The organism is Maricaulis maris (genome assembly GCF_003634045.1).
Classification (GTDB): Bacteria; Pseudomonadota; Alphaproteobacteria; order Caulobacterales; family Maricaulaceae; genus Maricaulis; species Maricaulis maris.
This window is the reverse complement of record NZ_RBIM01000004.1, coordinates 171957-228944: the sequence shown is the minus strand read 5'-3', so window position 1 is coordinate 228944 and position 56988 is coordinate 171957. Positions and strand designations below refer to the sequence as shown.

Here is a 56988-nt window from a genome sequence, read left to right as displayed (position 1 = left end):
GGCCGGTGTTGGGAGCGGATAGGGGGCCATCTGCACGCGCGGCAAAATCGGCAAGCGACATGGCGATCACCTCATCGCCTTCATTGGTACGGCGGACATAGGCGAATTGGCCGCTGTCCAGATTGAAAGCACGTCCCAACTGCTCCGGATTGCCCGCTTGGCGACCCCAGAAATAGTCAGCGATTACCGCCCGGATTTCATGCTCTGTTTCCGCGAATGACGAGCCGTCATCAACGGATTGGGCGGCGGCCAGCGCTGGCATCGTCGCAAGAGCGATTGCAAGCAGAATGGATCTCATATCGGATTTTCCCTCGTGGCGCCCCCCGCCCGAGAATCTTGTTTCTAGCCCAATGTGGTCCCGACGACAGGCTGAGATTGCGGCTTGGACATCACATTTCTGTGGGGATGGAGTCATGCGGCGGCGGCGACCCATTGACCTGACCACCCGCAGCCCCCAAGCCTGTCGCGCATGACGACGCCGCTTTCCGTTCTTCGCCAGCGTGTTGATGCTGGTCTTCTCAGCCCCGATCCCGAACAGGAGCGGGCCGCCGAGGTGTTGACTGATCTGGCCGCGCGTCTCTCGGCTTGGCGCCCGGATCGCAGATCATTCTTTGGCAGGCGGGAACCGGCGCCCCGGGGTCTATACCTGTGGGGTGGAGTTGGACGCGGCAAATCCATGCTGATGGACTTGTTCGTCGAACACGCGCCGGTCGCCCCGAAGCGCCGGGCACATTTTCATGAATTCATGCAGGATGTGCATGCCCGTATCAACGCTTGGCGCAAGCTGAGCGCGGAGGAACGGCGCAAGCGGCCCGAATATGTGCGCGGCGCAGGGGATGATCCGATCCCGCCTGTTGCCAACGCCATTGCTGCCAAGGCGCGCCTTCTGGCCTTCGACGAATTCCAGGTCACCGACATCGCCGATGCCTCAATTCTGGGGCGGCTGTTCGAGCAATTCTTCGAGCGCGGTGTAGTGGTGGTGGCGACGTCGAATCGCCATCCCGATGATCTCTACAAGAACGGCCTCAACCGCCAGCGTTTCCTGCCCGTGATCGCGATGCTCAAGGACCGGCTCGACATCATGGAGCTCGATAGCGGGACAGACTTCCGCCTGCGCCAGCTGGAGGCCGCGCCAGTCTACTACACGCCGCTCTCAGCCGATGCGGAACTGGCCATGAACAAGGCCTGGGAACGCCTGACCTCCGGCGCCGTGCCGCAGCATTGCGTGCTCGATGTGAAGGGGCGCAGTCTTGTCGTCGAGCGCGAAGCCGCCGGCGTGGCGCGCTTTACCTTCTCCGAATTGTGCGCTCAGCCGCTCGGGCCAGCCGATTACCTTACCCTGGCCGACCGTTTCCACACTGTCCTGCTGGAATACGTACCCCGGTTATCGCCGGCCAAACGCAATGAGGCCAAGCGCTTCGTGACACTGATCGACGCGCTCTACGAGGCACGCACCAAGCTGGTCATGAGTGCCGATGCCGAGCCGGTTGATCTCTATCCGGACGGTGATGGCGCCTTCGAGTTCGAACGGACCGCCTCGCGCCTGATGGAAATGCGAACGCATGACTATCTCGCAGCCCAGCGCCGTGAGGATGAGGGCGACGCCGCACCGTAAAATAGGGAATGCCAATGTCACGTTCTATCGGCTTGTCACCGGAAATCGTCGAATACGTTCGCCGCGCCAATCGCGCGGAACATCCGGCCCTCGCGCGGTGTCGCACCGAAACCGACGCCATGGGCGATGTCTCGCGCATGCAGATCTCGCCGGAGCAGGGCGCCTTCCTGCAAATGTGTGCCCGTCTGGTCTCGGCTCGGACCGCGGTCGAGGTCGGTGTCTTTACCGGCTATTCGGCCCTGGCGACGATCCTGGCCATGCGCGACATGCATGGTGAGGCCGCGCGCTTGATCGGCTGCGACATTTCCGAGGATTATACCGGGAAGGCCCGGTCCTATTGGGACGAAGCCGGTGTGACCGACCAGATCGAGCTGCGCATCGGCGATGCGCGAGAGACGCTGGCTGGCTTGGTCGATGCGCGGGGCGGTACCGTCGACATGATTTTCATCGACGCGGACAAGACCGGCTATGATGCCTACTACGAGGCGGCGCTCAGCCTGGTTCGGCGTGGCGGGCTGATCCTGTTCGACAATGTGCTGTGGGGCGGCAGTGTCGCCGACCCGGACCGGGTCCGGGTGGATGCCGATACGGCAGCCCTCGCGGCGCTTGCGGAGACATTGCGGGCGGACGCGCGTGTGGATATTGCCTTCACCGGTTTGGGCGACGGAATATTGATGGCGCTCAAGCGTTAAGCTCTTCCGCCCATGCCTTTCAGCCTGTCACCAACGTCCAGGCAAAACTCATGGCCTGCTCCCCTGACATGTCCGAGATAACGGCCGTCATGACATCGCCCTCTCGGCTGTAGGCAATGACGTTGGGAAAGTCGTGATCGGGGTTCTCGAACCGGACCGAACTGGCGCCGCGCTCGACCAGTTCGAAGCAACTCGCCGGGCGTCCGCCGGGTTGGGCGCAGTACCGACCGGTTTCGCCGGCCAGCTCGATGCGCAGGAACTCGAAGCCCACGGCACTGCCGTCGACTCGGGTCCGGTTGACCCCCAGCAGCAGGCCGCCTGCGCTGTCGGTCCAGACTTCCTCAATCACCGGATCGCCGCCCGTGCTGCGCCAGTGGCCGGTCATCCAGTCGAGCGTGTCGTCCTGGCCAAGTGCGCTCGATGCCGGGGCGCAGGCAGCGATCACCAACGCGGCAAGAGCGAGGTGGTCGTTGACGTGCGATCGTGCGGGTTTTCGGGTGATCATTGTGGTGGTCTCCGATGGGGTGTCGTCATTATTGACAGCGCAATCGGCCGCCGTCTTGAATGATCCGGACAAGGAGGCGCGATGAGCGAGGCGATGTATAAGTTCCGGCCCGCCGGCGAGGGCTTGGCTGACCGCATTGATGGCGTCTGGCATCTCTCCCGTGACGGCGATGACACGCCCCGGATGATCGCTCCGGACGGGGCATGCGAGATCATCCTGCACCGATCAGAACCGCCGCTCGAACGGGACGGAGACGGCTGGACTCGTCAGCCGGCGGCATTTCTCTACGGACCCTTGAACCGGGTGTTGGTCCTGCGCCAGAGCGGGCCGATGGATGTCGTGGGAATCCGATTGCACCCGTGGGCCGTCGGCGCGCTGGGGGCGCGTCCGTCGGCATGGCGAAACCGGGCTGTGCCACTTGCGGAGATACTTGGTGTTGAGCCAAGCCGGCACCTTCTTGAATTCGCTCGTACCGCCTCGTCGCCTGTCGGATTTCTTGATCTTGCCGGGAATGAGCTCGACTGCGTGCTGCAGCCGCCGCTGGTCCAGACCTGTGTGCGTCGGCTTGTTGAGGCGCTGCAAGGCGGTGAAGTGACGGGTTTGGCTGGCCTTGCGGCGATGGCCGGAACCAGCGAACGGACGGTCGGGCGTCGGTTCGAGCGGGCGTGTGGTCTGACGGCGGGGAACATGATCCGGATTTTTCGTTTTCACCGGGCCCGCAATGCGATCAAGGCCGGATTGGCGCTGACCGAGGTCGCCGCCGATGCGGGCTATGCCGATCAGGCTCACATGACCCGCGATTTTCGCCGTTTCGCCGGTATTACGCCAGTGCCGGCCCGCAATCCGGCGCCCTTCGATGTTTTCTATCCAGGCGAGCTGAAGGATGCGGAGACGCACAGTAAAATGTAACCTTGACGACACTCGATGTCACCTATAGGTAACTTGTAACGTAAAGGTTACAAGGAAGTGCCGTCATGGAAGACCAAGTCTCCAAACTTATCCGCCAGCGCGACAGGGTCCTCGCCCTCGCCGCTGTGAGTTTCCTGTTCTGGCAGGGCGCGCAATTGGCTGAGAACATTGTTGAAGAGGGCGGTTGGGACCTCGGGCCCTATGAGCTGGTCGTCCAGCTTTTGCTCGTGGCCGGCGCGCTTGGATGGGCGGGCGCGTCCTTCCTGTTTTTGCTCTACGCGAACAGGGTTCGGCGATCCGACACGCAATCGGTCATTCAGGATGAGTTGTTCTGTCACAACCAGCGCCTCGCGATACGCTGCGGCTTTGTCGCGCTCATCGGCGCGACGTCGGTATTGCTCGCCGCCGACCTCTTCATCGGGTTTTCGGCGACGATAGCACTCCGCGCATTGCTGATCATTGGCATAACAGCGCCATTGGTGACTTTCCTGATTTTGGGTCGGGACAAGCTGGAGGATGATGCGTGACCAGCGAGTTGGCCAACAGGCTGAAGGAACTGAGGGCCCGTGAGGGCCTCACCCAGGCCGAGCTGGCCGAGCGGGTCGGCGTCACCAGAAAGACCATCAATACGGTCGAAAACCGGGTCTTCGTGCCCTCGACCATTCTAGCGCTCAAGCTTGCTGCGGCGCTGGAGGTTGCGGTCGAGGACGTCTTCCAGCTGGACGGCTGAGACCGGTCGGGCAATGTCCTGCGACCCGGTGCGGCGATATCACCGCCTTGCCGAACCCCTCGCGCAGCGCTAGACCGCTGGCCAATCGCTTGAACATCCCCACAAGAGGAGCTCCTCCATGGCCCGTAACAAGATTGCGCTCATCGGATCCGGCATGATCGGTGGCACCCTGGCCCACATCGCAGCGCGTGAAGAACTGGGCGATGTCGTCCTGTTCGACATTGCCGAAGGCGTGGCCAAGGGTAAGGCGCTGGATATCGCTGAAGCCAGCCCGGTTTTCGGCAAGGACTCCAAGCTCGCCGGCTCGGACGACTACGCCGCGATCGCTGGCGCCGATGTCTGCATCGTCACCGCCGGTGTGCCGCGCAAGCCGGGCATGAGCCGCGATGACCTGCTGGGCATCAATCTGAAGGTCATGAAGGCTGTGGGCGAAGGCATTGCCAAGCACGCTCCGGACGCGTTCGTGATCTGCATCACCAACCCGCTCGACGCGATGGTCTGGGCGCTGCGTGAATTCTCCGGCCTGCCGCACAACAAGGTCGTCGGCATGGCCGGCGTGCTCGACAGTGCCCGCTTCCGTCACTTCCTGGCCGACGAGTTCGAGGTTTCAGTCGAAGACGTCACGGCCTTCGTGATGGGCGGACATGGTGATACGATGGTACCGCTGCTGCGCTATTCCACCATCGCCGGCATCCCGGTTCCGGACATGGTCAAGATGGGCTGGTCCACCGATGAGAAAATGGACGCCATCATCGACCGCACCCGCAAAGGCGGCGGCGAGATCGTGACCCTGCTCGGTACCGGTTCGGCCTTCTATGCCCCTGCCGAGAGCGCCATCGACATGGCCGTTTCCTACCTGCGTGACAAGAAGCGCATCCTGCCGTGTGCCGCCTATTTGTCCGGTCAGTTTGGCCAGGACGACCTCTATGTGGGTGTGCCGGTCGTGATCGGCGCCGGTGGTGTCGAGAAAGTGGTCGAGATCGAACTCAATGCTGACGAACAGGCGATGTTCGACAGCTCGGTTGAGTCCGTGAAGGGGCTCGTGGCCGCTTGTAAAGGGCTGGAGCCGTCGCTGGCCTAGGTGAGGCGGAAGACTTGAGAAAGCCGCCGGCCTGACGGGTCGGCGGCTTTTTTGTGTCTACAGCCCGCCGGCGAAAGTACCCGCCGTGTTCAGTCGCATCAGCTCGAATCCGAGCACCAAGAGCGTGGTCAACCAGGCGAACGGGACCCAGAGGAGGACTCCCGCCGCAGGTGAGGCTCGCCCGACGAGACCGGTTGCGAACAGGCCGTAGATCCACATGGCCATGGCGGCCAGGAAGCCCAGGGCAGGGTCGCGCAGGCCGAAGAAGATACAGACTTGCGCCGACATCCCGGTCAGCAACAGGACGATCAACAAGCTGCCAAGCAAACGCATCCCGTTTTTGCCGCTGCGCTGGACGATCCAGAGCGCAATGACCGTGCATACGGGGATAAGCAGGCCGATCAAATTCATGACAGCGAAGCTCGGTGCCCAGTTGGGCGCGTCCAACGCATTGACCCAGTCGACGGCACCGGTCGCGTGCAGCCATCCTGACAGCCCGCCAGCCAGGGAGGCCGCACCGATCATGTAGACCAGCAGGGTAATGACGCCGGGACCGTGCCGCTTGTCGGCCATGGATGTTTCAACTCACTCTGACTTGCCCTGTCCGGTGCAAGTTTCAAACCACGCGCCCGTCGACCTGGTTTTCGGGCGGACTGCGAGCCTATCGATATAGTGGCGAGCCGCATAACTGCAGACGCTCATAATCAATGCGTGAATACTGTCGCTCGGTTTTAACTTGACCGCCCCGGCGTGAACTCATCGAGTGGCGCAATGACCCAGATCCAGCTCGAGACTGATCGTCTCATTTTGCGCCAACCCGATCTTTCCGACTTCGAACCGCTCTGCGACCTCATGGGCGACGCGGAAACCACCCGATTCATCGGCGGAACGCAGGAGCCGGCCCATGTCTGGCGCGGCTTGTGTGGCATTGTCGGCCATTGGGCGTTGCGCGGATACGGGTTTTTCTCGGTGATCGAGAAGGGCAGCGGTCAATGGTTGGGCCGGGTCGGCCCGTGGTATCCGCACGGCTGGCCACAGCCGGAGATCGGTTGGTCGCTGAACCGGGCCAGTTGGGGGCGGGGTTTCGCCACGGAAGCGGCGGGGGCATGCATGGACTACGCGATCGATGAGCTGGGATGGCCGGATGTCATCCATCTCATCGATGCCGACAATAGGGCGAGCCAAGCCGTGGCCGCCAAGATCGGCTCGCGGGACCTGGGCCATGACGCCGAGGTCGCCGGGTTCAACATGATCGTCGATGTCTGGGGTCAGAGTTCCAGCGAATGGCGGACCCGCCGCAAATCCTTGCGCTAATACCAGCCGGCGTCGCGTAATTTTGGCGCATAGGTCCGGCTGACCGGTGCTTCGGCACCTGTCGTCAGTGACAGGGTGGCGCGACCATCGCTGCGGGATATGCGTTCGACCGCTTTGCGGGCGACCCACCAGGACCGGTGCGTGCGGGCACCGTCGAGGGGCGCGACAGCCGCGACCGCATCACTCAATCGCATCAGGATCAGGCAGTCGCCGAGGTCGGTATGGACGCGCAAATAGTGATCCTCAGCCTCCAGAGCCAGGATATCGGCGCGGCGAAGCCGCGGCGGAAGTTTGTCAGTCAGTGCAACCGATGGACGCGTGGCATCCGGACTGGATGTGCCGCGCGCGCGATTTTGTTCAATCAGAATTGAGACTGTCGTGACAGCGGCCGAGATCACCCAGACGAGAAAGTAGATCATCGGAAGGACATAAAGCGGGTAGCGTCCGCTCAGGACCAGCTGCAGGAGTGCCACGGCCGCAGTCACGGGTATCGACACCAACAGTGTCGTCGCGAGACCCGTCGCCAATTTGGGCCAGTCCGGTGCATAGCGGTCAAACAGCCAGTTGCAGCCATGGCCGCAAGTCCAGCCCAGCGCCATCAAACCCGTCCAGTAAAGCCAGATCCATGGCAGGCCGAGGCTGGCCGTTTCATAGGGGGCAAGGATGGCGAGAAACGTCCCCGCCGCGAGGACGATGGCGACGTTGGGACCCCAGGATTTCACTCTTTCGATCATCGTTGGCCCGGTCATTCACGAAGCGTGAATGAACACCTAGCGCAATTCGCGCAGCGCGGCAGCCCGTTGACGCAATCTCGGTTTCCCCGCGGTGCAGGGTGGCGCCATGCCTGTCCCGACACCCGGTCATGGGACCGGACCGCAAGGGAGATAACTCGATGATGATGACCGCAATGATCCTGGCCGCTTGCCTCGGATCCGCCGCCCAAGATGAGGCCAACCTCACAGTCCATGTTGACGGGTTTTCGGAAGCTCGCGGCGCGGTGATGATGGCGGTCTTTGCCTCGGCGGAAAGTTGGAATGGCGGCGACCCGGTTGCCGGCAGCCGCGTTGAGGTGAGTGGCGACACCGTGACGGTCTCTTTCTCGTCATTGCCAGCCGGCGACTACGCCATTCGAATGTTCCATGACGTCGATGGTGATGGAGAACTCAATGTCAATCTGATGGGCATCCCGAGCGAGCCCTTTGCTTTTTCCAACAATGCCCGCGGCAATTTCGGGCCGGCCAGCTGGCAAGACGCCGTCTTCCAGCTCGTGCCCGGCGAGAACACGCATTCGCTGGACCTGCGCTAGGGAGGTGATGATGCAGACACACCCCAATCGTCGCGACATGCTCGCCCTGCTCGCCGCCGCTGGCGGGGCCGCCAGCCTGCCGGGACTCGCTTTTGCGAGCGAGGGCGCTGATCCTGTCTACCAGGCGTTCGACGCGGCCAGTCGGCACGATCCGTGGACATTGGGCTTTACCGATGCGCCGGCTACTGGTCTGGATGGCGTGCCGCAACGTCTGCATGGGCGGCTGCCTGACGGCTTGGCCGGGACGCTTTACCGCAACGGGCCGGCGCGCTTCAGCCGTGATGAGTGGCGCTACCGTCACTGGTTTGACGGTGACGGCATGGTGCACGCTTGGCACTTGGCGCCGGGCGAGCCGGTCACCCACAGGGCGCGTTTCGTCGAGACCCCCAAATGGCGGGACGAGGAAGCGGCGGGGCGCTTTTTGATGCCGACCTTCGGCTCACAGCCGCCCAATACCCGCGGCATGCGTGGCCCGGATGACATGAATGCGGCCAACACGTCGGTGATGGTGCTCGACGGCCAGCTGATGGCGCTCTGGGAGGGCGGCTCGGCCTGGCAACTCGATGCGCAAACCCTGGCGAGCCAAGGGCCCCGAAATTGGGGCGACGGTCTGGACGGGCTGCCCTTCTCGGCCCATCCCAAGGTCGATCCCGACGGCACCGTGTGGAATTTCGGCCAGGCGCCGGCGCAGGAAGCGCTCGTGATCTGGCAATTGCGCCGCGACGGTTCCCTGCGCCGGGCTGAACTTGTCGGCGATATACCGGGCGGCATGATCCATGATTTCGCGGTTACCGACCGCTCGCTTGTCTTTCTGGTCGGCAATCTGCGCTGGGCAGGGCCGCAGCTGCCTTATCTCGACAGTTTTCGCTGGGATGACAGCCGCGCCATGCAAGTCATTGCCATTGACAAGTCGGACTGGTCAAAGCGCCGCGTCTGGGAGTTGCCGCCGGGCTTTCTTTTCCATGTCGGTGGTGCCTGGGAAGACGTCGACGGGACGATCCATGTCGATGCTGCCCTGTCCGAAGACGCCCGCATGGCAACAATTGGCGCCCGGGACGTGATGCTGGGCAGGCCCAGTCCGGAAAGTGAAGGCGGAAGCCGGATGCACATGATCACCCTGTATCCGGACGGTCGCTTTGAACGCGCGGCGTTCAACGATGGCGGCGCCGAGTTCCCGCAGGTTGATCCGCGCTACACTGGCTTGGCGCGGCGCTTTACCTGGCATGTCGGCTGGCCGGACGGTCAGGTCCGCGGGGCCAGTCAACTGGTTGAACGGAATCTCTTGTCCGGCGCGACACGACGCTTTGATTTCGGCACAGATGTGGTCGTTGAAGAACCGCTCTTCATCCCACGCGACCGCGCTGCGGAAGAGGGCGATGGCTGGCTGGTCCACACAGCGTTGAACAAGCAGGCGCGGGCCAGCGAACTGCATATCTTCGAGGCGCGTCGCCTTGAAGACGGGCCGGTCGCCAGCTGGCGTTTGCCCTATGCCTGCCCGTTGGGCTTTCACGGTTGCTGGCAGGCGGCTTGATCCGCGCAAGGATGTTTGTCTCCCCGGCCGGGAGTTAATCTGTCGGCAAGCTTGCCGACATTCCGGCCGTGTGAGCCTTGGCTTCCCGGCTCGGGCGTTGGGAGACTGACATGCAGAATTATTGCCTTGCGGCGTTTGGCGCGGCGGCGCTTTTGGCAACGCCCGCCCATGCTCAATCATTGACCGATTGGCGCGACCAGCTGGACCCGGACGCTCTCGCTGGCGGCGAGATATATCTTGAGCTTCAGTATGAAGGCGAGGCTGACGGTTTCATGCGATATGGCTGGCAGACCGACGGTGATGAAATCGCCATTTATGATCGGACAATGTGGGCCTCGCATGAGATCTACGAGACGTTGGAGACGCGGATCCGCTTGGCGGACCTGGCACCGGTCTCCTCCGATATCCGTTTCCATCAAGGCGGCAATTATTATGTCTTTGATATCGATTTCCAGCCGGGGATCGCTCGCGGACGGATGCAGGCTGTCCGTCCAGGACAACCCGACGCATCTCAACCCCTCGCAAGCGAGCTTGAGAGCGGCACGATCCTTCGGGCCAGCATTTTCTTGGTCGCCTCAGCCCTGCCGCTCGAGGTCGGCGACAGCATCGCCTTCAATTGGTACGCCGAGATGGGCAATGCGGTCGCCGCGGTGACGTTGAGCGCGGTTGAGGAGGTCACCATTGAGACCCCTGCCGGCAGTTTTGCGACCTTGCGTCTGGAGCAGCGCGGCGGCACGCCTGCCAACGACATTTTCATTGACCGGCAAAGCGGCGACATCGTCCGGATTGATGTCGGTGGACAGCCGATGCAATTCGTCGCACCAGCGGCCGCCGAATAGCCGACACGGTATCACGCAATCGGGACAATTGACCCGGCGCGCCGAGTTTGCGACCTCTTTGGCGTCCAGCTCGGAGTTGAGTCATGATCCCAGTCCGCACCGCGTTCGCCGCCCTGCTTGCCGCTCTCGGCGCCTTTATCCTGCCCGGTCACGCCGCCGCCCAGCGTGATGTGCTGCTGAATGTCTGCAATGACGCCGGTTTCAGCGTCGCTGTTGCGGCGGCCTATCGGACCAGTCCCACCGAGGACCGCACCTTGCGGAGCTGGTTCCTGGTCGAGCCGGGCAGCTGTCTTGAGGGCGCGGTCAATAATGTGGTGGGAGATATGCTCGATCTGCACGTGATGTCCGGCGAATGGCGCTGGCCGGCACGTGTCGGTGACGCGGTCTATTGCACGCCCGCCAACTCGACGTTTGCCCTGGCGACTACCGAACCCTGCCGCAATGAGCGCGAGCCGCGCAACTTCGTCCGCTTGCCGATCTCGTCGAGCCGTTACCGGGGTGTGGGGCAGGTTGACTACAGGGTGCGATGTGAAGCGCTGTCCGGCGCGGACGCTGACATGTGTGTCGGTGCGCCCCGGGATGAGCGCGGCCTGGCGCAGATCGTACGCACGTTGGAAGTCTGTCACACCGGCGCACGCCCGGCCGATACTGTCGTGCTCGTGGCGAGGCCCGATGGGCGATATGATGTTGCTGCTCGCCAGATCATTGCCGGTGGTGACTGCGTCGATCTCTATCGGGGCTTTCCGCCCGGCAATCTCGTCATGGTCGGGGCGCTTGGTCGGCGCAATGAAGACGGCGCGGCGTTGTTTTGTGTGCCGGACATGGTCGAGGGGCCCTTGGTGCGCGGTAATGGCGAATGCGGCGGCGATCAAAGCGTGAATGCAGAGGCCCATTCCTTCCGCGCCAACGTGTCGCGTTTCACAGCCTATCTCCAGTAGGTAGGTCACAGACCCGCTGGTTTGCCCGCCGCTGATGGATGTCTGACCCAATGGGGGGCTGTCGTTAGTTGCGCACCCTCGCAACCCATGACGCATTCACATGCCCGAACCCGCTGACCGATGCCTCGGCCACGCGCTCGGGAGCGGCTGCGCTGGTTCATGGTCCTTGTCGCCGATAAAGTTTTCGCGCGTTAGGCGCGTTGCGTTGCGCCGCCTGCGGCACTGTTGCATGGTCCGCGTGCCCCGCTGCGCCGGGGAAGCCGCACCGGGGGGTGATCATGGACACGAACGAGCCGTCGGCCCGGGCCGAACGCTTTTTGCCTGACTGGATCGTCGGTGGTGTCGTCCGGGCGAGCTTGATTCCGGGCCTTTGGAGCTGGGGGCGTGCCAATGCGGATGTCTGGCCAGGCGTCATGCCGGATACGATTGCGGCGGCTTCGGTGTGGAACATTCCGCTGATTTCTGCGGCGCAGACAGCCCAGATCGCCGTTTGGGGCGCGCAGCTGATCGCCTTTCTCCTGCTCGTCGGCTTTCTGACCCGCCTCGTCGGACTGGTCCTGTTGGTGGCTTGTGCGATCTACGCGTTCTGGATCATGCCCGAGGCGTGGACCTCTGTCGTGGTTTTTGCGGCGTCAGGCTTTTACCTCTTCGCGCGAGGTGGTGGTGCCGTCTCAATTGACGGGGCGATCGTGGCGACGCTGCGCTAAATACGGGCCAGGCTTACACAATCTCAAGAAGTGTGGGGCAGGCTGGATGGTGTCGGAATTGGCCGGACCGGATCGTCCACCATGTCACCAGAACTGCGGCAGAAGCTGAAAACGGCGCTCGTCGGACGTGAGTCCGTCGATATGGGTCAATTTCAGTTCCTCAACTTAGAGCGTGTTCGGGCACGGACCGGCGAGGACTGGCCGCGTTTGCGTGAGAAAGTTTACGAGACGTCGACGCAATTCATCGAGCGGCGCCTTGGCCCGGACGACGTGATGATTCGTGTGCAAGGCGGTTTCCTCATCATTTTTCGCGCCAGTGACGTTGAGGCGGCGCAAGACATGGTTGATGCGATCTCGGGCGAACTCAACACATTCTTCCTGGGCGAGGCCGGTCTCGAAGATGTCCGGACAGAGGCGGATGCCCGTGACGTGCCGACGAGTGAATTGCTGGAGATTGTTGCGCGTTCCCAGCCACATGACCATGCGGGTCAGTCCGCGATATCGCCCGATGCAGGGGCGGGTTTGCCGGCGGACCTCGCGACGCCTTGGGCATCATCATCGCCGCCGGAACGCGATGATGATGGCAAGACGCGATGGGTTGAAGCGCCCAAGCCCGAACGGCGCGACCGCCCGTCATTGGTTCCGGGCCAGGCGACGGCAGCGGGCGATGTGCCGCCGAGCTGGGACGATATTGTCTTCAAGCCGGTTTGGGACAGCCGGAAATCCTATGTCAGCCACCATATCTGTGTAGCGAGGAAAATCGTCGACGGGTTCGCGTACTATGGCCGCGAGACCCTGTCGGGCGCGGCGGATCGCGACCAGCACCGGCGGCTTGATCGCGTCGTCGCGCTCGCGGCCCAGCGCGGGTTTCAAAAGGCTCGAGCGGCGGGACATGGCAGCATGATCATTGTCCCGGTCCACTATGACAGCCTGTCGTCAGTGTCGCGTCGCATGGAGTACTTCAAGATTCTTCAGCCGATCCCCGAGCCGGCCCGTCGTTTCTTCCTGCTGCGTATCGATGGTGTGCCCGACGGCGCGCCGATGGCGCAGCTGCAGGAAGTTTGCCGGTCGATGAAGCATTTCGGGGCCTATGTGCTGGTCCATCATCGCTTCGGCCTGGCCGGGCTGGACCGGTTCGAGAGCTGCGGCATCGGGATTTTCAGTGCGGACACGCCGCCGCGGCTCAACGATGCCGGCGCTGGCGACAAGGACTTGATGGCCTGTGTCACCTGGGTTTCGACGGTCCAGCAAATGAGCGCCGAGACTTCACTCCTGGAGATCGAAAACACGGCCCTTCTTGAGGCCGCAATGTCAGCCGGCGTTCGCTATTTCTCGGGTCCGGGGATTGCAGCCGCGGCCGAAATGCCCGGCCCGCCGCGCCGCTTGTCATTGTCGGCCATCCTGGCGCCGCCCGACAGCACGGGTGGTCGCGACGAGACATTCGAGATTGACTGACAAATAGACGCTGCGAGTGCGTTGCACCGCAGCAGCCCAGTGCTATAAGGCGAGTCCATTCTGGCCGTTTTGTCGCTTTTATCCTCCCGCGAGGCCCCTATATGAATATCCACGAACATCAGGCGAAAGCCGTCCTGAAATCCTTTGGCGCACCGGTCGCTGAAGGTGTCGCCATTTTCTCTGCCGATGAGGCTGCTGCCGCAGCCGACAAGCTGCCCGGACCGCTCTGGGTGGTGAAGTCGCAAATCCACGCTGGTGGACGCGGCAAGGGCAAATTCAAGGAACTGGGTCCCGACGCCAAGGGCGGCGTCCGTCTCGCCTTTTCCAAGGAAGACGTGATTGCCAACGCCAAGGACATGCTCGGCAATACGCTGGTTACGCACCAGACCGGCCCGGAAGGCAAACAGGTCAATCGCCTCTATATCGAGGACGGTGCCGACATCGCCACCGAGCTGTACTGCTCGTTGCTGGTCAACCGTGAAACCGGCCAGGTCGCCTTTGTCGTCTCGACCGAAGGCGGGATGGATATCGAGGACGTCGCCCACGAAACGCCCGAGAAGATTCAGACGATCAACATCGATCCGGCCACCGGCGTTACCGACGCTTCGGCGGCTGCGGTCTGCGACGCGCTGAAGCTGGAAGGCCAGGCGCGCGACGACATGATGGGGCTCGCCAAGATCCTCTACACAGCCTTCTGTGAGAAGGACATGGCGATGCTGGAGATTAATCCGCTCATCGTCATGGACAATGGCCATGTCCGTGTGCTGGACGCCAAGGTCTCCTTCGACGGCAATGCGCTTTTCCGTCACCCGGACATCATGGAGCTGCGTGATACGACCGAGGAAGACGAGAAGGAAATCGAGGCCTCCAAATATGACCTCGCCTATGTCGCCCTTGATGGTGATATCGGCTGCATGGTCAACGGTGCCGGTCTCGCCATGGCGACGATGGACATCATCAAGCTCTATGGTGCCGAGCCAGCCAACTTCCTCGATGTCGGTGGCGGTGCCACGACCGAGAAAGTCACGGCCGCCTTCAAGATCATCACGGCCGACCCGAACGTCAAAGGCATCCTCGTCAACATTTTCGGCGGCATCATGCGTTGCGACGTGATCGCCGAGGGCGTGGTCACCGCGGTCAAGGATGTCGGCCTGCAAGTGCCGCTCGTTGTTCGCCTGGAAGGCACCAATGTCGCCAAGGGCAAGCAGATCATCAATGAAAGCGGTCTCAACGTGATCGCCGCCGATGATCTCGACGACGCTGCCCAGAAAATTGTCGCCGCCGTGAAGGAGGCCAACTGATGTCGATCATCGTCGATAAGAACACCAAGGTCATCGTCCAGGGCCTGACCGGTAAAACCGGTACCTTCCACACCGAGCAGGCGCTGGAATATTACGGCACCCAGATGGTCGCCGGCGTGCACCCGAAAAAGGGTGGCGAGACCTGGTCGGCCGGCATGGACGGCGCAGCCTCTCTGCCGATCTTCGCCTCCGTCGGTGAAGCCAAGGAAGCCACCGGCGCCGACGCCTCCGTGATCTATGTCCCGCCGGCGGGTGCCGGTGCGGCGATCATCGAAGCGATTGATGCCGAGATCCCCTTCATTGTCTGCATCACCGAAGGCATTCCGGTGATGGACATGGTCAAGGTCAAGGATCGTCTCGACAAGTCCAACTCCATGCTGCTGGGCCCGAACTGCCCCGGCATCCTGACTCCGGAAGAGTGCAAGATCGGCATCATGCCGGGCTCGATCTTCAAGAAGGGCTCGGTCGGCGTGGTCTCGCGCTCGGGTACGCTGACCTATGAAGCCGTTTTCCAGACCTCCCAGGTCGGCCTCGGCCAGACCACGGCGGTCGGCATTGGCGGTGACCCGGTCAAGGGGACCGAATTCATCGACGTGCTCGAGAAATTCCTTGCCGACGATGAGACCCAATCAATCATCATGATCGGCGAAATCGGTGGCTCGGCCGAAGAAGATGCGGCGCAATTTCTGGCCGATGAAGCCAAGAAGGGCCGCAAGAAGCCGACCGTCGGCTTCATCGCTGGTCGCACGGCGCCTCCGGGTCGCACGATGGGCCATGCCGGCGCCATCGTCTCCGGTGGCAAGGGCGGAGCGGAAGACAAGATCGCGGCCATGGAAGCGGCCGGGATCAAGGTTTCGCCGAGCCCGGCGCGCCTGGGTACGACGCTGGCCGAGCTTCTCAAGGGCTAGGGTCGGCGCTATCGCCGAAACAACAAACCGCGTTCCGGGCCTCCGGGGCGCGGTTTTGTTTTGTCACCATCTTGGCAGCAGACCGGCGCGAATCCCTTTCGTGACACGCGGATTAGGCATAGAGGGTTGATTAACCCACTCGGTTTAACCCCATCCAGACACACTCCTGACTCAGGCCTCCCCTCAATATGTCTGACCAAAGCCGTTCCCAAGAAAACCAGAACTTCCTGGATACCTCCTTCCTCCAGGGCGCCAATGCGGTCTATCTCGAGCAGATGGCTGCTGCCTATGCCGCAGACCCGAACTCGGTTCCGCCGAGTTGGAAGGCCTTTTTCGACGCCATGGGCGATGCGCCGTCGGAAAGCTCGCACGCGGCTCGCGGCCCGGCCTGGAAACGCGCCGACTGGCCGCGCAAGGTCAATGGCGAGATGGTTTCGGCCCTGGGTGATATTGGCCCGGATGAGGCAGCCATGGTCGACAAGGTCGCCGGTCATGTTGCGGCAACGCAGCCGGGTGCCAGTGCGGACGATGTCCGCAAGGCGACCCAAGCGTCGATCCGCGCGATCATGATGATCCGTGCCTACCGCATGCGGGGCCACCTGGCCGCCGATCTTGACCCGCTGGGTTTGACCGATTTTGGCTACCAGGCTGAACTCGATCCTGCGACCTATGGCTTTTCCGGTGCAGCACTGGACGAGGATGTCTTCATTGACGGCTATCTTGGTCTGGAGACGGCCACGCCGCGCGTCATGCTCGATATCCTGAAGCGGACCTATTGCGGTCCGGTCGGTGTCGAATTCATGCATATTTCCAACCCGGAAGAGAAAGCCTGGTTGCAGGAGCGCTTTGAAGGGCCGGACAAGGACATTTCCTTCACCAAGGAAGGCAAGATCGCCATCCTGTCCAAGCTGATTGAGACCGAGCGCTTCGAACAATTCCTGCATAAGCGCTATCCGGGCACCAAACGTTTCGGCGTCGATGGTGGCGAGAGCATGGTCCCGGCGCTGGAACAGATCATCAAGCGCGGTGGTTCGATGGGTGTCGAGGACATCATTCTCGGCATGCCGCACCGCGGCCGCCTCAATGTGCTCGCATCTGTAATGGGCAAACCCTACCACCAGATTTTCCACGAATTCCAAGGCGGCAATACGCAAGGCGAGGACGAGTTCGGTTCCGGTGATGTGAAATACCATCTCGGTGCGTCGTCTGACCGTGAGTTTGATGGCAACAAGGTCCACCTGTCGCTGACGGCCAACCCGTCTCACCTTGAGGCCGTCGACCCGGTCGTCCTGGGTAAAGCGCGCGCCAAACAAGAGGAAAACTGCCGCAAGAAAGCGGGTACGCCGCGTTCAAGCGTGCTACCGCTGCTTTTGCACGGTGATGCCGCTTTTGCCGGCCAGGGCATTGTGACCGAATGTCTGGGCCTGTCCGGGCTTCGCGGGCACCGCACCGGCGGCGCGATCCATTTCATCGTCAACAATCAGATCGGCTTTACGACCGACCCCAAGGACAGCCGCTCAAGCCCCTATTGTTCGGACGTGGCGCTGATGGTCCAGGCGCCGATCTTCCACGTCAATGGCGATGACCCGGAAGCGGTTGTTCACGCCACCCGTATTGCGACTGAATACCGTCAGCTGTTCGGCAAGGACGTGGTCATCGACATGATCTGCTATCGCCGCTACGGCCACAACGAGGGCGATGACCCGACCTTCACCCAACCGATCATGTACCGCATCATCAAGGACATGCCGCCGGTCAAGAAGAAGTACCAGGACCGTCTCCTGGCTGAAGGCGTACTCAGTGCGGCGGACGCTGAGGCGATTGAGAACGAGTTCGACACATTCCTGGAAACCGAGTTCAACGCGGGCAAGAGCTTTGAGCCCAAAAAGGCCGATTGGCTCGACGGTCGTTGGTCGGGCCTCGGTCTGCCGGAAGGCGATGATCGCCGTGGCGAAACATCGGCAACCATGGAAAGCCTCAAATCGGTCGGCCTCGCCATGACCGAAGTGCCGGAGACCATCAATATTCACCGCACTTTGCAGCGTGTGCTGGGGGCGCGCCGCGACGCGATCGAGAGTGGCGCCGGCATTGACTGGGCGACGGCTGAACACTTGGCCTTTGGTACTTTGTTGACCGAGGGCTTCCCGGTTCGCCTGTCTGGGCAGGATTGTGGTCGCGGCACGTTCTCGCAGCGCCATTCGCATATCATCGACCAGGAAACCGCGGAGAAGTACACGCCGCTCAACAACCTGTCCGACGACCAGAAAAAATATGAAGTCATAGACTCCATGCTGTCGGAAGAGGCGGTTCTGGGCTTCGAATACGGGTATTCGCTGTCCGCACCGAATACACTGGTGATGTGGGAAGCCCAGTTTGGCGACTTCACCAATGGCGCCCAGGTCATCATCGACCAGTTCATCTCCTCCGGTGAGCGCAAATGGCTGCGCATGTCGGGCCTGACCATGCTCCTGCCGCACGGTTATGAAGGTCAGGGGCCGGAGCACTCATCAGCGCGTCCGGAGCGCTTCCTGCAGATGTGCGCGGAAGACAATATGCAGGTTGCCAACTGTTCGACACCGGCGAACTACTTCCACATTCTCCGGCGCCAGATTCACCGCAACTTCCGCACGCCGCTGGTGATCATGACGCCGAAAAGCCTGCTGCGTCACAAGCGTTGCGTGTCGCAGTTGGCGGCGATGGGGCCGGGGTCGTCCTTCCACCGTGTGCTTTGGGACGACGCCGACGGCGCCTCGCGTCCGGAAGGCGAAAGCCGTCAGACCACGCTTGAACTCAAGTCCGATGCCGACATCCGCCGTGTCGTGTTGTGTACCGGCAAGGTCTATTACGACTTGCTCGAGGAGCGTGAGAGCCGCGGCGCGGATGATGTCTATCTGATGCGGGTCGAGCAGCTTTATCCCTTCCCTTACAAGGCACTGATTGCCGAGCTCGCGCGTTTCCCGAATGCCGAGATCGTCTGGTGCCAGGAAGAGCCGCGGAATATGGGTTATTGGACCTTCGTCGAACCCAATATCGAATACGTGCTCGGCAAGATCGAAGGTCAGGCCAGCCGTCCGCGCTATGTCGGCCGCTCGCCGACCGCATCGACGGCAACCGGCATCGCCTCCAAGCACAAACAGCAACAAGACGCCCTGGTCGATGAAGCCCTCTCCTAGGGCCGGCCAACTTCTTTGAAGGAAAGACGAGAGACATGACCGATATCACCGTGCCGCAGCTCGGCGAGAGCGTCACCGAAGCCACCGTCGGCAGCTGGATGGTCAAGTCCGGCGATGCCGTTTCCCGGGACGATGTCCTGGTCGAGCTGGAAACCGACAAGGTCGCGGTCGAAGTCCGCGCCGATGCCGACGGGGTCATGGGCGAGATCTTCGCGAGCGAAGGCGACAATGTCGAGATTGGCGCCAAGCTGGCGGTTCTGGAAGCCGGCGGCGAGGCTGACGGCGCGGATCAGTCGGCCGCATCCGAAGGGCCGGCCGAAGACGCAAAACCGTCTTCCCAGTCGGACGCGGCAGCCAGCGACGAGCCGGCGACCCAGGACAAGGCGTCATCCGAATCATCCGGCAAAACCGTCGACGCGACTGTTCCGCAAATGGGCGAAAGCGTAACGGAAGGGACGATCGGGTCATGGCTGGTGAAGGCCGGCGACACGGTCGAGATCGACCAGGCCTTGGTCGAGATCGAAACTGACAAGGTCGCCGTTGAAGTGCCGTCGCCGGTCGCTGGTGTCGTGTCCGATCTCCTGGTCGCAGAGGGCGACACGGTTGCTCCGGGAGACGCGGTGGCACGGATCAGCGAAGGGACATCGGCACCGGCTGCCAAGGCAGAAGAGGCATCCGGCGATAAAAGCAGCAAGACAGTGATGCCGTCCGCCCAGCGCGTGATCGAAGAGAACAAGCTCGATGCCAACGCGATCGAAGGGACTGGCAAGGACGGCCGGATCACCAAGGGTGATGCCCTGAAAGCCGCTGACGCTCCGAAGTCGGCGCCGGCACCGTCCGCGTCCAAACCAGCTGCTGCACCGGTCAAGGCGCCGTCGGCGCCGCGCGAAACCGGCCCGCGCGAAGAGCGTGTCCGTATGACGCGCTTGCGCCAGACGATCGCCAAGCGTCTCAAGGACGCGCAAAATTCCGCAGCCATCCTCACCACATACAATGAGGCCGACATGTCGGCGATCATGTCGGCGCGTAAGGCTCATCAGGACGCCTTTGTCGCCAAGCATGGCGTCAAGCTCGGCTTCATGAGCTTTTTCGTGAAGGCCTGCTGCCATGCGCTCAAGGAGGTCCCGGCCGTCAATGCCGAGATCGATGGCACGGACCTGATCTACAAGAATTATTATGACATGGGTGTCGCCGTTGGCACCGATCGTGGTCTTGTGGTGCCGGTCGTCCGAGATGCTGACCAGATGTCCCTTGCCGAAATCGAGAAAGAAATCATTCGTCTTGGCAAGCGGGCGCGGGACGGAAAGTTGACGATCGAGGAGATGCAGGGCGCAACCTTCACGATCTCGAATGGTGGCGTGTATGGCTCGCTGATGTCGATGCCGATCCTCAATGCGCCGCAATCGGGCATTCTGGGCATGCACAAGATCCAGGAGCGGCCGATGGCCGAGAACGGTCAGGTGGTGATCCGGCCGATGATGTATCTGGCGCTGTCCTACGACCACCGGATCGTCGACGGCAAGGAGGCCGTTACTTTCCTCGTCCGGGTCAAGGAGAATCTGGAAGACCCCCAGCGCATGCTGTTTGATCTCTAGTATTTGAAATGTATTATTAATTATCCGCCCGGTTGATCCGTTCGACCGGGCGGTTTCATTTGACCGCACGACCTTGACGCCGCAAGATGCTGGCTGCTGCCGGTGGGTTTCTTCCGCCGCCGCGGCGCGCTGGAGGGGCGAGTGCCAAGACCGGAAACCGGGCGTTGGGAGATTGTCGCGCTGCGCTGGGGCCTCATTGTGGGTATCAGTTATTGGGCGCTTACCCAGCTTGGTTCCGCCACGCGGGTCCTGATTATCAAGTTTGGTGATGCGGTGTCGGCCGGGATCGATCCGACCTTGGTCATCATTGTGGACAATATGGGCATGTTTGGTGCCGCCCTGACGGTTGCCAATGCCGTCGCCTATTCCGGGGCTGTTGCGCTGCTCGTAATGCGGATGTCGGCGGCGTTGCCGGTCTACGCTGCGGCGTTGGTCTTCGACCTGACCGGCTGGGTCATCTACTCGACTCACTCGCTCTATGATTTCTGGAGCGACTCCTCGAACCAGATCGAAGACTGGGTGGCCAATGGGCTGCTGCTGGTCGGACTCATTGGCTTGATCATCCTGCGGCAGGCGGGAGCGCTTCCCAAACGGCTCGTCATTTCACGCTGATCCGCTGCATTCGCGATCGATTTACCCCTTACGTTTGCCCTTTTGCGGGGGCATATAGGGCCAACGGGCCGCCTTGGCGGCGAGCACAGCGAGGCAGGCATGTCTGACACATATGATATCGTGATCATCGGCGGCGGACCCGGCGGCTATAACTGCGCGATCCGCGCCGGCCAGCTCGGCCTGAAAACGGCGTGCGTCGAGATGCGCGGTACGCTTGGCGGCACCTGCCTCAATGTTGGCTGTATACCGTCCAAGGCGCTGTTGCACGCTTCCGAATTGTTTGAGGCTGCGAGCACGGAATTTGCGGCGCTTGGCATCAAGACCGGGAATGTGGAACTCGACCTGGACGCCATGCTGGGCCAGAAAGACGAGGCGGTGGATGGCCTTACCAAGGGTATCGAATTCCTGTTCAAGAAAAACGGTGTCGACTATGTGAGCGGCCGCGGGCGCATTGCTGGCGCCGGCAAGGTCGAGGTGACGACCGATGACGGCGTCACGACGCTCGAGACCCGGAATATTGTGATCGCGACCGGGTCGGAAGTTACGCCGCTCCCGGGGGTCGAGATCGATGAGAAGCGAGTGGTCTCGTCCACCGGTGCGCTGTCTCTCGACAAGGTTCCGGGAAAGCTGGTTCTGATCGGGGCTGGCGTGATTGGCCTTGAGTTGGGGTCGGTGTGGCGTCGTTTGGGCGCCGAAGTGACGGTTGTCGAGTATCTCGACCGCATCCTGCCGGGCATGGACAGTGAGCTGGCGAAAACCGCTCAGCGCATTTTTGCCAAGCAGGGCATGGACTTCAAGCTCGGCACAAAGGTGACCGGTGTCGATGTGTCCGGGGACACCCTGGCTGTCACACTCGAGCCTGCCGATGGCGGCGACGCCGAAACCGTCGAGGCAGACACTGTTCTGGTCTGTATCGGCCGCCGGCCCTTTACCGAAGGTCTGGGTCTCGAGACCGTGGGAATCGAAACCGACAAACGCGGCTTCATCGCTCACGATCAATACCGCACATCGGCCGAGAATGTCTGGGTCGTCGGCGACTGCACACATGGTCCCATGTTGGCCCACAAGGCTGAGGACGAGGGTGTTGCTTGTGCCGAGCGGATTGCCGGCAAGGCCGGTCACGTCAATTACGGTGTGATACCGGGTGTCGTTTATACAGCGCCCGAGATCGCGACAGTCGGCAAGACCGAGGACGAGTTGAAGGCGGAGGGCCGCAAGTACAAGAAGGGGAAATTCCCCTTCCAGGCCAATTCCCGTGCACGCACCAATCACGCCACGGATGGTTTCGTCAAAATCCTTGCCGATGCCGAGACGGATGAAATACTCGGAGCGCACATGATCGGTGCCAATGTCGGCGAAATGATCAGCGAACTCTGTCTTGCGATGGAATTCCGGGCGGCTTCCGAAGACATTGCCCGCACGTGTCACCCGCACCCGACGCTGACCGAGGCCGTGCGCCAGGCGGCGATGGGCGTGGAAGGCTGGACCATGCAGTCCTGACCTGCCTGTCACAACCCCGTCGCACTGAATTGCGATCAACGTGGTAAGATGATGTTGTCGCAGGCTGAGTCGTCGGTCGACGTCGTCCGCGGGGTGCGGTCACAGGGATGTGGCTTGCGAATTGCCATAGTGGGTCTGTACACGTGGGGTCATGGGTTACACGCTGATGCCGAAGCCGATTGAAATCGCTTCGCCGCGCTTGCGGCTGGTTGCGCTGAATGCCGAGTTGGCGACCCTGCAGCTTGAGGACCGCATTGGTTTCTTCAGGGCGCTGGGTGTCGAACCAGAGCCGTCCTGGCCGCCAGAGCTGATGGACGGGGACACGTTGGAATGGACGCGAGACCGGCTTGTGGCCCGACCTGCGGACAGTGGTTGGTATTCGTGGGTCTATGTCTCGCCTGTCATGAACCGTTTGCTCGGAACCGGCGGCTTCAAGGGCACGCCTGACAAGCAGGGTGCGGTCGAGATCGGCTATTCGATGTTGTTGTCCTATCGCGAACAGGGCCTTGCCACGGAAGGTGTCGTGGCGCTGCTGGACTGGGCTTACACGCATGAGCGAGTGAAGTCGGTCGTGGCGCATACCCGCGATGATCGTGATGCCTCGCATCGCGTGCTGGAAAAGGCAGGCTTCGTTCAAGGAGCGACCCGGCGCGACAGCGACGAAGGGATCGATGTCATTGCCTGGCACCATACGCCCAGCCGCCGCGCGGCTTGAGGTCAATCGTCAGGGTTGGATCAGGTTGCGGAGCTGGTCGAGATAGGCCAGCCAGGCCGCGCGTCCTTCCGTTGTCAGGGCAGCGCGGGTTTGCGGTTTGCGGCCGACGAAACCCTTGCTGATCTGGATGTAGCCGGCCTCTTCAAGCTTGCGCAGGTGCACTGACAAATTGCCGTCAGACGCGTTGGTCCGGGTTTTGATTTCGCCGAACGTCGCGTCCCGCGTTGCCGACAGGAATGCCATGATCGCCAGCCGTAGCTTGCCATGGATGACGTCATCCAGAGAGTTGGCGTCGAAGTCGTCGGGCATTCACCCAGCCTCCGCCGCTGGTTCGCCGCGCAGTAGCACAAGGCCTGGAATGATGGCCAGAACAGCGATAGCGCCGGCTGCAAAGAGGTAGAGGTCTGAAGTGCCGACAAGGGACAGACCGGCACCACTTGCGAGCCACGCGATGATGGCCATGCCCTGCATCCAGCGGGCGCCGCCCAACTGAGCGCTTACGTGGAATGACAGGCCATATCCGGCGAAGGCCACAAGCGGGATTGTATCGAACAACACCATGTGTCCGCGGCCGACGGCCATAGCAATTACGGCGCCGATTGCGTAGGCCGCCACCATCCAGGTCACGCCGCGCCAGGCGGCGGCCTCGCCGCGATTATTGATGGCGCCGGCGCCGGGCTTGCTGCGCAGGCTGCGGCCGAGCAAGCTCGAACCGGCCATGCCAATCAATCCATAGGCCATCCAGACGAAGCCGACATAAGCCACCGGAATTTCGACAAGCCCGGTCAAGATGGTCCAGTGTGCGAGCAATGCTGGTGCCGCCAGACCACCCCACCAGACAAAGAAGCGGCCGCTCAGCGATGGGGCGTGCTGCCCGCTTGCCGCAACATCACGCAGGAACTCCAGATCCGATTGCTCACTCATGCCTATCTCCTGAGTACTTTAAAATTCAAAGTATATTCATTGGAGCGGTGAGGCAAGTGTCTTGGGTTAGCCAAGGCCATCAGAATGGCGCCAGCGGCACGCGTCGTGCCGCGGACTTTCGGCCACGGGGCGGGTCATCCTCGCCGCGCGCGCGGGTGGGTCCCGTCATAGACCGCCATCAGGCGTGCGCTTTCGACGTCCGCATAGATTTGCGTGGTTGAGAGGCTGGCATGACCGAGCAGCTCCTGTATCGCCCTCAGATCACCGCCATTGGCCAGGAGGTGGGTCGCGAACGCGTGCCGCAAAGCATGGGGCGTTGCCGTTTCGGCCAGCCCAAGGCGACCGCGCAATTCCTGCATCAGGGCCTGCACGGCGCGGGCACCGAGCGCACCGCCTCGACTGCCGCGAAACAAGGGCGCTTCCGGTTCATGCGCGAATGGGCACAGCCGGACATAGCGCTCGACGGCCTCCGCCACCGCGGGCAGGACGGGCACAATCCGTGTCTTCCCGCCCTTGCCGGAAATCCGCAGACTTTCGCCGAGCGGGTGGTCCCGGCCGGTGAGAGAGAGGGCTTCCGATATGCGCAGGCCGCATCCGTAAAGCAGGAGAAGGATGGCCGCGTCGCGCGCTGCGACCCAATCCTGCACCCCGCGTGTGCTGGTTTCCGAGACCAGATCGTGTGCGGCCTGTTCGCTGACCGGTTTCGGCGCTGCGCGGCCGAGTTTCGGACTCTCCACCAAGGACAGGGCGGGGTTATCGAGTGACCAGCGTCGCTTCGCGTAAGCGAAAAAGGTACGGATGGCTGACAGCGCCCGTGCCAGCGAGCGAGATGAGAGGCCGTCGCGGCGACGCGACGCCATATAGGCCCGAAAGTCGCGGGGGGAGAGCGTCGCCAGGTCAGACAAGCTCAGTGGCCCGCCCACATGACCGGCAAGGAACTCGCCAAAGGCATCAAGGTCGCGCCGATAGGCATCGAGTGTCCGTGGCGACAGGCGTCGTTCGCCGGCCAGGTGGCCCAGGAAGGCATTGAGTGCGGCCTGCCAGCTCGTGCTCAGTTCTGGTGAAGCCATTGCACGACCATTCGTTCGACCGCGCGGGCCAGGAAATTCAATAATTCGGTCCCTTGGCCAGCCTGGAAAAGATGCGCATCCCGCGCGGCCAGAGCCATCAGTCCGTCATGGCCACCGAAATCCAGCCGGACGATCGCCTGCGAACTCACGCGTGCTCCCTGCTGTCCATAGAGGGCGTGGGCGTTGGCTGGATTGACCGGGCCGAGCAGTTCAACGTGATCGCCCAGAACATCACCGACGAAGCCTTCGGCGGCGCCCAGGATCGATTCGGCGTCCTTGAGCGGCGCATGGCCTTCGATCAGCACGCGACATGCATCGATGCCGAGCGCGCCGGTCAGGCGGTTGGACATTTTGCTGTCCAGCCCGGCAAGCGAGTCGACCTCTAACAGGGCGAGAACGGCCATATGGATCTGGGACTGGGTCGCCAGATTCGCCCGGGCCGTTTCCACGATGGAGGCGTTGAGCGATTTCAGTTGCCGGACTTCCTCGCGAAGCTTGTCGCGCGCCGCAGCGCCGAGATCGATGGCGCCGTCACTCCGACCGGTTTCAATCACCAGAGAAAACAGCTCGGCGTCCTCGCGGACGAAATCCGGATTGGCGACAAGGAAATCACGGATCCGGTCGGCGTCAGCGGCTGCCGCATCGGTCTGGTTGTCGTGTTCGGACATCTCGATTGTCTCCCTCGCCTTGACAGCCCACTCTTGGCCTATTCGGTTTACGAGATGCAAACCGTCGGGACACAAGGGCACGGTGCTCGCTATACCCGGCGTCAGGCAGACCACACTTACGTTTCCGGGAGGCGTACTGCGTGACACAAGCGACACAGTATCGCGTTTCCATACTCTTCCCGCTGCCGCTGCCGGAGGCGTTCGATTATCTCGTCCCGGCCGACGTGGTCCTTCATCCCGGGGATCACGTATGCGCGCCACTGGGCAAACGAACGGCCCGAGGCGTGGTGTGGAAGGTGACGCCTGGCACGGGTGATCGCAAGCTCAAGGTGATCGATGCACCGGCCGGCGGCCCGCCCCTGCCGGAGGGCACGCGCCGCTTTGTCGACTGGCTGGCGCGTTACCTCGTTCAGTCCCCCGGTATAGTTCTGCGTTCGGTTCTCCGCTCCAGTGACGCGTTGAGACCATCGCCAACCGAGACCGTGTTCAGACGCGGTCCGGGCGAGCCTGGGCGAATGACTGAGGCGCGTGAGCGCGTGCTCGATGCGGTCGATGCCTTGGGGGAGGCCAGTGCTGCCGAGCTCGCTCGTGAGGCCGGTGTGACGGCCTCGGTGGTCAAGGGTTTGGCGAAATCAGGAGCGCTGACGGAGCTAATTCGCCTGGTCGACCTCCCCTTTCCGCCGCCTGATCCGGAGGGTGAGGGGCTGATGCTCACGCCCATGCAGGTCGAAGCGGCTGGCGTGCTTCGGCGCCTGGTCCGCGCAGGCGGCTTTCAGGCCGCTTTGCTGGACGGCGTCACGGGCTCTGGCAAGACTGAAGTCTATTTCGAGGCAATTGCTGAAATCCTGCGCCGGGAGCCGGAGGCGCAGGTGTTGATCATGTTGCCGGAGATCGCCTTGACCGAGGCGGTACTGTCCCGGTTCAGGGCCCGCTTCGGCGCCGAGCCAGCGCTGTGGCATTCGGGGGCCGGACCAAAGGCGCGCCGCAGGACCTGGCGCGAGGTTGCCGAGGGCCGGGCCCGCATTGTTGTCGGCGCGCGGTCGTCGCTGTTCCTGCCTTTTCCGACGCTGCGCATGATCATTGTCGATGAAGAGCATGATCCCACATACAAACAGGATGAGGGTCTGCCCTACCAGGGACGCGACATCGCCGTGGTTCGCGCCAAGCTGGAAGGCGCGATGGTCGTACTTGCGTCGGCCACTCCATCGCTGGAAAGCCTGTCAAATGCCCAGGCCGGCCGCTATGTTCATGTACGCCTTGCCGCGCGGCCCGGTACGGCGATTCTGCCCGAGATTGCGGCAATTGACCTGCGGGAAACGCCGGCCGAAACAGGCCGTTGGATGTCGCCACCCCTGATCCAGGCTGTCCGCGATACCCTTGAGCGCGGCGAACAGGTCCTGCTCTACCTAAACCGGCGCGGCTATGCCCCGCTGGTCCTGTGCCGGGCGTGCGGGCATCGCATGGTGTCGCCGGACACGCAGTCATATCTGGTCGAGCACCGCTATAGTGGCCGCCTCGTTTGCCATGTGACCGGGTTTTCCATGGCGAAGCCGAAGCATTGCCCAAGCTGCAATGCCGAGGACAGTCTCACTTCGATCGGCCCCGGGGTTGAGCGGGTCGCCGAAGAGGCAAAACTCACCTTTCCGGACGCGCGCGTCGAGATCTACTCGTCGGACAGCCGCTCCGGCGCAGAGATTGTCACGCGTATGGAGCAAGGCGAGATCGACATTCTCATCGGCACCCAGATTGCTGCCAAGGGGCATAATTTCCCGGGTTTGACATTGGTCGGTGTGATTGACGCCGATCTCGGATTGGCCGGCGGCGATCCGCGAGCGGGAGAGCGGACCTTCCAGACGCTGGTGCAGGTTGCCGGGCGGGCCGGGCGCGCAGAGCGACCGGGCCGGGCGCTCCTGCAAACCCATCAGCCCGAGCACGACGCGATCCAAGCCCTGATCGCCGGTGACCGTGACGCCTTCCTGGATATCGAATTCATGGTCCGGGAATCGCTGGGCCTGCCGCCTTTCGGGCGGCTTGCGGCGATCAGCTTCATGTCGATGAACACGGAGACACTGGACCGGGTTGCCAATGACTATGCCGCCAAGGCACCGAATTCTGAAGGCGTTGAGATCTGGGGGCCGGCCGAGCCGCCCCGTGCCATGATCCGGGGCTGGCACCGCCGCCGCATCCTGGTGCGGGCCGACAAGGAGATCGACATCTCCGCCTATCTCCGAGCGTGGTCGAAACGGGTCAAGACCCCGCTATCAGTGCGGGTTTCAATCGACGTCGAGCCGTACAGCTTCATTTGAAACGGCGTCGATGGGCGTGCCTCGGAAAAGACGACCTGCAAGACTGGACATTGCATCACGGGTCTCGGCATGCTGCCGGTGTTGCCGAAACCGGATGCCGATCCATGCTCGAACTGCTCGCCTCGCCTGAAATCTGGCTCTCGCTCGCCACGCTGACTTTCCTCGAGATCGTGCTGGGAATCGACAATGTGATTTTCGTGGCTCTGATGGCGTCGCGGCTCCGCGAGGAAGAGAGGGCAAAGGCGCGCGCCCTTGGACTGGGCATGGCGCTGGTCTTCCGGGTGGTCATGCTGTTCGGCCTCGTCTGGATAACCCGGCTGGAAAGTGAATTGTTCGCCGCCTTCGGTCACAGTTATTCTTGGCGCGACCTGATCCTCATCGCGGGCGGCCTGTTTCTTTTGGGCAAGGGGACCCTGGAAATTCATCACGCGGTCGAAGGTCCGCATCATGACGGCGCCAATCCTGCCACGGCCGCCTTCGCCTCTGTGGTCGCGCAGATCGTGGTGATCGATGTCGTCTTCTCCCTCGACTCGGTGATCACGGCGGTCGGCATGACGGACCATGTGCCGGTGATGATCGCGGCCGTGGTTATTGCCATGGCGGTCATGTTGCTCGCCGCGACGACTGTTGCCGGCTTCATTGAGCGACACCCGACCACGAAGATGCTGGCCTTGTCCTTTCTGTTGTTGATCGGCGTGGCGTTGGTGGCCGACGGCCTCGGCTTCCACATCCCGCGTGGCTACCTCTACTTCGCAATCGCCTTCTCCCTGTTGGTCGAGGTGCTCAACATCCTGGCCAGGAAGAACAGGAAGCCCCGCTAGGGTTCCAAAATTTGATTTTGCATGGCGCGCGGTGTCGGACGCCCGGTTTTGCAACTGTGTGGGAATCGCTCCGCACGCTGAAACACCCGGTGTGAGTGGCTTGCTGCCCGCTCCCCCCTGTGCTATCGCAGCGCCGAACCTGAGGGGCTAGCGGTTCGACCCGTGTGGCCTTGTTTTTTATGTCGTTGAACATCAAGCGCTTTTGCCGGTCCCGGCAAATTGATGAGTGCTGATCCAGCAAGAGAGTGACGTCACGGTGAAGACCGGTGCAGACGCCATGACAGCCAACGCCGCGGGCCGCTATGCGACCGCGTTGTTCGAGCTGGCGAAATCCGAGGGTGTTGCTGACGCTGTGGAGGCTGATCTGGCCGCCCTGCGCGTCATGCTCGACGAATCCGCAGAGCTGGCCGAGGTGCTTACCTCGCCCCTGCACTCGGCTGAGGTGAAGGCCGGCGTCCTCGCCGCCTTGGCCAAGAAGGCGAAGTTCAATGCGATGACAGCGAACGCCTTTGGTGTGACCGCCCGCAATGGTCGTGCCGGCGAGCTCCGCTCGGTCGCGCGTGTCTACGCCGCGTTGGCCGCCGCTGATCGTGGCGTTGTCACGGCGGACGTCCAAACCGCTGCAGCGCTGACCAAGAAACAGACCGAAGCCCTTGCGGCTTCGCTGAAAAGTGCCTTCGGGCGCGAAATCGAGGTTCGTACGGATGTACGGCCTGAATTGATGGGCGGGCTGATCGTGAAGGTCGGCTCCCGCATGTTCGACTCCTCCCTCCGCACCAAGCTGGATGGGATGAAGACCGCGATGAAAGAGGCCTAGGTCCATGGACATCCGTGCCGCAGAAATCTCTGCGATCCTCAAGGATCAAATCAAGAATTACGGCGCCGAAGCGAAAGTTTCGGACGTCGGTAGCGTTCTGTCCGTTGGTGACGGTATCGCTCGCGTCTATGGCCTCGATGAGGTGAAGGCCGGTGAGCTCGTTGAGTTCCCGGGCGGCATCAAGGGCATGGCCCTGAACCTCGAGCGCGACAATGTCGGCTGCGTGATCTTCGGCGATGACCGGGGCATCAAGGAAGGCGATACCGTCAAGCGTCTCGGCTCGATCGTGGACACCTCTGTCGGCAAGGGCCTGCTGGGTCGCGTCGTTGATGGTCTCGGCGAGCCGATCGATGGCAAGGGTCCGCTCAAAGACGTTGCCGAGCGCCGCCGCGTCGACGTCAAGGCGCCGGGCATCATCCCGCGCAAATCCGTGCACGAGCCGATGGCAACAGGCATCAAGGCGATCGACGCCATGATCCCGGTTGGCCGTGGCCAGCGCGAGCTGATCATTGGCGACCGCCAGACCGGTAAGACCGCCATCGCGATCGACACCATCCTGAACCAGAAACAGATCAATGAGGGTGATGACGAGAGCGCCAAGCTCTACTGCATCTACGTCGCCGTCGGTCAAAAGCGGTCCACCGTTGCCCAGATCGTGAAGACGCTCGAGGAAAATGGCGCGCTGGATTACACCATCATCGTCGCCGCGACGGCTTCGGACCCGGCGCCGATGCAGTTTCTGGCGCCGTTCACGGCCTGTGCCATGGCCGAGTATTTCCGTGACAACGGCATGCACTCACTGATCGTCTATGATGATCTGTCCAAGCAGGCTGTTGCCTATCGCCAGATGTCGCTTCTGCTGCGCCGCCCGCCGGGCCGCGAAGCCTATCCGGGTGACGTCTTCTATCTTCATTCCCGCCTGCTCGAGCGTGCCGCGAAGCTGAACGAAGCGAACGGTTCGGGTTCCATGACGGCCCTGCCGATCATTGAAACCCAGGCGAACGACGTGTCGGCCTATATCCCGACCAATGTGATCTCGATCACCGACGGCCAGATCTTCCTGGAAACCGACCTCTTCTACCAGGGCATCCGCCCGGCGGTGAACGTGGGTCTCTCGGTGTCGCGCGTTGGCTCTGCCGCCCAGACCAAGGCGATGAAGCAGGTTGCCGGCAAGATGAAGGGCGAACTGGCCCAGTACCGCGAAATGGCGGCCTTTGCCCAGTTCGGTTCCGACCTTGATGCGGCCACCCAGAAGCTTCTGAACCGTGGTCAGCGTCTGACCGAGCTTCTCAAGCAACCGCAATTCTCGCCGCTGTCGATGGAAGAGCAGGTTTGCGTGATCTATGCCGGTACGCGCGGCTATCTCGACAAGCTGCCGACCGCTGATGTCCAGCGCTACGAGGCAGATCTGTTGCGTCATCTGCACAGCGAGCATGCCGATCTTCTCTCGTCCATCCGGACTGAGAAAAAAGTGTCGGATGAAAGCGAAAGCAAGCTGAAGGCGGCCCTTGCCAAGTTCACGGAACATTTTGCGTGAACTTGACCGAGATCAACCGCTGAGGAGTGCCTGATGGCGAGCCTTAAGGACCTTAAAAACCGGATCGGAAGCGTCAAGTCGACGCAGAAGATCACCAAGGCGATGCAGATGGTCGCCGCAGCGAAACTGCGCCGTGCGCAGGAAGCTGCGGAAGCCGCGCGCCCCTATGCCCAGCGCATGGCGGCTGTGATGGCCAATCTGTCGACCGCCATGTCGGGGACGCCGGGCGCGTCGCCGCTTCTGGTCGGCACCGGCAAGTCGGACGCCTATCTGCTGGTTGTCATGACCGCGGATCGTGGACTTTGCGGCGGCTTCAACACGAATATCGTGAAGAAGGCCCGCGAGCGCGTTCTCGCGCTTCAGGCCGCCGGCAAGGACGTCAAGATCATTTGCGTGGGCAAGAAGGGCGCTGACCAGCTCAAGCGCAATTTCGCCTCACTGATCGTCGACAAGATGGACCTGTCCGGCGAGAAGAAGATCTCTGGCGCCACATCTGCCCGGATCGGCGACAAGATTCGCCACATGTTCGAGAATGGCGAGTTCGATGTTTGCGAACTCGTTTCGGCGGAGTTCGTCTCGGTCATTTCCCAGAAGCCGCGTGCCAAAGTCCTCATCCCGGCGATCGACGCCATTGATGAAGGCGTTGAGCGTCCGGATCTGGGCGGTGCCGTCTACGACGCTGAGCCGGATGAGGAAACCATCCTCAACGTGCTGCTGCCGCGTTATGCCGACACGGTCATCCTGTCTGCCCTGCTGGAAAATGTTGCCGGCGAAATGGGCGCCAAGATGGCTGCGATGGACAATGCCACGCGCAATGCCGGCGAACTCATCGACAAACTCAACCTTGTTTACAACCGCACCCGTCAGGCGCAGATCACCACGGAGTTGACTGAAATCATCTCCGGCGCCGAGGCCCTCTAGGCAGAGGAACACCCGCTATGAGCACATCCCAAGGCCGCATCGTCCAGATTACCGGCGCTGTCGTTGACGTTGAATTTGACGGCACCCTGCCGGACATTCTCAACGCGCTTGAAACCACCAATGATGACAAGACGCTGACGCTTGAGGTCGCCCAGCACCTCGGCGAGAACACCGTCCGCGCCATCGCCATGGACGCGACCGAAGGTCTGCAGCGCGGCACCGCCGTGACGGACACGGGTGGCCCGATCATGGTTCCGGTCGGCCCGGGCACGCTCGGCCGTATCATGAGCGTCACCGGTCAGCCGATCGATGAGGCGGGTGATGTCCCGCACACGATGAAAGCCCCGATTCACCGCCCGGCCCCGTCCTTTGACGAGCAGGCCACGGAAGCGGAAATCCTGCCGACCGGTATCAAGGTCGTCGACCTGCTCTGCCCATACGCCAAGGGCGGCAAGATCGGCTTGTTCGGCGGTGCCGGCGTTGGCAAGACGGTTCTCATCCAGGAGCTGATCAACAACATCGCCAAACTGTTCGGTGGTTACTCGGTCTTCGCCGGTGTCGGCGAGCGGACCCGTGAAGGTAACGACCTGTATTGGGAAATGATCGAGTCGGGCGTGAACAAGGACCCCAAGGAGCATGATGGCTCGACGGAAGGTTCGCGTTGCGCCCTGGTCTTCGGCCAGATGAACGAGCCTCCGGGCGCCCGTGCCCGCGTCGCCCTGTCCGGTCTCGCCCAAGCTGAATATTTCCGCGATGAAGAGGGCAAGGACGTTCTCTTCTTCGTCGACAACATCTTCCGCTTCACCCAGGCCGGTTCGGAACTCTCCGCGCTGCTGGGCCGCATCCCGTCTGCCGTGGGCTATCAGCCGACCCTGGCCACCGACATGGGTGCGCTGCAGGAGCGCATCACCTCGACCAACAAGGGTTCGATCACCTCTGTGCAGGCCGTTTACGTGCCGGCCGATGACATGACCGACCCGGCCCCCGCCACGACCTTTGCCCACCTTGATGCGACCACGGTTCTCAACCGGGCGATCTCGGAAAAGGGCATTTACCCGGCTGTTGACCCGCTCGACTCCACCTCGCGTATCCTCGAGCCGCGCATCGTCGGTGACGAGCACTATGGTACGGCCCGTCGCGTCCAGGAAATCCTCCAGCGCTACAAGGCCCTGCAGGACATCATCGCGATCCTGGGCATGGACGAGCTGTCGGAAGAAGACAAGCTGACAGTGGCTCGCGCCCGCAAGGTCGAGCGCTTCCTGTCGCAGCCGTTCGACGTCGCCGAAATCTTCACCGGCTTCCCGGGCATCCAGGTGCCGGTTGCTGACACCGTGAAGGGCTTCAAGGCGATCTGTGACGGTGAGTATGACCACCTTCCGGAAACGGCGTTCTACATGGTTGGTACCATTGAAGACGCTGTGAAGAAGGCCGAGAAACTGGCTGCGGAAGCTGCGTAACGCAGCTTCCGGCCTAGCCCGGAGGTAGCCTGATGGCTGACAAACTCCATTTTGATCTTGTCTCTCCGGAGCGCCGCCTGTTCGCCGGCAATGTCGACCAGGTTGTGGTGCCGGGTGAAGAGGGTGATTTCGGCGTGCTGCCGAACCACGCCCCCTTCATGTCGGTAATCCGTCCCGGCGCGATCACCGTGATTGATGGCGGCGTCGAGACACGCACCTTCATTCATGGCGGTTTTGCGGAAGTAACGCCGGCCGGTTTGACCATCCTGGCTGAAGAAGCGATTGCCGTCGCCGATATCGACACGGCCAAGCTGGCTCAGGATCTGTCCGACGCCCGTGAAGACGTGTCGGTGGCCAAGGACGAAGAGGCACGCGAACAGGCTGCCGCGCTGGTCGCCAAATTCGAAGCCATGCAAGCGGTTGTCGCTCACTGAAGCAGAGCTTCGACAGCACTGAATGACAAGGGTCGCATCCGGTAGGAGCGGCCCTTGTTCGTTCAGGGCGTCGCGAAATCTTCAAATCGCTTTGCGACTTCGACATAGACATCCCGCTTCCACGGAATGATCAGGTCCGGGATTTCGCTGAGCCGACCCCAGCGCCAGGCGTCGAACTCGACTTCGGCATGGACCTGCAGGTCGATGTCATTGTCGTTGCCATCAAAGCGGAAGGCGAACCAACGCTGCTTCTGGCCGAGATGGCGCTTTTTGTGAAAGCGGGGATCCTCGCGAACCTCCGGCGGGTAGTCATAGGCGAGCCAGTCTTTGATCTCGTCGAGATAAGAAACCAGGTCAGGAGATATCCCGGTTTCTTCCTGAAGTTCGCGCAAGGCGGCCGCCCTGGCGTCCTCGCCGGCATCAATGCCACCTTGTGGCAATTGCCAATTCCAAGGTCCCGGCGTGCTGTCACGTCGCCCCAGCCAGACAGCGCCATCGGAATTGAACAAGGCAATACCGACATTGGCGCGATGATGGGGGTAGGTGTCGGACGTCGCGCCGGACATCAGTGCCCGCTGGACGCGCGGGCCGCGTCATCCGGATTGCGGGCCCACCGATGGTCGGTAGACGCAGCGTCATCGTGCGGCGTTCCGGCTTCGGCCTCTGCCGCAAGGCGCGCCTCAAGCCGGCGCCGCGCCATTACAGCGGATGGTGGCGCAAGCTCATAGCCCCGCAGATCAAGGCTGACCGCCCAGTCGCGGATCTGGTCGACGGTTGCTGGATAGGCGAAGCCCGTACCCAGGGCCGAGCCGTTTTGGATCGCGAGGGCCTCCAATGCCAGAAGGCGTTCGTCGATCGCGTCGGGCGACAGGTCCTCGTCGAGAATCCGGTCTGCGACGGCGTATTCAATGTCGGTCGCATCAGCGGCGGCCTCAATCGTTGAGCGTCGGCCCGCCCCGTCATGCAGGAAGGCAACGCCTCGCGCTTCCAGAGTGCCGAAAACCTGCCGCATTGCGCCCTGTGACGCCGAGAAACGAGCGCCGAGATAGTTGGTAACGCCGTAGTATCCGGTTGCCCGGCTCATGACCCAGGCGAGGCGCCGTTCGTTTTCCTCAGCGGTGCCATCGGCGAGCAGGGTGTGCGGACCCGGATCATTGTTGGGATAGTCAAATGGCTCCATTGGCGCTTCGATCAAAACTTCATGGCCGGCGGCGCGGGCCCGATCGATCCAGCTTTGCAGGTCGCGCGTGTAGACGGCGAAGCTCAGGGCGACTTCAGGGGGAAGTTCGTTGATCGCCGCTTCCGTGACGGTCGAATTCAGTCCCATCCCTCCGATCACGACGGCAATTGTCGGTGCACCGGGATCGCCATGATAGGGGCGGGCATAGGCCCGTGACGGGCGGGTTCCGTTTGTCGCGATGATGGGAAGCGGGCCGCCGGGCCCTGGTTCGGTCAGGCCGGCTATCGGCGCCGGCGCGAGTGCATTGGGATTGGCAACCGTCGACGGCGTCGTCGCATGGCGCGACTCCGCGTCGGCAGGGTCCGAGCCGCTTGTATGGTTCGCAGTCGTGCCCGTTGCGGCTGCGTCGAAACCTTCTCCGACACCGGTCAAGGAAACCTCGTCTTCGCCTTCCGGGTCAAGAAAGCGAATGGGCGTGCCGGTTTCGGCGTGATCCGCGCGCAAATCATTGCTGGCCAATTCCGGTGCCGGCGCCGGTTCAACGCCGCGTACCGCCCGAGGGAGCGTGATTTCGCCGTCACCGAACAGCGCAACCCCGCCGATCATGAGGCTGAGCACGCCGGCGGCGGCGAGGCCCGCAAACAGCGGGGCCCGCAGCGTCAGGAGCGGTTGGGCGTGGCGAAGAATGGCAGTCGACATGGCGGTGGCACGGGGTTGTGTATTGTGTCAGGACAGGACCTTCCGGTCCTCTGCTTGTCCGCCAATCTGCCTGTGTTCGCTGTAAGAAACGGTTAACGGCGACAAGCTCGCGCCCGCCGCCGTCAACATGTTGTTCGGTGATATTGACCCGGTCAGGGCCGCAGGGAGGCCTGTTGGGTCTCCATCGCGGCATTGAGCACTTGGACGGCGCGATGCAGCTGATAATCCTCGTCCTCAGGCCAGTCTGCGGGCGGTTGCTCGACCGAGGCGATGTCCGTGCCTTCCCGTTCATCACCATTCTCATTGACCAGCGCGCCGTCCAGATCCGCTTCCGAGCCGATCTGCGGGACATCCGCCTCCTCATCATCGCTCAAGGCCCAAGCGGAAATCTGCTGGTCCGGAATGATGCCGGTGGCCTGGATGGAGCGCCCGGCAGGCGTATAGTAGCGCCCGGTGGTCAGGCGCAGGGCGCCGTCGCGGCCGCCACGCAGCGGAATGATGGTCTGGATCGAACCTTTGCCGAAACTGGTCATGCCGATCAGCTCCGCCCGTTCCCGGTCCTGCAGGGCGCCGGCGACGATCTCCGCAGCGCTGGCCGTGCCTTCATTGATCAGGATCACGATCGGCGCGCCATTCAGACGATCACCAGGGCGGGCATTGTAGCGTTGGGTGTCGCGCGGATCACGTGTGCGGGTTGAAACCACTTCCCCGCCATCGAGGAAAACGTCAGTCACGCCGATCGCCTGATCGAGCAGGCCGCCGGGATTGAACCGCATGTCAATGATCAGGCCCGGCAAATCCGCGCCGAATTCGTCGCGCAATTCTGTGAGGCCTTCATGGACCATCTCGGTTGTGCGCTCGTTGAAGCCGGCAATGCGCATATAGGGTACGCCGTTCTCGATCCGGGTGGCGACCGTACGCAGCGGTATGGTGTCGCGCACCAAGGTGACGTCAAACGGGTCGTCTTCGTCGCGGGCGATGGTGATGGTCACCGGGTCGCCGACAGCGCCGCGCATGAGGGCAACGGCCTCGTCAACCGAAATGCCGACAATCGCGTCCCCGTCGACGGCGATAATGCGGTCATTGGTCCGCAGGCCGGCGCGTTCCGCCGGTGTGTCGGCAATCGGCGATACGATGGTGATGTATTGGTCGCGTCGCACGACCTCCATCCCGAGGCCACCATACTCACCGCGTGTCGTCACGCGCAGGTCTTCATAGGCATCGGGATTGTGATAGGCGGAATGGGGATCAAGCGAGGACAGCATGCCTTCGATGGCGGCTTCGATCAGTTCGGCCTGATCTGTGTCGGACACATAGTCCGCCTCGATCCGGCTGAGGACGTCGCCGAAGAGCTCGATCTGCCGGAAACTGGCCGACCGGTCTTCCTGGGCACCTTCCGCAGACACCGCGATGGCCACGGCGCCGACAGCAAAAGCCACCATTGAAGCGAAGACATTGATACGCATGCAATCTCGCGTCCTTTGAGCGCGACGGGTCTAGCCCTGTTGCGACCGGGTCCGGAACCAGGGGCCGGGATCGATCGCATCATCATTCCGTCTCAGCTCCAGATACAAATCTGGTGCCGTTTGGGCAGTTTCGGACATTGCGCCGACGGGTTCACCGGCGAGTACGCTTTGACCGACACTGGCATAGGTTACGGACATGCCTGCCAGTACGACATAGTAGCCATCGCCAACATTGAGTATCAAGAGGCCGCCGTATGTGTTGAACGGTCCGGCAAACTCAATGCGACCATCAAAGGGTGACACTACCTGTGCCCGGGCTCGGGTCCGAATGAATATTCCTTCAGATGCTGTGCCATCTTCGGCCAGTTCGCCGAATGCGCGGACGATTTCGCCGGAGGCTGGCATCCGCAGGCGACCGCGGGCATCGGCAAAGCGCAGTGTTTCCAGTGGCGCATTCGGCACGCGGGCAGCGACAAGGTCGCGCGGTGGCCGTGGCCGCGGGGCCGGAACGCCGGTTTCAGGCGGCAGGCGGCGTGGATTGAGGCTCGGCATGACCTCGGACATGCGGCTGAGTTCGCTGATCAGGGACCGAATGGAGCGCGCCCGCTGACCGGCGTCACTGGCTGCCTCGAGGAATGAGACCGCCTCGTTGCGCCGCCGCGCCTCGAGCGCTCTTCGTTCCGCAATCAAGACTTCCAGCTCCAATCTTTGGGCGGAGAGCGCTTGTTCGGCAGTCGACAGTGACGCTTGTTCAGATTCGATCGAGGCGCGCACCTCACGCAGTTGTGTCAGCTGGGTCGCAATCTGGTCAGCGCGCTCGCGCAGCGCCGGTGCCACCTCGGCCATGAGAGACGCGGCACGTGCCGCCTCCGCAGCATCGTCAGGTGCAGCCATGACCGCCGGTGGTGTCTGGCTCTCAATTCTTTGAATCGCGGCGAGGATATCGATCAGCGTTTCCCGGTCGGCCGTCAGTCGAGACAGTAATTCGGCCTCTTCCCGGCCGAGCCGGGCCAATTCCCGCTCTGCGCCCAGCGCCGCATTTTCGCTAGCCCCGACGCGTTCGCCGAGATCCACCAGCTGGCGCTGCATCAGACCGACTTCACTGGCCAGTTCTTCGGCTTGCCGGCGAGCCGCCTCGGCGCGTTCGGCGCTTTCGCGCTCTTCCTGTTCCAGACGTGCCGCTTCGCCCGCATCGGGTGGCGGCGCGGGTTGGGTCTGGGTCAGAAGCAGGGCGGCAAAAACGGTCAACATGGCGGGAAGGCTAGCTCTCTCGCGGTTAACGCTCAATCACGATGGTAGGGCGTGCCGGCGAGGATCGAGACGGCGCGGTATAATTGTTCCGCCAGCATCACCCGGACGAGTTTATGGGGAAAAACGGCAGGTCCGAATGAGAGCATCAGGTCCGGCTTGGGGAATTGCGAGCGGTCATGCCCGTCGGCGCCACCAATACAGAAGATCGTCTCTCGGCACCCTTCATCACGCCAGCGCTCGATCTGGCTGGCGAGTTGGCGCGAGTTGAGGGCTTTGCCGCGCTCATCGAGCAGGACAAGCCGGGCGCCGTTTTCCAGGCTCGCCGCGAGCGCACGGCTTTCCTCCCCGGCGGTCTTGAGCGCGCGATTGTCGATTTCGGTCTCGAGGCAGGGGCCCAGCCCCACGGCGCGGCCCGTTGCAGTGCCGCGTTCCAGATACTCATCGACGAGGAGGCGCTCCGGGCCGGATTTGATCCGGCTCAGGGCGGCGATGCGCAGTTTCACCTAGGACGCCGACGCGTCCGGTTCGACCGACCACATCTTTTCCAGATTGTAGAACTCACGCACTTCCGGCCGGAAGAGGTGGACGATGACATCGCCCATGTCGATCAGAACCCAGTCATTCGTCTGGGTGCCCTCAATCCGGGCCTTGCCGCAGCCGGCTTCCTTGAGCTTGCGCACCAAGTGATCGGCCAGCGCGGCGACATGCCTCGCCGAGCGACCGGATGCGATGATCATGATGTCGGTGATGGATGATTTTCCACGCAGATCGATGGCAACGACGTCTTCCGCCTTGTCGTCATCAAGCGAGTCGAGGATAAGGGTTTCCAAGGCCTCAACAGGGCCGTCATCGCCGGTGACGCGAACGGCGGATGCCGTTTCCTGCTCAGCGCGGCGCGATAATTCCGTAGACAGGGTCAATGTCCTCTCTGCCATCCAAACACCGGTGAGCTATATCATGCTTTTGCTGATGGTTCGAGCCAGTGTAGCGAGAACAGCTCAGCCTCGTCAGACCAGGTGTGAAGCACATCAAAACCCACTGATTTTGCAAGGGAAGTGAAACTGTCCGGGGTGAATTTATGCGAGTTTTCCGTATGGATGCTTTCGCCCTCGCGCAGTTGGAAAGTACGCCCCGCGACGTCGAACTGTTGATCGGCATCGGCACGAAGATGCATCTCGATGCGGTTGAAATCGGGGTTCCACACAGCTTCGTGTGACAAGGCGCCTGCATCAATTGTACCGCCCAGTTCCCGATTTATCCGTTCGACAAGATTGAGGTTGAAGCGCGCAGTCACGCCCTGGGCGTCGGCATAGGCCGCGACAAGCGTGGCGGGATCCTTCACCCGATCGGCGCCTATCAACACTGCATCTCCAGGCCGCATGGCTCGCCGAAAGCCCGCCAGCAGAGCGTGGGCGCCATTCGGTTCGAAATTGCCGATCGTGGATCCCGGGAAGAAGATTATGCGCCGACCGCTTTCCAGCGGAAGATGGCTGAGATCAAGGCCTTGGGTGAAGTCGGCGCAAATGGCGCCGACTTGCAGTGCCGGATAGTCCGCCGCGATCTCCTGGCAGGCCGCCTCCAGGTGCTCGCCGGAAATATCGAGACCGACATAGGCCGCCGGCTCCGACAGGGCGTTCAAGAGTTTGCGGATTTTCACGCTGGAACCGGATCCTGGTTCGATCACGACCGCGCCCGGCCCGGCCAATGCAGCCAGCTCGGGGCCGATCGTGTCGAGTATCGCGAGCTCGGTCCGGGTGACGTAGTATTCCGGAAGTGCTGTGATTTCGTCGAAGATCGCCGACCCTTTGGCGTCGTAGAAATAGATCGGGGTCAGCTGTTTGGGAGTCCGCGAAAACCCGTCCAGCACATCCGCCAGAAAGTCGCCGGCGGGCGGGTGTTGGTCGTCGTAGAAGGCAAGCGTTGCGTGGGCGCTCGGGCGGCCGGTTATCCGGTCGTGCATGGGATTGTCCTGTCGGCGGCGGCGGAAAGATCAGTGGCGCGCGCGCAGCGCTGTCGATGAGTGCGAGTGTAGCCGTTCAGTCAGATAGGTCCATGCCGGAGCTGATTGCAGGGGGAGGGCGGCGGCTTCGCTTTCACGAATGCGTGATGTCGCGAATTGGGTCGCGGCCCGTGACAGGCGTGCCCGCACAGCGTCCTGGGGGCGCGCGATCACTGCCACCGGGACCGAGCGGAATATTTGTGGCCAATGGGCCCAGCGGTGAATGCCGGCGAGATTGTCGGCGCCCATGAGCCAGACGAAGTGAACGCCCGGATGGCGGGTCTTGAGGTGCGTCAGCAGGTCGATTGTCCGGGTGGTGCCGAGCCGGGATTCAATATCAGTAATGTGCATACCGGGTTGGGTGGCGAGGGTCCGGACGGCATTGAAGCGTCGTTGGAAATCGCCCGAGGGCGAGATTTTCAAGGGGTTTTGCGGTGAGACCAGCCACCAGACCTGGTTCAGCCCAAGGCGCCGCAAGGCGGTTCGCGCGACGTGGAGATGACCGGCATGGGGCGGATCGAAGCTGCCGCCGAACAGGCCGATGCGCATCCCGCGCGCCAGCCCGTCGCCACGAAGTGCGCCGGCCCGGCTCATGCGTCGAGACCCGGCGCGACCACGCGGACGATGTCATCGGCATGGACAAGGGCGGCGGCGCGTCGGTAGCCAAGTCTGGCTTCCGCCTCGTCACTCCGACATCCGGCGACGCGCCGGGCGTCGTCGGCGCAGTAGGCGGAGACGCCGCGAGCGACAAGGCGTCCATCCGGGTCGAGGATGCGAATGGTTTCGCCGCGGTCAAACTGCCCATCGACCGACCGGACGCCGACAGGGAGCAAGGATTTTCCTGCCAACAGCGCGTGTGTGGCCCCGGCATCTATGCGGACGGCGCCGCTGCGGCTCACAACCCCGGAAATCCAGCGTTCACGGGCATTTGCAGAATTGCGGGCAGGGTGAAACCAGGAGCCGTGATCGGCGCGCGCCAGGCTGAGTACCGGGTTCGGCGCGGTGCCAAGCGCAATTGCGGTCGCGCAACCAGAACTGCCGGCGAGTTCGGCGGCGAGTATTTTGGTGCGCATGCCGCCTGTGCCCACCCCCGCAGCGGTATTGGCGTCGCCTGCCATGGCGTGAATGGCGGCGTCGATGACCGGGATATCGTGAAGCGGGCGGGCGGCGGTGACGGTGCGGGGATCGGCATCATGCAGCGCCGCGACGTCGCTGAGCAGCACCAGCAGGTCGGCGCCGGTCAGCTGTGCGACGCGCGCGGCAAGGCGGTCATTGTCGCCATAGCGGATTTCGTCGGTGGCAATGGTGTCATTCTCGTTGACGATCGGGATTGCGCCGAGTTCGAGCAAAGTTCCCAGCGTTGCCCGGGCATTCAGCCAGCTGCGCCGGTTCTCGGTTACGTCAAGGGTCAGAAGGGCTTGGGCGGTGACAACACCATGCGGTGCAAAGGCGCGATCCCACAGGTCAAGCAGGCGCGGCTGGCCGGCCGCTGCAGCGGCCTGTTTCTGTTCGAGACTGAGGCTGCCGGGTGGCAGACCGAGGCGATCCCGTCCGAGGGCAACGGCGCCGGATGAGACAATCGTCACCCGCGCCCCCCGGGCCCGTAGCGTAACAATATCGTCCGCAATCGCGGCGATGACCGCATCGCCGGCCTGCAGGAGGCTCGATCCGGCCTTGACCACGACGCAATGTGCGGCGTCGAAGCCCGTTCGGGTCATGACGGTGTCCAGCCCTCTTCGCCGTTTTCTGCCGCGAGCTGGGCCTCAATGGCTTCCTTTTCGGCCCGGCGGGTGTCCAGGACGATCTCCCAGGCGCCACCGCACAATTCCTTGACGCCATCACCGGATACGCCGGACAGGGTCATCACGGGCTTGCCGCTCGCGGCTTCGAGTTCTGCGACTTTCTCGGCGACCATGTCGGCATCCAGGGCGTCGATCTTGTTGAGGGCCAGGATTTCCCGCTTGTCCGGCAGGCCGTCGCCATAGGCCTCCAGCTCGCCACGGACCGTCTGGTAGGCCGCCGCAACATCGTCTTGCGTGCCGTCGACCAGATGGATCAGAGAGGCGCAGCGCTCGATATGGCCCAGGAAGCGGTCACCAATGCCGGCGCCTTCATGGGCGCCCTCGATCAAGCCCGGAATGTCGGCCACGATGAAGCGTGAACTCGGGCCCAGATCGACGACGCCGAGATTGGGATAGAGTGTGGTGAAGGGATAGGGGGCAATCTTCGGATTGGCGCGGCTGACGACCGACAGGAAGGTCGACTTGCCGGCATTGGGCAGGCCGACAAGACCGACATCGGCGATCAGCTTGAGGCGCAGCCAGATCCAGCGTTCCTCGCCGGGCCAGCCGGGAATGGTCTTGCGCGGGGCCTGGTTGGTCGAGGTCTTGAAATGGGAATTGCCCTTGCCGCCATCGCCGCCGCGCGCCAGCAGCACGCGCTGCCCGATTTCGGTCAGGTCGGCGAGGATTTCTTCCCTGTCCTCATCGAGGATCTGGGTGCCGGCCGGGACCTGCAAGACGACATCCTCGCCGCTGGAGCCTGTCCGGTTGCGTCCCATGCCGTGCATGCCGGTATCGGCCTTGAAATGCTGCTTGTAGCGATAGTCGATCAGCGTGTTGAGTCCCTCGACCGCCTCGATCCAGACATCGCCGCCCTTGCCGCCATCGCCGCCATCGGGACCGCCATATTCGACATAGGCCTCGCGCCGGAACGACACACAGCCGCCGCCACCATTCCCGGAGCGGACATAGACTTTGGCTTGGTCGAGAAATTTCATGGCTGCGTGTTCCTGATCAATCTGTTTCGGCTATAGCGGTTTCTGCGTCGGTTGGCACGCGCCCAACAGGGCGGGGTTACAGGGCCAACGAAAGCTCATGCATGTCTGCCGGACCCATGCGCGCCATGGAAAATGCGCGGACGCCCTCGCCCTCGTGAACGAAGCCGAGCTTTTCGAGCACGCGTCCGGACGCAGGGTTGTCCTTGTAGTACCCGGCGATCAGCCGGCGTGTGCCCAGGCTCTCGCGGGCATAGTCCACCAGGCCGCGGCCGAGCTCGGTTGCGAGGCCCTGGCCCCACCAGGGCCTGCCGATCCAGTAGCCGATCTCCCAATCGGCATCGGCTTTGCGTTTGAAAACGCCGCCACCGCCGATCGCTGCCCCATCCATCTCGACGGTCAGCGACAGATTGCCGCCGGGTTGCCAGCCGGCGCGCGTTATCAGCACCCACATCTCGGCAGCGAGTTCCGGATAGGGGTGCGGCACCCGTGCCGTGTTCTTGGCGACATCAAAATCACCTAGATAGGTGGCGATATTGGTCGCGTCCTCCAGGACGGGCAGACGCATCACCAGGCGTTCGGTTTCGATCCGCGGGCCCATGACCCTCTCCTCGACGGGGACAAAACAAAAGGGGAGGCGGTGGTCCGTCTCCCCTTTAACGCGTCTGGCGCTGTCGGACCCTGCCTGTTCAAGACACGGTCCGAGTATGTGCGAACCGCTTATTCTGCAGCTTTGGCAATCGGCTCGACCGAGACGAAAGACTTGCCACCGGATTTCTTCGCGAAGACCACGCGGCCTTCGGTAAGCGCGAAAAGGGTGTGGTCCTTGCCCATGCCGACATTGGCACCCGGATTCACCTTGGTGCCGCGCTGGCGCACGATGATGTTGCCCGGAATGACTTCCTGGCCGCCATATTTCTTCACACCAAGGCGGCGACCTGCGGAGTCGCGACCGTTACGGGATGAACCGCCTGCTTTTTTGTGAGCCATTGATCAATCCTCCGATTACTTGGCCAGCGCCTTGGCGGCGTTGATCCAGTCGTTTTTCTCAGCCTTGGCCTTGAGACCGGTGATGGTCTCGTTCAGGGCGTCCAGGTCGGCGTCGGTCCAGGCCGCGACTTGCGCGAACGTGGTGATGCCGGCTTCATTCAGCTTGGTGGCGAGGGCGGGGCCCACACCGGTCAGCTCGGTCAGCGCGTCGGCAACAGCCGCTTTCGGGGCAGCGGCCTTCTCGGCTTTCGGAGCCGCCGCTTTTGCAGCTTTCGGGGCAGCAGCCTTCTCGGCTTTCGGAGCGGCCTTCGCCTTCGGGGTCTCGGCAGACTTCGGGGCCGCCGTGGTCGACTTCAGAGCCGTCTTGGCCTTGTCGCCCGGTGCAACGATTTCCGCGATGCGAACGACGGTGCCCCACTGACGGTGGCCCTTCGTGCGACGATAATTCTGGCGGCGGCGCTTCTTGAAGACGATGATCTTGCGCGCACGATTGGTGTCGAGCAGTTCGCCGATCACCTGGGCGCCATCAACGGTCGGCGAGCCGACCGTGACGCCGGCATCGGAGCCGAGCATTAGAACTTCACCGAGATCGAGCGTGTCGCCAGCGGCGCCTTCAAGCTTCTCGATGCGAATTTCGTCGCCAGCGGCAACACGGTACTGCTTACCGCCTGTCTTGATCACAGCAAACATGATCGTTTCTATCCTTGTGTCCGATCCGTCCGGTTGCCACGGGATCACCTTGATCCTGTTGGCCCGGCGGGTCCTTTTTCTTCACTCCGTATGCCCGGAGCGTTGTTCATGATTTATGGGCCCGCAACGGCAAGCCGAGCGAGCAGGAGCGGGCGTTATACGCATGCCCGTCAAAGAGTCAACGAAAAGGGCAGTGGGGGCATGTCCGGTGGTCCTGTATGCCGACCGCGATCCCCCCTTGATTTTGTCCGTTCATTCGGCCACAACCCCGCTTCCCCGCGGAGAGGTGCCGGAGTGGTCGATCGGGGCGGTCTCGAAAACCGTTGAGCGCGCAAGCGTTCCGAGGGTTCGAATCCCTCTCTCTCCGCCACTATTCCCAAAATCTCAAATCCCTCCACGGGGTACGATTTTGGCGTTTGGCGGCCAGGCCAAAACGTTCCTATCACCTGTTCCTATTCCTCCCACGGGCGGCGGTGCGATGAGCGGCCGCCGGGTGCAACATTTCGTCGTGCGCGGAAAGAGCTTCCAGGTCCGGCTCTATGTGCCGGTAGATCTTCAGCGGGCGTTGGAGCGCAAGGAGCTTCGTTGGTCGGTCAGAATCCGCGAGTCCAAGGTGGCGTAGCGCCGAGCGTTGAATGCGACGCTCGCCTTTGCGCAGTTGTGCGATAAGCTACGTCTCGTGAAGGGCTTAAGCATCAATGATGCCCGCGAAATCGCTCAAGCATTCTACCGGAAGCTAGCAGAGGGGTATCGCTCGCCGCCGCCGCCGCCGGAGCCGGATGCCGCGCCACCGTGTTTGTTCGACCAGCAGGAAGAGATCGCCAGGTTAACCCAACCGGTTGAACTCCGTCATTCAATCCAGGCCTGATCCATATTGCGGGGCAAGTGGCTACCCAGACGGGACTTCAAATGCCTGACACCGGCAGCGAGGAATTCCAGGCGTTAAGTGAGAACCCACACCTAGCGCTGGGTTTTCAATCGGTTAGGCGATTCATGGCGCGCTTCCGCTTCCGCTTTTGGTGCGTCACAAAGCATTATGTCTGACAATAAAATTTTCTCCCACATTCACGCGCTTGAGCCCGGGTTCGGGCTCATGATGAGCAGAAACTCGCCTCAAGTGGGAAATTTCTCGTGAGAATGACGCAAAACAACAATTGACATCGTAGGACAAAAGCGCAAACGTTGACGCTGCACGTTGTGATGTTGCTGCTGCGTTGGCCGGCCTGTATCCACCCGACCGGAGGTTAAGCCCCGTGTTGGTTTTATATGTCTGACAAATAGACGTCAGCGGCGATTCGTCGGGAAAGGGGAGGCAAGGGCCTGAACGAAGCGAGGAGGGGCTGACCGCGACGCCATGTCGGCACGCATTGTCGATACCATTCGACCGCGGCTTCGCAGGCCAATTTGTTTAACCAGACCTGCAACGTGCCGAAACAGGCACCAGAATTCCCGGGACATCAAAAGGTGCCCGGCGACCACATCCAGGGGAGGAACGGATGACAAGTTCAAACAAGCAAGCGGGGCTAATGGGTCCCGTCCGGCGATTCGGCCGGGTGGCGCTTCTGGCAGGCGTGTCGACCATGGCGGTCGGCGCCCTGGCTCCGGCACAGGCCCAGAACAATGGCAGCGAGGATGTGATCACCGTGACCGGTGTGCGCGGTTCGCTCGAACAGGCCATGGACATCAAGCGGGACGCTCATGGCGTGGTCGATGCCATTTCGGCCGACGACATCGGCAGTTTCCCCGATACCAACCTTGCGGAATCCCTTCAGCGCATTACCGGCGTGTCGATCAACCGTGTGAACGGTGAAGGCTCACTGGTCACGGTGCGCGGGTTCGGCAGCGGCTTCACCCTGGTCACCTTGAACGGGCGGACGATGCCGACGGCGAATGTCGAGACAGTTGGTGGTGATCAGAATGCCGATTTCGCGACCGGCGACAGCCGTTCCTTTGATTTCTCCAACCTCGCCTCGGAAGGCGTTCGGACGCTGGAGGTCTACAAGACCGGGCGCGCCGAAATCGCGTCCGGCGGCATTGGCGGCACGGTCAATATTGCGACCCGTCGCCCGCTCGACAATCCGGATGGCCTGACGGGCACAATCGGGGTCCAGGGCATGCACGACACGGGTGTCGTCACCGGTTCCGACCTGACGCCGGAATTGACCGGCCTGCTCAGCTGGGCCAACCCGGAAGAGACCGTGGGTGTATCCCTGTTCGGCTCCGTCCAGCGTCGTGACAGTGCCTCGCGCTCCGCGACGGTGAATGGCTGGAACGTCGAACGTGGCAGCGCCTTTCTTGATCCGGCCAACGGCCGGGTCTCGGCCGGGACCACGATTACCAATTCGCCGGATCCCAACCAGCTGGTGGCCTATCCCAATGACAGCCGCTACCACCTCGCCCAGGCCGAACGCGAGCGCATCAACGGCCAGCTTGTCTTCCAGTTCCGGCCGACCAATGCGCTGACGCTTACCGCGGACGCCACCTATGCCCGGAACGATATTGATGAACAGCGCACGGACCAGACCAACTGGTTCAACCGTCCGTTCAACCAGGTGACCTTCGACGGCAACCCGGTTGTCGCTTCGACCCTGTTCCTGCAAGAAAACATCGCCGGCGTGAAAGATACCGGTTTCGAGCAGCAATACCGGGCCACAAGGGACACATTGCAGTCCTTTGGTTTCAATGCTGAATGGTGGTTGTCGGATGACTTCTCGCTGACCTTCGACGCGCACACCTCAAGCTCGGAGAGTACGCCGAACAATCCGATGGGTGTCAGCTCGACCCTGATCAGCATGGGCGCGCCGGTTATCGCCGCGCACTCTGTCGATTTCTCGAGCGGTTTCCCGGTTCAGAGCATCACCATCGATGACAGCGTCCGCGGCAATGGCAATGGCGTTCTTGATGTCGGTGATATCGGTACGCAGATCGCCCGCACCATTGCGTCCAGCCAGGAACATGACATCGATGAGTTCCGTCTCGATGCCGGTTGGGACTTGGGCAATGGCAGCCGGTTTGATGCTGGTATCGGCTACCGCAGTTCGACGATGGTCCAGCAGCGGTCCCAGACGCAACAGACGCTTGGCGACTGGGGCATCTCGAATGTCGGTGATGTCGAGCAATACGCCGCCGGCATGCTGGAATCCTACTGCCTGACCTGCCTGTTCGACTCCTATGATCCGATGTCCAGCGGCGACTCGCTGGTCGCGTTCCGCGGCAATGCGGTCGACATCTACAACGCCCTGTCTCCGGTCTATGCCGGCATGGGCAATCCTGTGAGCGCGACGGGCGAGGACTTCAACCAGGTCGATGAGGAGATCTGGTCCGCCTACGCACAGGTGATCATGGAAGGCGAGCTCATGGGTCGCCCGGCCAGCTTCGTGGCGGGTGTCCGCTATGAAGACACGTCGGTCGAATCCACCGCACTGGTCGCTGTTCCGGAAGCCATTATCTGGCAGTCGGACAATGATTTCACGATCCAGCTCTCCAACACGGTACAGCCGGTCTCCTCGACAGGGTCCTATGACAATGTCCTGCCGAGCCTCGATTTCCAGATCGAGATCGTGGATGACGTGATTGCCCGGGCCTCGTTCAGCAATACGATTGCGCGGCCCAGCTACGGCGATCTCTTCGTTGCCGATGATGCCGACACGCCGCCGCGGCCAACCGCGCTTGGTGGTATCGCATCAGGCTCGACCGGGAATGCCGGACTGCTTCCGCTGGAGTCCGACAATTTCGACGTCTCGCTGGAGTGGTATTATGACGATGCGAGCTATGTCTCGATCGGCTTCTTCGACAAGCGTGTCCGCAATTTCGTCGGGACCGGCCAGACTACCCGCAACCTGTTCGGCCTGCGGGATCCGAGTTCCGGCGCGGCCGGCACACGGTCCGGCGATGCGGTTGATGCGCTCGGGGCAATCGGCGCAGATCCGACCGATGTGAACCTGTTCACGATGACGGCCCTGATCGAGCAACGTGGCTCGGTTGCTGCGGCAACGGCTGAATTCCAGGCCAACTATAGTGGCGGTGCCTTGGACCAGGCCTTCATCGACGCGATTCTCGCGGCCTATGATGTGACACCGAATGCGAGCGATCCTCTCTTCCAGTTCGAAGTCACGGGTCCGATCAACAATCGCGAAGGCAAGATCCACGGTCTGGAAATCGCGGCCCAGCACTTCTTCGGCGATACCGGCTTCGGCGTCCAGGCGAACTACACCCTGGTCGAAGGTGATGTCTCCATCGATGTGGGGGCGGATCCCAGCGTTGACCAGTTTGCGCTTGTCGGTCTTTCCGACACGGCCAACCTGACGCTGATCTACGAGAAGCACGGACTGTCCGCCCGTCTCGCCTACAATTGGCGTGACGAGTTCCTGTCCCAGACAAACCGGGGCGGCGGATCGCGCAACCCGGTCTTTGTCGAGGCCTTCGGACAGCTTGACCTGAATGTGTCCTACGACGTCACCGATGACCTGGTAGTCTCCTTCGAGGCGATCAACATCACAGGTGAAGACCTGCGGACATTTGGTCGCGACAGTTCCAATGTCTGGTTCGCCCAGGAACTGGATCCGCGATATCTGTTGGGGGCTCGCTACCGCTTCTGACGGTGGCAGGCTTTCCAATCAGATACTTCCTGCAGTGACAATGATCAGTCACTCCTCACCTGCGGCCGCCACTTGTTGGCGGCCGCCTCTTCTTGTCCGGCTGGTCGCGTCAATGGCCGAGGCAAGCGGTGGGGCATTGAACCCGGCGCGGGTTTGTCCGACGATGACATCGAAAGACAGGTGCGAGCATGAATGCGATGACAAATACGGTCCTGCTGGACAATGTCAGTCACAAGGATCTCTGCGTCCGGACCGACCAGGGCGTTGACCCCGGTCACCGGGTCAACCAGATCCTGGTCTTTCCCGCGGAGTTCGCCGACCTGCAGCGGGAATACCCGATCCTGTTCCGCAAGGAGGCGGATGGGTACAAGGCCATTGCCTTGCTCGGCCTTGACCGCGATGAGAACCTGTTTCTCGACGATGATGGCTGGACGAGCGAATACCTGCCGGCCGTGCTGGCGCGTGGGCCCTTCCTGATCGGCATGCAGGAGCGCCAACAGGATGGTCAATCCGTTCGTGAGCCCATGATCCAGGTCAATCTGGACGATCCGCGTGTCGATATTTCCGGGCAGGAAGGTGAGCCCGTCTTCCTGCCAAAAGGCGGCCATGCGCCCTATCTTGAGCGGGTCGCCCATATGCTGGGTGTGATCCATAACGGGCTGGAACAGGGTCCGCAAATGTATGCGGCTTTCGACGCGGCCGGTCTGTTCGAACCTGTCGCGATCGAGATCCAACTCGATGACGAGACCGCGTACCGTCTGCCGGATTTCCATACGATCAGCGAGGAAAAGCTCGCCGCACTCGACGCGAAAACACTGAAGACGCTGAACGCCTCCGGCTTTCTCGGTTCGGCTTTCCTGGTTGCCGCGTCGCTGGGCAATGTCGCCCGCCTGATCGCCCGCAAGAATCAGAAGCGGGCGAGGGGCTGAGTGCCATGGCGTCATCGGCAGCGCTGGCTGCAGTCAGACGTGTGCGGGAGATCGCGGGACGCAAGGCCACCGCGGATGATGTTGACGCCTGCCTGTCTGACGGCGAACCCGTCATCTTCAAGGGCATGGTTGCGGACTGGCCGGCCGTCGCCGAAGGGAGGGAATCGGTCGGGCGAGCGATGGCCTACCTGCTTGGCTTTGCCGGAACGCGCGATGTCGTTGTCTATCGGGGAGAGGCCGGGATAGACGGCCGATTTTTTTACAATGATACCCTGACCGCCATGAATTTCTCGGCGTCGCGAGCGCCGCTGGCCTCGGTGTTCGACACCCTGGGGACGTCGGCAGATGCGGCCACGACCGATGCGGTCTATGTCGGTTCAACCGATGTCGATGCCTACCTGCCCGGCCTGCGGGCCGAGAACGATCTCGACACGGCGGCCCTGTTTGCCGGCGCGCGGCCCATTGTCAGTCTGTGGATGGGCAATCAGACCATGGCTGCAGCGCATTTTGACATTTCCAACAATCTCGCCTGTTGCCTCGTTGGCCGCCGCCGTTTCACCCTTTTCCCGCCCGACCAGGTTGCCAATCTCTATCCCGGCCCGCTGGAGCCGACGCCAGGCGGACAAGTCGTCTCGATGGTCGATTTCCGGACACCGGATTTCGTGCGCTACCCGGCTGCCCGGCAGGCGCTGGATGCGGCACGCGTCGCCGAACTCGATCCGGGAGATGTGTTGATCTATCCCGCGCTGTGGTGGCACCAGGTCGAGGCACTCGATTCGTTCAATGTGATGATGAACTACTGGTGGAATCCGGTGCCCGATTTCATCGACACGCCAATGCATGCCCTGCAGCTCGCCATGATGAGCCTGCGGGATCGACCGCGCGCCGAGAAGGACGCCTGGCGGTCCCTGTTCGACTATTACATTTTCGGCGATGCCGAGGCGCCGGCTGCGCACTTGCCTGCGCATGCCCGGGGGGCGCTGGCGCCGATGGATGATCGTCTTGCCCGCCGCTTGCGGGCGCAGCTGCTGCAGCGGCTAAATCGCTGAAACCGGGAGGCCCGATGGCAGAGTCACGAAGCAAGCGTGTGGTGATCGCCGGCGGCGGGACAGCGGGCTGGATCGCCGCGGCGGCCCTCGTTCGCCAGCTTGGTCCCCTGCTCGACATCACGCTGGTCGAATCCGACGCGATCGGGACGGTCGGTGTCGGCGAGGCGACGATCCCGACCCACCGTACATTCCATCATCTGCTGGGCATTGATGAGCGCGCCTTCATGCGCGAGACCCAGGCCAGTTTCAAACTGGGGATCGCGTTTGAAAACTGGGCCCGCGAGGGCGACCGGTATTTCCACTCCTTCGGCCAGCTCGGCAAGTCGACCTGGATGGCCGATTTTCACCATCTCTGGCTGGAGGCTCGCGCGGCGGGACTGGCTGGAGAGCTGGGCGCGTATTGTCTCGAGCTCCAGGCCGCCGAGGCTGAAAAGTTTGCAACCGGTCCCAATGCCCGGATCAATTACGCCTATCATCTTGACGCCAGCCGCTATGCCGGCTTCCTGCGGAAGATTGCCGAAGACCAGGGCGTGAAACGGGTTGAGGGGCGGATTGCCGACGTTGAAACCGAGGGCGTCAGAACGGACGGTGCGCGCGGCGATATCACGGCGCTCAGGCTGGACGACGGCACCCGGATCGCGGGTGACTTTTTCATCGACTGCACCGGTTTTCGCGCCTTGCTGATCGGCGATGCCCTCGGCACCGGGTTCGAGGACTGGTCGCACTGGTTGCCGATGGATCGGGCCATTGCCCTGCAGACCGGCTCGACCGGCCCGGCCAGACCCTATACGCGCTCCATCGCGCACGGCGCAGGCTGGCAATGGCAGATCCCGTTGCAGCACCGTGTCGGCAATGGTCTGGTCTATTGCAGCGCCCATCTCGATGACGGAGCAGCGCAGGACTTGTTGCTCGAGAATGTCAGCGGTGCCCCCCTGACCGAGCCGCGCGTGATCCGCTTTCGGACCGGTCGGCGTGAGCAGGTCTGGACCCGCAATTGCCTTGCGCTCGGCCTCTCGAGCGGATTTCTGGAGCCGTTGGAATCGACCAGCATCCACCTCATCCAGGCCGGGGTGATGCGGCTGATCCAGATGTTCCCCTTCGGCGATCAGTGTGACGCCTTGCGTGACCGCTACAATGCCCTGTCACGCGACGAGCTGGAGCGCATTCGCGACTTCATCATCCTGCACTACAAGGCCACGCAGCGGGATGAGACGGCGTTCTGGCGCCAGTGTCGGGACATGTCGATACCCGACAGCCTGGCCGCCCGGATCGAGCTGTTCCGGCAGTCGGGCATGGCCTATCAGGACGGGGCTGACCTGTTCCGGGTCGATTCCTGGCTACAGGTCTTGCTGGGCCAGCGTATCGAGCCGCAATCCCACCATGCGATGGGCCGACTGATGACATATGACCAAATGCGCCAGGCGCTGGACGCGGTGAAGTCGAATATCGCCGCATCGGTGAGCAAGCTGCCGCAACACCAGGACTTTCTCGACCAGTATTGCGCGGCCGAAACTGCCTGACCGGAGCTGGAGGCCGGGAACGTCTCGACCTGCCGGACCTGTGTGCTAGGGTTGTTCCATTCGAGTTCAGCGTCACATGTCCAAACGCGCCGCCACAGGGCCGTGCCAGCGAGGCTGTATGGGGGAGGATCAGACATCGGGTGACGACAAGGCCGAGGCGACCGCAGCACGGGCGCCGGGCGGTCGCGCGTTGATTGTGCTCGTTTTTCTGATCCTTGCGCTCGTCATTGCGGGCCTTGCCTGGTGGGTCTTGCAGATGCGTGATGCTCCGCCCGACGACCTGTGGGAAGTCGGCACCCACGAGATTGATCCCGACTGTGTTCCCGGCAGCGCGGCCTGTCCCGTTCTCATCTCCCCCCGTCCGATCGGCCACGGCAGCGCCGGGGAAGATGACATGGTGCTGACCGCTGTTCGCTATCCCGAGCTCGATGACCCGATCGCGCAATGGGGCGCATGCATGGACACGGTGCTGACCTGCCTGGCGCCGACAGCCGACAGCACGCCGGACGACAAGTCTGCAGCCCTGCGAAGCTGTGTTGCGGCGGCGGACTGTCCGCAAGCCTGTCGTGACCGCTTTGCGGATCGTGCCGACCAGGCCGGCGCAGATTTGGCCCGCCTGATGGCAGAATTTGACGCGATTTTCGTCGCGGAGGAGGCGTGGTGCGCACCGGTGCAGTGACTGATCCGGCCACCAAGCGCTCGCGCTGGCAGCGCTTGGCCCATTATGGCCGACTGGCTGCCATCGTCGTCCTGCTGGGGCTCACCACCGCCTATGACACAAAGGAATCGGCCCGTGCCGGTGCCTTCAGCGGCCATGTGACCGATGCCAATAAATGGCACGGCATCTATTATTGTCATCAGAGCTCGCGCGATAATTGCCATGAAAACGAGCACGCTTGGCTGGCCCAGGTCGCGCTGGACCGGGTGGCGCCCAATTCGCCGTGGGGCTTCTCACCGACCCATCGCCTGACTGTGCGGGATCTGGCGACCGGCTATTTCCGATCCGAGATCGGCAGCAGCCGTGAGGGCTCGACCTGGGATCCCGATGACGTGATGGGGCTGCCGCAGCGGACGGTTCCCGGCGCGGCGAATTTCGCGGGCATCCCCGATTTCAGTTACTCGCTCTATGACTGGATCAATCGCAACGAGCTGTGTCCGCCGATGCCCAACGGGCAGATGCCGGCTGGCACGCCCGCCGATTGTCACAACTACATGTACTGGCAGGGCGGCGGGTTCAACGCGTCGCATTTCGGCTCGCAAGCGACTCGCTCCTACCAGCAATTGCACGCCACAGCGATGGGGCTGGCCGCACGGGCGCGGCGGCTGCGTGAGCGCATGGCCGACGATCCGGCCAATATTGAAGCCTATCGCGATGTCGTTCGCGAAGCGGAGATGGAGGCGCTCGCATTCGAGGGCTATGCCCAGCATTTCCTGCAGGATCGTTGGGCCATGGGGCATATGTTCGAGCGCTGGGGCTCGCCGGAATACAATGCCAACGGGATCGCCCTCGATCCGACCCGCGCCCTGATGGCCGGGGCGTTTACCGGAATCATCCATGGCTATCAGTCGGTCGCGGCAGTGCCCGACGCCCTGTCCTCGCCGGAAGTCGGCGTGGTCAATACCGTGGTCAATGTGGCCGCGCGGGGCTTCAACTGGATCGGAAACCAGCTCGGTTTGACCGAGCCGGGAGATCCGCCCGCGACGCAGCTTGAGATCGCCAACTGGCGCCGCCCGGGCGATGAGGAACAATATCCAGGCGTTGGCGACTATCTCGCCTGGGACATGCAACGTGGCCGCTATGCGGCCCGTGTCAGCCTGCCGGGGCATATCGTTGAATATAACTCGGAAACCGCTCTGCCGGTGCAGCGCCAATATAATGAGCTGATGGCCTGTTCGAGCTCCGGTTTCCGCGATGTGATCCGGGCCTTTGGAAGCGACGGGAACGGGTTTGGCATCGATGGTGTCGCCCTCAATGAGTTGGCTGGCGAGAGCCTGGGACCGCACTGTTTCAACGCCTGGGCGACCAATGAGGCGATTGTCTTCGGCATGGGCAATGAGTTCGCAGCGGCCGGCGCGATCTCGACCCTGGCCCAGGCCGGGTTCCGGATCGGCAATGTGATCAATGAGGTCACCGGAAACGCCACCACAGAAGACCTGCCGCCGGAGATGCGCGGTTTTATCTACAGCCGCAATGACACGCTGTCGGTGACCCGCATCTATGTCCGCGCCCGCATGGCGGCCTTCGCCGATCCGTCCGGCCTCAACATGGCCCAGGGCGGGCTGGGCACGCTGCTCGGCGTGCCGACAGGCGACGTTTACCCGGCCGCCAGCTATCTCGAACCGGCTGCGATCACCACGCTGCCCGATCGCGATCCGCGCGGCCGCGATGCGCAGACCGTGTTCGGCTTTTTCAATCGCTCCCATGCCGATTATTTCTGCCGCCAGTCCGACACGCTGTTGCCGCAGCTGCGCGGTTCGGCGGATGACAATGAACGGGCGACCTGCCGCATTCTCGCCCAGCGCCTCTATGATGAAACCGATGATGCTACCGGCATTTCCGAACACGCCTTTGTCGATCTCAACGGGTCGCGTGAACGGACCGAGCCCTTGTGCCGGATCGTCAATGACAACTGGTCCGCACCACGCTTCGGCGGTGACCGGATCGACACGCTCCACCCGGGATATGTCAGCTGGGACTTCAGTGCCGACCAGAGCCGCGCCTTCGCGATGGATGATGCCGGTCTGGCCATGCAGTCGGTTGCCAATTGGTGCGATCAGACACCGGTCGTCGATGCCCTGTCCGAGGAGGAGCTTGCAGTCGCGGGCGTGGTGGCAGTCCTTGAGGACACGCGCGACACGATCGAGATCCGCGGGCGGCATTTCGGCGACACGGCTGGCGAGTTGCGGCTCGGGCTGAATCCGGGAAGCGCTGTTGCTGTGACGGATATTGTCGACTGGTCGGACACACGGATCCGCTTTCGGGTGGCCGAGATATTCAGCGATATCAGCTTCGCAGACCCTGCCGGCGGGTCGGGAACCGGCGACAGTCACACCTATGTTTTCGTGTCCCGCGCCGAAACCGGAAACTCGGATCCGGGCCGCGCCAGCGCCGGGCGTTTCGTGCTGCGCCGCGAGGTCGAAATTCCCCGCCTGGTCTCAGTCAATGTGACCGCAAGGGGTGAGGACCTGCCGCTCTATGCCTATGCGGAGCCGCCCGCTGAAGATGCATTCGGGGCCGATCCGGAGACACTTTTCGAGACCCCGGCCCTCCCGCCCCCTGATCCGGAGGACCGCGCTTTCCGGCCGGTGCTGCCGGGCGCGGAACTAACGATTGAATTGCGCTTTGGCGCCGAAATCGAGCGCGATGCGGAGGGCCAGATACTGACGCTTGGCGGCGAACCGCTGGACGGACGCTGGCTGGATTCACGCCGCTGGCGCGGGCGTTTCGACGTGGCGGATG

55 protein-coding genes and 1 tRNA gene (2 of these 56 running past the window's edge) are annotated in these 56988 nt (G+C 62.5%); 35 read left to right on the top strand and 21 right to left on the bottom strand.

Going from position 1 to position 56988, the window contains the following annotated elements; translation table 11 throughout:
* Positions 1 to 298, bottom strand: partial view of a nuclear transport factor 2 family protein gene (locus C7435_RS09600; protein WP_170150419.1) — the 5' portion only. The gene continues 161 nt to the left of window position 1, outside the view; only the first 298 of its 459 coding nucleotides appear in the window; its start codon is at positions 296 to 298; its stop codon lies beyond the left edge, outside the window.
* A gap of 171 nt (positions 299 to 469) precedes the next feature.
* On the opposite strand from C7435_RS09600, the gene zapE reads away from it, so the two are divergent.
* Complete coding sequence (zapE, locus tag C7435_RS09595; RefSeq protein ID WP_121211149.1) at positions 470 to 1615, top strand: cell division protein ZapE; 1146 nt, start codon at positions 470 to 472, stop codon at positions 1613 to 1615.
* 14 nt (positions 1616 to 1629) lie between these two features.
* On the top strand, positions 1630 to 2307 hold the full coding sequence (locus C7435_RS09590; protein WP_121211148.1) for an O-methyltransferase: 678 nt from the start codon (positions 1630 to 1632) through the stop codon (positions 2305 to 2307).
* A 19-nt stretch (positions 2308 to 2326) separates the two neighbouring features.
* Here C7435_RS09590 and C7435_RS09585 read toward each other — a convergent pair whose 3' ends face one another.
* Positions 2327 to 2812, bottom strand: a complete 486-nt coding sequence (locus C7435_RS09585) for a DUF6265 family protein (RefSeq protein ID WP_147422673.1) — start codon at positions 2810 to 2812, stop codon at positions 2327 to 2329.
* Between the two features lie 81 nt (positions 2813 to 2893).
* On the opposite strand from C7435_RS09585, the gene C7435_RS09580 reads away from it, so the two are divergent.
* From C7435_RS09580 to mdh, 4 genes are all read left to right on the top strand, one after another.
* Entirely contained in the window at positions 2894 to 3721 is an 828-nt protein-coding gene (locus C7435_RS09580) for a helix-turn-helix domain-containing protein (protein WP_121211144.1), read from the top strand.
* A 65-nt stretch (positions 3722 to 3786) separates the two neighbouring features.
* Positions 3787 to 4248, top strand: coding sequence for a hypothetical protein (locus tag C7435_RS09575; protein WP_121211143.1), 462 nt, complete (start codon positions 3787 to 3789; stop codon positions 4246 to 4248).
* Complete coding sequence (locus C7435_RS09570) at positions 4245 to 4451, top strand: type II toxin-antitoxin system RelB family anti-toxin (RefSeq protein WP_121211141.1); 207 nt, start codon at positions 4245 to 4247, stop codon at positions 4449 to 4451. Before C7435_RS09575 ends, C7435_RS09570 begins: the two co-directional genes overlap by 4 nt.
* Positions 4452 to 4569: 118 nt before the next feature.
* Positions 4570 to 5532: a malate dehydrogenase gene (mdh, locus tag C7435_RS09565; RefSeq protein ID WP_121211139.1), complete on the top strand. Its 963-nt coding sequence runs from the start codon at positions 4570 to 4572 to the stop codon at positions 5530 to 5532.
* A gap of 57 nt (positions 5533 to 5589) precedes the next feature.
* On the opposite strand, the gene C7435_RS09560 is transcribed toward mdh, so the two are convergent.
* Positions 5590 to 6105, bottom strand: a complete 516-nt coding sequence (locus tag C7435_RS09560) for a TspO/MBR family protein (RefSeq protein ID WP_075190053.1) — start codon at positions 6103 to 6105, stop codon at positions 5590 to 5592.
* A gap of 198 nt (positions 6106 to 6303) precedes the next feature.
* Here C7435_RS09560 and C7435_RS09555 point away from each other — a divergent pair, with 198 nt between their 5' ends.
* Positions 6304 to 6846, top strand: a complete 543-nt coding sequence (locus C7435_RS09555) for a GNAT family N-acetyltransferase (protein ID WP_075190052.1) — start codon at positions 6304 to 6306, stop codon at positions 6844 to 6846.
* Here the strand turns inward: C7435_RS09555 and C7435_RS09550 are convergent.
* Complete coding sequence (locus C7435_RS09550) at positions 6843 to 7580, bottom strand: LytTR family DNA-binding domain-containing protein (RefSeq protein ID WP_170150418.1); 738 nt, start codon at positions 7578 to 7580, stop codon at positions 6843 to 6845. The genes C7435_RS09555 and C7435_RS09550 overlap by 4 nt on opposite strands.
* Before the next feature lie 158 nt (positions 7581 to 7738).
* Here C7435_RS09550 and C7435_RS09545 point away from each other — a divergent pair, with 158 nt between their 5' ends.
* The 13 genes from C7435_RS09545 to C7435_RS09485 all read left to right on the top strand — a co-directional run bounded on the left by C7435_RS09545 (position 7739) and on the right by C7435_RS09485 (position 23426).
* Positions 7739 to 8152 carry a DUF2141 domain-containing protein gene (locus C7435_RS09545; protein WP_075190051.1) on the top strand — a complete coding sequence of 138 codons (414 nt, stop codon included), beginning with the start codon at positions 7739 to 7741 and terminating at the stop codon, positions 8150 to 8152.
* Between the two features lie 7 nt (positions 8153 to 8159).
* On the top strand, positions 8160 to 9683 hold the full coding sequence (locus C7435_RS09540) for a carotenoid oxygenase family protein (protein WP_170150417.1): 1524 nt from the start codon (positions 8160 to 8162) through the stop codon (positions 9681 to 9683).
* A gap of 110 nt (positions 9684 to 9793) precedes the next feature.
* On the top strand, positions 9794 to 10522 hold the full coding sequence (locus C7435_RS09535) for a DUF3108 domain-containing protein (protein WP_121211132.1): 729 nt from the start codon (positions 9794 to 9796) through the stop codon (positions 10520 to 10522).
* 83 nt (positions 10523 to 10605) lie between these two features.
* Positions 10606 to 11460: a DUF1036 domain-containing protein gene (locus C7435_RS09530; protein ID WP_075190048.1), complete on the top strand. Its 855-nt coding sequence runs from the start codon at positions 10606 to 10608 to the stop codon at positions 11458 to 11460.
* A gap of 278 nt (positions 11461 to 11738) precedes the next feature.
* On the top strand, positions 11739 to 12167 hold the full coding sequence (locus C7435_RS09525; RefSeq protein WP_121211130.1) for a TQO small subunit DoxD: 429 nt from the start codon (positions 11739 to 11741) through the stop codon (positions 12165 to 12167).
* An 81-nt stretch (positions 12168 to 12248) separates the two neighbouring features.
* Positions 12249 to 13622: a hypothetical protein gene (locus C7435_RS09520; protein WP_121211128.1), complete on the top strand. Its 1374-nt coding sequence runs from the start codon at positions 12249 to 12251 to the stop codon at positions 13620 to 13622.
* A gap of 101 nt (positions 13623 to 13723) precedes the next feature.
* On the top strand, positions 13724 to 14923 hold the full coding sequence (sucC, locus tag C7435_RS09515; protein WP_075190045.1) for an ADP-forming succinate--CoA ligase subunit beta: 1200 nt from the start codon (positions 13724 to 13726) through the stop codon (positions 14921 to 14923).
* The gene (sucD, locus tag C7435_RS09510; protein WP_075190044.1) at positions 14923 to 15831 is read left to right on the top strand and encodes a succinate--CoA ligase subunit alpha; all 909 of its coding nucleotides are present in this window, start codon (positions 14923 to 14925) and stop codon (positions 15829 to 15831) included. Before sucC ends, sucD begins: the two co-directional genes overlap by 1 nt.
* Positions 15832 to 16019: 188 nt before the next feature.
* A complete protein-coding gene (locus C7435_RS09505) occupies positions 16020 to 19004 on the top strand; it encodes a 2-oxoglutarate dehydrogenase E1 component (RefSeq protein ID WP_121211126.1) in 2985 nt (994 codons plus the stop codon).
* Positions 19005 to 19039: 35 nt separating this feature from the next.
* Entirely contained in the window at positions 19040 to 20599 is a 1560-nt protein-coding gene (gene odhB / locus C7435_RS09500; RefSeq protein ID WP_121211125.1) for a 2-oxoglutarate dehydrogenase complex dihydrolipoyllysine-residue succinyltransferase, read from the top strand.
* Positions 20600 to 20740: 141 nt separating this feature from the next.
* Positions 20741 to 21211 (top strand): hypothetical protein, encoded by a 471-nt coding sequence (locus tag C7435_RS09495; RefSeq protein ID WP_147422672.1) that lies wholly within the window; start codon positions 20741 to 20743, stop codon positions 21209 to 21211.
* Positions 21212 to 21310: 99 nt separating this feature from the next.
* Complete coding sequence (lpdA, locus tag C7435_RS09490; protein ID WP_121211123.1) at positions 21311 to 22711, top strand: dihydrolipoyl dehydrogenase; 1401 nt, start codon at positions 21311 to 21313, stop codon at positions 22709 to 22711.
* A gap of 166 nt (positions 22712 to 22877) precedes the next feature.
* Positions 22878 to 23426 (top strand): GNAT family N-acetyltransferase, encoded by a 549-nt coding sequence (locus C7435_RS09485; protein WP_158025589.1) that lies wholly within the window; start codon positions 22878 to 22880, stop codon positions 23424 to 23426.
* Positions 23427 to 23435: 9 nt separating this feature from the next.
* Here C7435_RS09485 and C7435_RS09480 read toward each other — a convergent pair whose 3' ends face one another.
* From C7435_RS09480 to C7435_RS09465, 4 genes are all read right to left on the bottom strand, one after another.
* Complete coding sequence (locus tag C7435_RS09480) at positions 23436 to 23735, bottom strand: winged helix-turn-helix domain-containing protein (protein WP_075190038.1); 300 nt, start codon at positions 23733 to 23735, stop codon at positions 23436 to 23438.
* Positions 23736 to 24350 (bottom strand): hypothetical protein, encoded by a 615-nt coding sequence (locus C7435_RS09475; RefSeq protein ID WP_075190037.1) that lies wholly within the window; start codon positions 24348 to 24350, stop codon positions 23736 to 23738.
* 134 nt (positions 24351 to 24484) lie between these two features.
* Complete coding sequence (locus C7435_RS09470; RefSeq protein ID WP_121211121.1) at positions 24485 to 25420, bottom strand: tyrosine recombinase XerC; 936 nt, start codon at positions 25418 to 25420, stop codon at positions 24485 to 24487.
* Positions 25402 to 26088, bottom strand: a complete 687-nt coding sequence (locus C7435_RS09465) for a DUF484 family protein (RefSeq protein WP_075190035.1) — start codon at positions 26086 to 26088, stop codon at positions 25402 to 25404. Before C7435_RS09465 ends, C7435_RS09470 begins: the two co-directional genes overlap by 19 nt.
* A gap of 140 nt (positions 26089 to 26228) precedes the next feature.
* Here C7435_RS09465 and C7435_RS09460 point away from each other — a divergent pair, with 140 nt between their 5' ends.
* From C7435_RS09460 to C7435_RS09430, 7 genes are all read left to right on the top strand, one after another.
* Positions 26229 to 28394 carry a primosomal protein N' gene (locus tag C7435_RS09460; protein ID WP_121211120.1) on the top strand — a complete coding sequence of 722 codons (2166 nt, stop codon included), beginning with the start codon at positions 26229 to 26231 and terminating at the stop codon, positions 28392 to 28394.
* A gap of 104 nt (positions 28395 to 28498) precedes the next feature.
* Positions 28499 to 29215 carry a TerC family protein gene (locus tag C7435_RS09455; RefSeq protein ID WP_075190033.1) on the top strand — a complete coding sequence of 239 codons (717 nt, stop codon included), beginning with the start codon at positions 28499 to 28501 and terminating at the stop codon, positions 29213 to 29215.
* A 277-nt stretch (positions 29216 to 29492) separates the two neighbouring features.
* Complete coding sequence (locus C7435_RS09450; protein ID WP_121211427.1) at positions 29493 to 30032, top strand: F0F1 ATP synthase subunit delta; 540 nt, start codon at positions 29493 to 29495, stop codon at positions 30030 to 30032.
* Positions 30033 to 30036: 4 nt separating this feature from the next.
* The gene (gene atpA / locus C7435_RS09445) at positions 30037 to 31569 is read left to right on the top strand and encodes a F0F1 ATP synthase subunit alpha (RefSeq protein ID WP_121211118.1); all 1533 of its coding nucleotides are present in this window, start codon (positions 30037 to 30039) and stop codon (positions 31567 to 31569) included.
* Positions 31570 to 31602: 33 nt separating this feature from the next.
* Entirely contained in the window at positions 31603 to 32490 is an 888-nt protein-coding gene (locus C7435_RS09440) for a F0F1 ATP synthase subunit gamma (protein WP_121211116.1), read from the top strand.
* 17 nt (positions 32491 to 32507) lie between these two features.
* Positions 32508 to 33947: a F0F1 ATP synthase subunit beta gene (gene atpD, locus C7435_RS09435; protein WP_121211114.1), complete on the top strand. Its 1440-nt coding sequence runs from the start codon at positions 32508 to 32510 to the stop codon at positions 33945 to 33947.
* A 32-nt stretch (positions 33948 to 33979) separates the two neighbouring features.
* Positions 33980 to 34381 (top strand): F0F1 ATP synthase subunit epsilon, encoded by a 402-nt coding sequence (locus C7435_RS09430; protein WP_075190029.1) that lies wholly within the window; start codon positions 33980 to 33982, stop codon positions 34379 to 34381.
* Positions 34382 to 34443: 62 nt separating this feature from the next.
* On the opposite strand, the gene C7435_RS09425 is transcribed toward C7435_RS09430, so the two are convergent.
* The 13 genes from C7435_RS09425 to C7435_RS09365 all read right to left on the bottom strand — a co-directional run bounded on the left by C7435_RS09425 (position 34444) and on the right by C7435_RS09365 (position 45432).
* Positions 34444 to 34947 (bottom strand): RNA pyrophosphohydrolase, encoded by a 504-nt coding sequence (locus C7435_RS09425; RefSeq protein WP_121211113.1) that lies wholly within the window; start codon positions 34945 to 34947, stop codon positions 34444 to 34446.
* Complete coding sequence (locus tag C7435_RS09420) at positions 34947 to 36260, bottom strand: divergent polysaccharide deacetylase family protein (protein ID WP_121211111.1); 1314 nt, start codon at positions 36258 to 36260, stop codon at positions 34947 to 34949. The genes C7435_RS09425 and C7435_RS09420 overlap by 1 nt, the downstream gene beginning before the upstream one ends.
* 152 nt (positions 36261 to 36412) lie before the next feature.
* Complete coding sequence (locus tag C7435_RS09415; RefSeq protein WP_121211110.1) at positions 36413 to 37726, bottom strand: carboxyl-terminal processing protease CtpA; 1314 nt, start codon at positions 37724 to 37726, stop codon at positions 36413 to 36415.
* 30 nt (positions 37727 to 37756) lie between these two features.
* Complete coding sequence (locus C7435_RS09410; RefSeq protein ID WP_121211108.1) at positions 37757 to 38977, bottom strand: murein hydrolase activator EnvC family protein; 1221 nt, start codon at positions 38975 to 38977, stop codon at positions 37757 to 37759.
* 32 nt (positions 38978 to 39009) lie between these two features.
* Positions 39010 to 39480, bottom strand: a complete 471-nt coding sequence (gene rlmH, locus C7435_RS09405) for a 23S rRNA (pseudouridine(1915)-N(3))-methyltransferase RlmH (RefSeq protein ID WP_121211107.1) — start codon at positions 39478 to 39480, stop codon at positions 39010 to 39012.
* A complete protein-coding gene (gene rsfS / locus C7435_RS09400) occupies positions 39481 to 39912 on the bottom strand; it encodes a ribosome silencing factor (RefSeq protein WP_121211105.1) in 432 nt (143 codons plus the stop codon).
* 20 nt (positions 39913 to 39932) lie between these two features.
* Positions 39933 to 40937, bottom strand: a complete 1005-nt coding sequence (gene egtD / locus C7435_RS09395; RefSeq protein ID WP_121211104.1) for an L-histidine N(alpha)-methyltransferase — start codon at positions 40935 to 40937, stop codon at positions 39933 to 39935.
* Positions 40938 to 40967: 30 nt separating this feature from the next.
* Positions 40968 to 41570: a nicotinate-nucleotide adenylyltransferase gene (locus C7435_RS09390; protein ID WP_121211102.1), complete on the bottom strand. Its 603-nt coding sequence runs from the start codon at positions 41568 to 41570 to the stop codon at positions 40968 to 40970.
* Positions 41567 to 42694 (bottom strand): glutamate 5-kinase, encoded by a 1128-nt coding sequence (proB, locus tag C7435_RS09385; protein ID WP_121211100.1) that lies wholly within the window; start codon positions 42692 to 42694, stop codon positions 41567 to 41569. The genes C7435_RS09390 and proB overlap by 4 nt, the downstream gene beginning before the upstream one ends.
* Positions 42691 to 43755 carry a GTPase ObgE gene (gene obgE, locus C7435_RS09380; protein WP_121211099.1) on the bottom strand — a complete coding sequence of 355 codons (1065 nt, stop codon included), beginning with the start codon at positions 43753 to 43755 and terminating at the stop codon, positions 42691 to 42693. The genes proB and obgE overlap by 4 nt, the downstream gene beginning before the upstream one ends.
* Positions 43756 to 43831: 76 nt before the next feature.
* A complete protein-coding gene (locus C7435_RS09375; protein WP_075190019.1) occupies positions 43832 to 44353 on the bottom strand; it encodes a GNAT family N-acetyltransferase in 522 nt (173 codons plus the stop codon).
* Between the two features lie 119 nt (positions 44354 to 44472).
* Positions 44473 to 44742: a 50S ribosomal protein L27 gene (gene rpmA / locus C7435_RS09370; protein WP_075190018.1), complete on the bottom strand. Its 270-nt coding sequence runs from the start codon at positions 44740 to 44742 to the stop codon at positions 44473 to 44475.
* A 15-nt stretch (positions 44743 to 44757) separates the two neighbouring features.
* Positions 44758 to 45432 (bottom strand): 50S ribosomal protein L21, encoded by a 675-nt coding sequence (locus C7435_RS09365; protein ID WP_121211097.1) that lies wholly within the window; start codon positions 45430 to 45432, stop codon positions 44758 to 44760.
* Between the two features lie 280 nt (positions 45433 to 45712).
* Here C7435_RS09365 and C7435_RS09360 point away from each other — a divergent pair.
* The 8 genes from C7435_RS09360 to C7435_RS09325 all read left to right on the top strand — a co-directional run.
* A tRNA-Ser gene (locus C7435_RS09360) sits at positions 45713 to 45802 on the top strand.
* 261 nt (positions 45803 to 46063) lie between these two features.
* Entirely contained in the window at positions 46064 to 46300 is a 237-nt protein-coding gene (locus tag C7435_RS09355) for a hypothetical protein (RefSeq protein WP_121211096.1), read from the top strand.
* 628 nt (positions 46301 to 46928) lie between these two features.
* Entirely contained in the window at positions 46929 to 50030 is a 3102-nt protein-coding gene (locus C7435_RS09350; protein ID WP_233350738.1) for a TonB-dependent receptor, read from the top strand.
* A 188-nt stretch (positions 50031 to 50218) separates the two neighbouring features.
* The gene (locus C7435_RS09345; RefSeq protein ID WP_233350737.1) at positions 50219 to 50959 is read left to right on the top strand and encodes a SapC family protein; all 741 of its coding nucleotides are present in this window, start codon (positions 50219 to 50221) and stop codon (positions 50957 to 50959) included.
* A gap of 5 nt (positions 50960 to 50964) precedes the next feature.
* A complete protein-coding gene (locus C7435_RS09340; protein WP_121211092.1) occupies positions 50965 to 52008 on the top strand; it encodes a cupin-like domain-containing protein in 1044 nt (347 codons plus the stop codon).
* A 14-nt stretch (positions 52009 to 52022) separates the two neighbouring features.
* Positions 52023 to 53528 (top strand): tryptophan halogenase family protein, encoded by a 1506-nt coding sequence (locus C7435_RS09335; RefSeq protein ID WP_075190015.1) that lies wholly within the window; start codon positions 52023 to 52025, stop codon positions 53526 to 53528.
* Positions 53529 to 53646: 118 nt separating this feature from the next.
* Positions 53647 to 54207, top strand: a complete 561-nt coding sequence (locus C7435_RS09330) for a hypothetical protein (protein ID WP_075190014.1) — start codon at positions 53647 to 53649, stop codon at positions 54205 to 54207.
* On the top strand, positions 54189 to 56988 hold the 5' portion of the coding sequence (locus C7435_RS09325; protein WP_147422670.1) for a vWA domain-containing protein. The gene runs 1481 nt beyond the window's last position; the window shows 2800 of its 4281 coding nt (coding positions 1-2800); its start codon is at positions 54189 to 54191; its stop codon lies off the right edge, out of view. The genes C7435_RS09330 and C7435_RS09325 overlap by 19 nt, the downstream gene beginning before the upstream one ends.

Coding starts and splice junctions, on each gene's coding strand:
- C7435_RS09350 (WP_233350738.1), top strand. CDS start 46,929: ATGACAAGTTCAAACAAGCAAGCGGGGCTAATGGGTCCCGTCCGGCGA.
- C7435_RS09390 (WP_121211102.1), bottom strand. CDS start 41,570: ATGAGCCGGGCCGGCGCACTTCGTGGCGACGGGCTGGCGCGCGGGATG.
- odhB (WP_121211125.1), top strand. CDS start 19,040: ATGACCGATATCACCGTGCCGCAGCTCGGCGAGAGCGTCACCGAAGCC.
- C7435_RS09470 (WP_121211121.1), bottom strand. CDS start 25,420: ATGGCTTCACCAGAACTGAGCACGAGCTGGCAGGCCGCACTCAATGCC.
- C7435_RS09525 (WP_121211130.1), top strand. CDS start 11,739: ATGGACACGAACGAGCCGTCGGCCCGGGCCGAACGCTTTTTGCCTGAC.
- rpmA (WP_075190018.1), bottom strand. CDS start 44,742: ATGGCTCACAAAAAAGCAGGCGGTTCATCCCGTAACGGTCGCGACTCC.
- zapE (WP_121211149.1), top strand. CDS start 470: ATGACGACGCCGCTTTCCGTTCTTCGCCAGCGTGTTGATGCTGGTCTT.
- rsfS (WP_121211105.1), bottom strand. CDS start 39,912: ATGGCAGAGAGGACATTGACCCTGTCTACGGAATTATCGCGCCGCGCT.
- C7435_RS09580 (WP_121211144.1), top strand. CDS start 2,894: ATGAGCGAGGCGATGTATAAGTTCCGGCCCGCCGGCGAGGGCTTGGCT.
- sucD (WP_075190044.1), top strand. CDS start 14,923: ATGTCGATCATCGTCGATAAGAACACCAAGGTCATCGTCCAGGGCCTG.
- C7435_RS09465 (WP_075190035.1), bottom strand. CDS start 26,088: ATGTCCGAACACGACAACCAGACCGATGCGGCAGCCGCTGACGCCGAC.
- atpD (WP_121211114.1), top strand. CDS start 32,508: ATGAGCACATCCCAAGGCCGCATCGTCCAGATTACCGGCGCTGTCGTT.
- C7435_RS09560 (WP_075190053.1), bottom strand. CDS start 6,105: ATGGCCGACAAGCGGCACGGTCCCGGCGTCATTACCCTGCTGGTCTAC.
- C7435_RS09520 (WP_121211128.1), top strand. CDS start 12,249: ATGTCACCAGAACTGCGGCAGAAGCTGAAAACGGCGCTCGTCGGACGT.
- C7435_RS09550 (WP_170150418.1), bottom strand. CDS start 7,580: ATGATCGAAAGAGTGAAATCCTGGGGTCCCAACGTCGCCATCGTCCTC.
- C7435_RS09540 (WP_170150417.1), top strand. CDS start 8,160: ATGATGCAGACACACCCCAATCGTCGCGACATGCTCGCCCTGCTCGCC.
- C7435_RS09410 (WP_121211108.1), bottom strand. CDS start 38,977: ATGTTGACCGTTTTTGCCGCCCTGCTTCTGACCCAGACCCAACCCGCG.
- C7435_RS09485 (WP_158025589.1), top strand. CDS start 22,878: ATGCCGAAGCCGATTGAAATCGCTTCGCCGCGCTTGCGGCTGGTTGCG.
- C7435_RS09340 (WP_121211092.1), top strand. CDS start 50,965: ATGGCGTCATCGGCAGCGCTGGCTGCAGTCAGACGTGTGCGGGAGATC.
- proB (WP_121211100.1), bottom strand. CDS start 42,694: ATGACCCGAACGGGCTTCGACGCCGCACATTGCGTCGTGGTCAAGGCC.
- C7435_RS09575 (WP_121211143.1), top strand. CDS start 3,787: ATGGAAGACCAAGTCTCCAAACTTATCCGCCAGCGCGACAGGGTCCTC.
- C7435_RS09505 (WP_121211126.1), top strand. CDS start 16,020: ATGTCTGACCAAAGCCGTTCCCAAGAAAACCAGAACTTCCTGGATACC.
- C7435_RS09335 (WP_075190015.1), top strand. CDS start 52,023: ATGGCAGAGTCACGAAGCAAGCGTGTGGTGATCGCCGGCGGCGGGACA.
- atpA (WP_121211118.1), top strand. CDS start 30,037: ATGGACATCCGTGCCGCAGAAATCTCTGCGATCCTCAAGGATCAAATC.
- egtD (WP_121211104.1), bottom strand. CDS start 40,937: ATGCACGACCGGATAACCGGCCGCCCGAGCGCCCACGCAACGCTTGCC.
- C7435_RS09480 (WP_075190038.1), bottom strand. CDS start 23,735: ATGCCCGACGACTTCGACGCCAACTCTCTGGATGACGTCATCCATGGC.
- C7435_RS09430 (WP_075190029.1), top strand. CDS start 33,980: ATGGCTGACAAACTCCATTTTGATCTTGTCTCTCCGGAGCGCCGCCTG.
- C7435_RS09455 (WP_075190033.1), top strand. CDS start 28,499: ATGCTCGAACTGCTCGCCTCGCCTGAAATCTGGCTCTCGCTCGCCACG.
- C7435_RS09330 (WP_075190014.1), top strand. CDS start 53,647: ATGGGGGAGGATCAGACATCGGGTGACGACAAGGCCGAGGCGACCGCA.
- C7435_RS09420 (WP_121211111.1), bottom strand. CDS start 36,260: ATGTCGACTGCCATTCTTCGCCACGCCCAACCGCTCCTGACGCTGCGG.
- C7435_RS09530 (WP_075190048.1), top strand. CDS start 10,606: ATGATCCCAGTCCGCACCGCGTTCGCCGCCCTGCTTGCCGCTCTCGGC.
- lpdA (WP_121211123.1), top strand. CDS start 21,311: ATGTCTGACACATATGATATCGTGATCATCGGCGGCGGACCCGGCGGC.
- C7435_RS09555 (WP_075190052.1), top strand. CDS start 6,304: ATGACCCAGATCCAGCTCGAGACTGATCGTCTCATTTTGCGCCAACCC.
- C7435_RS09415 (WP_121211110.1), bottom strand. CDS start 37,726: ATGCGTATCAATGTCTTCGCTTCAATGGTGGCTTTTGCTGTCGGCGCC.
- C7435_RS09535 (WP_121211132.1), top strand. CDS start 9,794: ATGCAGAATTATTGCCTTGCGGCGTTTGGCGCGGCGGCGCTTTTGGCA.
- C7435_RS09440 (WP_121211116.1), top strand. CDS start 31,603: ATGGCGAGCCTTAAGGACCTTAAAAACCGGATCGGAAGCGTCAAGTCG.
- C7435_RS09425 (WP_121211113.1), bottom strand. CDS start 34,947: ATGTCCGGCGCGACGTCCGACACCTACCCCCATCATCGCGCCAATGTC.
- mdh (WP_121211139.1), top strand. CDS start 4,570: ATGGCCCGTAACAAGATTGCGCTCATCGGATCCGGCATGATCGGTGGC.
- C7435_RS09590 (WP_121211148.1), top strand. CDS start 1,630: ATGTCACGTTCTATCGGCTTGTCACCGGAAATCGTCGAATACGTTCGC.
- C7435_RS09365 (WP_121211097.1), bottom strand. CDS start 45,432: ATGTTTGCTGTGATCAAGACAGGCGGTAAGCAGTACCGTGTTGCCGCT.
- sucC (WP_075190045.1), top strand. CDS start 13,724: ATGAATATCCACGAACATCAGGCGAAAGCCGTCCTGAAATCCTTTGGC.
- C7435_RS09345 (WP_233350737.1), top strand. CDS start 50,219: ATGAATGCGATGACAAATACGGTCCTGCTGGACAATGTCAGTCACAAG.
- obgE (WP_121211099.1), bottom strand. CDS start 43,755: ATGAAATTTCTCGACCAAGCCAAAGTCTATGTCCGCTCCGGGAATGGT.
- C7435_RS09375 (WP_075190019.1), bottom strand. CDS start 44,353: ATGGGCCCGCGGATCGAAACCGAACGCCTGGTGATGCGTCTGCCCGTC.
- C7435_RS09475 (WP_075190037.1), bottom strand. CDS start 24,350: ATGAGTGAGCAATCGGATCTGGAGTTCCTGCGTGATGTTGCGGCAAGC.
- C7435_RS09585 (WP_147422673.1), bottom strand. CDS start 2,812: ATGATCACCCGAAAACCCGCACGATCGCACGTCAACGACCACCTCGCT.
- C7435_RS09450 (WP_121211427.1), top strand. CDS start 29,493: ATGACAGCCAACGCCGCGGGCCGCTATGCGACCGCGTTGTTCGAGCTG.
- C7435_RS09545 (WP_075190051.1), top strand. CDS start 7,739: ATGATGATGACCGCAATGATCCTGGCCGCTTGCCTCGGATCCGCCGCC.